This is a genomic window from Xanthomonas sp. 4461 (genome assembly GCF_024806475.1).
Taxonomy (GTDB): Bacteria; Pseudomonadota; Gammaproteobacteria; order Xanthomonadales; family Xanthomonadaceae; genus Xanthomonas; species Xanthomonas arboricola_F.
Genome location: NZ_JANTYV010000002.1, coordinates 444542 through 501510 on the forward strand (window position 1 = coordinate 444542; position 56969 = coordinate 501510).

Annotated in this window: 50 protein-coding genes and 1 other RNA gene (1 of these 51 cut by a window edge); 18 read left to right on the plus strand and 33 right to left on the minus strand. The window is 65.4% G+C overall.

Annotated elements, in window-relative coordinates:
• Positions 1–340: 340 nt before the first annotated feature.
• Positions 341–751: a ferric iron uptake transcriptional regulator gene (fur, locus tag FHY19_RS09675; protein ID WP_029221003.1), complete on the minus strand. Its 411-nt coding sequence runs from the start codon at positions 749–751 to the stop codon at positions 341–343.
• Positions 752–855: 104 nt separating this feature from the next.
• On the opposite strand from fur, the gene bamE reads away from it, so the two are divergent.
• Positions 856–1251, plus strand: a complete 396-nt coding sequence (bamE, locus tag FHY19_RS09680; protein ID WP_029221004.1) for an outer membrane protein assembly factor BamE — start codon at positions 856–858, stop codon at positions 1249–1251.
• 400 nt (positions 1252–1651) lie between these two features.
• Here the strand turns inward: bamE and FHY19_RS09685 are convergent, their stop codons facing one another.
• Together FHY19_RS09685 and FHY19_RS09690 are read right to left on the minus strand one after the other, a co-directional pair.
• A complete protein-coding gene (locus tag FHY19_RS09685) occupies positions 1652–1927 on the minus strand; it encodes an RnfH family protein (protein WP_259153998.1) in 276 nt (91 codons plus the stop codon).
• 2 nt (positions 1928–1929) lie between these two features.
• Positions 1930–2361: a type II toxin-antitoxin system RatA family toxin gene (locus tag FHY19_RS09690; protein WP_046963470.1), complete on the minus strand. Its 432-nt coding sequence runs from the start codon at positions 2359–2361 to the stop codon at positions 1930–1932.
• A 60-nt stretch (positions 2362–2421) separates the two neighbouring features.
• On the opposite strand from FHY19_RS09690, the gene smpB reads away from it, so the two are divergent.
• The gene (smpB, locus tag FHY19_RS09695) at positions 2422–2925 is read left to right on the plus strand and encodes an SsrA-binding protein SmpB (RefSeq protein ID WP_259153574.1); all 504 of its coding nucleotides are present in this window, start codon (positions 2422–2424) and stop codon (positions 2923–2925) included.
• Between the two features lie 139 nt (positions 2926–3064).
• On the opposite strand, the gene FHY19_RS09700 is transcribed toward smpB, so the two are convergent.
• Positions 3065–5500 (minus strand): S8 family serine peptidase, encoded by a 2436-nt coding sequence (locus FHY19_RS09700; protein WP_259165365.1) that lies wholly within the window; start codon positions 5498–5500, stop codon positions 3065–3067.
• Positions 5501–5634: 134 nt separating this feature from the next.
• Between FHY19_RS09700 and ssrA the strand changes: the two genes are divergently transcribed.
• Positions 5635–6031, plus strand: a transfer-messenger RNA (tmRNA) gene (gene ssrA, locus FHY19_RS09705).
• Positions 6032–6160: 129 nt separating this feature from the next.
• On the opposite strand, the gene FHY19_RS09710 is transcribed toward ssrA, so the two are convergent.
• The gene (locus FHY19_RS09710) at positions 6161–6331 is read right to left on the minus strand and encodes a hypothetical protein (RefSeq protein WP_259165369.1); all 171 of its coding nucleotides are present in this window, start codon (positions 6329–6331) and stop codon (positions 6161–6163) included.
• A gap of 196 nt (positions 6332–6527) precedes the next feature.
• A complete protein-coding gene (locus FHY19_RS09715) occupies positions 6528–6779 on the minus strand; it encodes a hypothetical protein (RefSeq protein WP_259153996.1) in 252 nt (83 codons plus the stop codon).
• Positions 6780–6922: 143 nt separating this feature from the next.
• Here FHY19_RS09715 and FHY19_RS09720 point away from each other — a divergent pair, with 143 nt between their 5' ends.
• On the plus strand, positions 6923–8638 hold the full coding sequence (locus FHY19_RS09720) for a diguanylate cyclase (RefSeq protein ID WP_259153567.1): 1716 nt from the start codon (positions 6923–6925) through the stop codon (positions 8636–8638).
• Between the two features lie 254 nt (positions 8639–8892).
• On the opposite strand, the gene FHY19_RS09725 is transcribed toward FHY19_RS09720, so the two are convergent.
• Complete coding sequence (locus FHY19_RS09725) at positions 8893–9192, minus strand: hypothetical protein (protein ID WP_259165371.1); 300 nt, start codon at positions 9190–9192, stop codon at positions 8893–8895.
• 94 nt (positions 9193–9286) lie between these two features.
• Here FHY19_RS09725 and FHY19_RS09730 point away from each other — a divergent pair, with 94 nt between their 5' ends.
• Complete coding sequence (locus FHY19_RS09730; RefSeq protein WP_259153995.1) at positions 9287–10261, plus strand: diguanylate cyclase; 975 nt, start codon at positions 9287–9289, stop codon at positions 10259–10261.
• 85 nt (positions 10262–10346) lie between these two features.
• Here the strand turns inward: FHY19_RS09730 and FHY19_RS09735 are convergent, their stop codons facing one another.
• The 6 genes from FHY19_RS09735 to FHY19_RS09760 all read right to left on the minus strand — a co-directional run bounded on the left by FHY19_RS09735 (position 10347) and on the right by FHY19_RS09760 (position 17993).
• Positions 10347–11771, minus strand: a complete 1425-nt coding sequence (locus tag FHY19_RS09735) for an efflux transporter outer membrane subunit (protein WP_259165376.1) — start codon at positions 11769–11771, stop codon at positions 10347–10349.
• Positions 11765–12496 carry an SDR family oxidoreductase gene (locus FHY19_RS09740; protein ID WP_259165377.1) on the minus strand — a complete coding sequence of 244 codons (732 nt, stop codon included), beginning with the start codon at positions 12494–12496 and terminating at the stop codon, positions 11765–11767. The genes FHY19_RS09735 and FHY19_RS09740 overlap by 7 nt, the downstream gene beginning before the upstream one ends.
• Before the next feature lie 36 nt (positions 12497–12532).
• Positions 12533–15703 carry an efflux RND transporter permease subunit gene (locus FHY19_RS09745; protein ID WP_259153562.1) on the minus strand — a complete coding sequence of 1057 codons (3171 nt, stop codon included), beginning with the start codon at positions 15701–15703 and terminating at the stop codon, positions 12533–12535.
• Positions 15704–15808: 105 nt separating this feature from the next.
• The gene (locus tag FHY19_RS09750; RefSeq protein ID WP_259153561.1) at positions 15809–16999 is read right to left on the minus strand and encodes an efflux RND transporter periplasmic adaptor subunit; all 1191 of its coding nucleotides are present in this window, start codon (positions 16997–16999) and stop codon (positions 15809–15811) included.
• Positions 16996–17769 carry an SDR family NAD(P)-dependent oxidoreductase gene (locus FHY19_RS09755; RefSeq protein WP_259165393.1) on the minus strand — a complete coding sequence of 258 codons (774 nt, stop codon included), beginning with the start codon at positions 17767–17769 and terminating at the stop codon, positions 16996–16998. The genes FHY19_RS09750 and FHY19_RS09755 overlap by 4 nt, the downstream gene beginning before the upstream one ends.
• Positions 17766–17993 carry a hypothetical protein gene (locus tag FHY19_RS09760; RefSeq protein WP_259153559.1) on the minus strand — a complete coding sequence of 76 codons (228 nt, stop codon included), beginning with the start codon at positions 17991–17993 and terminating at the stop codon, positions 17766–17768. Before FHY19_RS09760 ends, FHY19_RS09755 begins: the two co-directional genes overlap by 4 nt.
• A gap of 129 nt (positions 17994–18122) precedes the next feature.
• On the opposite strand from FHY19_RS09760, the gene FHY19_RS09765 reads away from it, so the two are divergent.
• A complete protein-coding gene (locus FHY19_RS09765) occupies positions 18123–19157 on the plus strand; it encodes a LysR family transcriptional regulator (RefSeq protein ID WP_003483593.1) in 1035 nt (344 codons plus the stop codon).
• A 447-nt stretch (positions 19158–19604) separates the two neighbouring features.
• On the opposite strand, the gene FHY19_RS09770 is transcribed toward FHY19_RS09765, so the two are convergent.
• The 9 genes from FHY19_RS09770 to FHY19_RS09810 form a co-directional block, all read right to left on the minus strand.
• Positions 19605–20330, minus strand: a complete 726-nt coding sequence (locus FHY19_RS09770) for an OmpA family protein (protein ID WP_046963485.1) — start codon at positions 20328–20330, stop codon at positions 19605–19607.
• A gap of 266 nt (positions 20331–20596) precedes the next feature.
• The gene (locus tag FHY19_RS09775) at positions 20597–22015 is read right to left on the minus strand and encodes a deoxyribodipyrimidine photo-lyase (protein ID WP_259165394.1); all 1419 of its coding nucleotides are present in this window, start codon (positions 22013–22015) and stop codon (positions 20597–20599) included.
• 713 nt (positions 22016–22728) lie between these two features.
• A complete protein-coding gene (locus FHY19_RS09780; RefSeq protein WP_259153556.1) occupies positions 22729–24159 on the minus strand; it encodes a replicative DNA helicase in 1431 nt (476 codons plus the stop codon).
• Positions 24160–24380: 221 nt separating this feature from the next.
• Entirely contained in the window at positions 24381–24935 is a 555-nt protein-coding gene (locus FHY19_RS09785) for an NADPH-dependent FMN reductase (RefSeq protein ID WP_259165396.1), read from the minus strand.
• A 265-nt stretch (positions 24936–25200) separates the two neighbouring features.
• Complete coding sequence (gene asnB, locus FHY19_RS09790) at positions 25201–27141, minus strand: asparagine synthase (glutamine-hydrolyzing) (protein WP_259165408.1); 1941 nt, start codon at positions 27139–27141, stop codon at positions 25201–25203.
• A gap of 40 nt (positions 27142–27181) precedes the next feature.
• The gene (locus FHY19_RS09795) at positions 27182–27826 is read right to left on the minus strand and encodes a glutathione S-transferase family protein (protein WP_259165410.1); all 645 of its coding nucleotides are present in this window, start codon (positions 27824–27826) and stop codon (positions 27182–27184) included.
• Positions 27827–27960: 134 nt separating this feature from the next.
• Positions 27961–30528: a DUF3857 domain-containing protein gene (locus tag FHY19_RS09800; RefSeq protein WP_259166365.1), complete on the minus strand. Its 2568-nt coding sequence runs from the start codon at positions 30526–30528 to the stop codon at positions 27961–27963.
• 61 nt (positions 30529–30589) lie between these two features.
• Positions 30590–31765 carry an acyl-CoA dehydrogenase family protein gene (locus FHY19_RS09805; protein WP_259165418.1) on the minus strand — a complete coding sequence of 392 codons (1176 nt, stop codon included), beginning with the start codon at positions 31763–31765 and terminating at the stop codon, positions 30590–30592.
• A 161-nt stretch (positions 31766–31926) separates the two neighbouring features.
• Positions 31927–32718: a glycine zipper 2TM domain-containing protein gene (locus FHY19_RS09810; RefSeq protein WP_259165427.1), complete on the minus strand. Its 792-nt coding sequence runs from the start codon at positions 32716–32718 to the stop codon at positions 31927–31929.
• A 144-nt stretch (positions 32719–32862) separates the two neighbouring features.
• Between FHY19_RS09810 and FHY19_RS09815 the strand changes: the two genes are divergently transcribed.
• Positions 32863–33078, plus strand: coding sequence for a DUF6116 family protein (locus FHY19_RS09815; protein ID WP_259153550.1), 216 nt, complete (start codon positions 32863–32865; stop codon positions 33076–33078).
• Positions 33078–33845, plus strand: coding sequence for a TatD family hydrolase (locus FHY19_RS09820; protein WP_259165430.1), 768 nt, complete (start codon positions 33078–33080; stop codon positions 33843–33845). The genes FHY19_RS09815 and FHY19_RS09820 overlap by 1 nt, the downstream gene beginning before the upstream one ends.
• A gap of 34 nt (positions 33846–33879) precedes the next feature.
• Here the strand turns inward: FHY19_RS09820 and FHY19_RS09825 are convergent, their stop codons facing one another.
• The gene (locus tag FHY19_RS09825) at positions 33880–34713 is read right to left on the minus strand and encodes a tRNA threonylcarbamoyladenosine dehydratase (RefSeq protein ID WP_259165432.1); all 834 of its coding nucleotides are present in this window, start codon (positions 34711–34713) and stop codon (positions 33880–33882) included.
• A gap of 71 nt (positions 34714–34784) precedes the next feature.
• Between FHY19_RS09825 and FHY19_RS09830 the strand changes: the two genes are divergently transcribed.
• Together FHY19_RS09830 and FHY19_RS09835 are read left to right on the plus strand one after the other, a co-directional pair.
• Positions 34785–35213 carry a hypothetical protein gene (locus FHY19_RS09830; RefSeq protein ID WP_259165438.1) on the plus strand — a complete coding sequence of 143 codons (429 nt, stop codon included), beginning with the start codon at positions 34785–34787 and terminating at the stop codon, positions 35211–35213.
• 130 nt (positions 35214–35343) lie between these two features.
• Positions 35344–35826, plus strand: a complete 483-nt coding sequence (locus FHY19_RS09835) for a glycine zipper 2TM domain-containing protein (protein ID WP_046963449.1) — start codon at positions 35344–35346, stop codon at positions 35824–35826.
• Positions 35827–35917: 91 nt separating this feature from the next.
• On the opposite strand, the gene FHY19_RS09840 is transcribed toward FHY19_RS09835, so the two are convergent.
• Positions 35918–36133 (minus strand): cold-shock protein, encoded by a 216-nt coding sequence (locus FHY19_RS09840; protein WP_003483561.1) that lies wholly within the window; start codon positions 36131–36133, stop codon positions 35918–35920.
• Between the two features lie 228 nt (positions 36134–36361).
• On the opposite strand from FHY19_RS09840, the gene FHY19_RS09845 reads away from it, so the two are divergent.
• Positions 36362–36847: a DUF456 domain-containing protein gene (locus FHY19_RS09845; RefSeq protein ID WP_259153538.1), complete on the plus strand. Its 486-nt coding sequence runs from the start codon at positions 36362–36364 to the stop codon at positions 36845–36847.
• Between the two features lie 210 nt (positions 36848–37057).
• Positions 37058–38188 carry a phospholipase A gene (locus tag FHY19_RS09850; RefSeq protein WP_259165440.1) on the plus strand — a complete coding sequence of 377 codons (1131 nt, stop codon included), beginning with the start codon at positions 37058–37060 and terminating at the stop codon, positions 38186–38188.
• Between the two features lie 190 nt (positions 38189–38378).
• Here the strand turns inward: FHY19_RS09850 and FHY19_RS09855 are convergent, their stop codons facing one another.
• The 3 genes from FHY19_RS09855 to FHY19_RS09865 form a co-directional block, all read right to left on the minus strand.
• Positions 38379–39095 carry a carbonic anhydrase gene (locus FHY19_RS09855; RefSeq protein WP_259153536.1) on the minus strand — a complete coding sequence of 239 codons (717 nt, stop codon included), beginning with the start codon at positions 39093–39095 and terminating at the stop codon, positions 38379–38381.
• A 112-nt stretch (positions 39096–39207) separates the two neighbouring features.
• Positions 39208–39843, minus strand: coding sequence for a glutathione S-transferase family protein (locus tag FHY19_RS09860; RefSeq protein WP_259165442.1), 636 nt, complete (start codon positions 39841–39843; stop codon positions 39208–39210).
• 767 nt (positions 39844–40610) lie between these two features.
• The gene (locus tag FHY19_RS09865) at positions 40611–42128 is read right to left on the minus strand and encodes a fumarate hydratase (protein WP_259165445.1); all 1518 of its coding nucleotides are present in this window, start codon (positions 42126–42128) and stop codon (positions 40611–40613) included.
• Between the two features lie 210 nt (positions 42129–42338).
• Here FHY19_RS09865 and FHY19_RS09870 point away from each other — a divergent pair, with 210 nt between their 5' ends.
• A complete protein-coding gene (locus tag FHY19_RS09870) occupies positions 42339–44219 on the plus strand; it encodes an ABC transporter ATP-binding protein (protein WP_259165448.1) in 1881 nt (626 codons plus the stop codon).
• Between the two features lie 217 nt (positions 44220–44436).
• Positions 44437–45216 (plus strand): ferredoxin--NADP reductase, encoded by a 780-nt coding sequence (locus FHY19_RS09875; protein WP_259165450.1) that lies wholly within the window; start codon positions 44437–44439, stop codon positions 45214–45216.
• Between the two features lie 128 nt (positions 45217–45344).
• Here FHY19_RS09875 and FHY19_RS09880 read toward each other — a convergent pair whose 3' ends face one another.
• Entirely contained in the window at positions 45345–45830 is a 486-nt protein-coding gene (locus FHY19_RS09880) for a glutathione peroxidase (RefSeq protein ID WP_259165465.1), read from the minus strand.
• A 487-nt stretch (positions 45831–46317) separates the two neighbouring features.
• On the opposite strand from FHY19_RS09880, the gene FHY19_RS09885 reads away from it, so the two are divergent.
• Positions 46318–48516, plus strand: a complete 2199-nt coding sequence (locus FHY19_RS09885; RefSeq protein WP_259165469.1) for a M3 family metallopeptidase — start codon at positions 46318–46320, stop codon at positions 48514–48516.
• A 91-nt stretch (positions 48517–48607) separates the two neighbouring features.
• Here the strand turns inward: FHY19_RS09885 and FHY19_RS09890 are convergent, their stop codons facing one another.
• The 3 genes from FHY19_RS09890 to FHY19_RS09900 all read right to left on the minus strand — a co-directional run bounded on the left by FHY19_RS09890 (position 48608) and on the right by FHY19_RS09900 (position 50345).
• Entirely contained in the window at positions 48608–49108 is a 501-nt protein-coding gene (locus FHY19_RS09890) for a MarR family transcriptional regulator (protein WP_259153529.1), read from the minus strand.
• Between the two features lie 66 nt (positions 49109–49174).
• On the minus strand, positions 49175–50020 hold the full coding sequence (locus FHY19_RS09895; RefSeq protein WP_259165471.1) for a DUF3298 and DUF4163 domain-containing protein: 846 nt from the start codon (positions 50018–50020) through the stop codon (positions 49175–49177).
• Between the two features lie 40 nt (positions 50021–50060).
• A complete protein-coding gene (locus FHY19_RS09900) occupies positions 50061–50345 on the minus strand; it encodes a GNAT family N-acetyltransferase (RefSeq protein ID WP_259153527.1) in 285 nt (94 codons plus the stop codon).
• A 213-nt stretch (positions 50346–50558) separates the two neighbouring features.
• Here FHY19_RS09900 and FHY19_RS09905 point away from each other — a divergent pair, with 213 nt between their 5' ends.
• Positions 50559–50759, plus strand: coding sequence for a hypothetical protein (locus FHY19_RS09905; protein WP_259153526.1), 201 nt, complete (start codon positions 50559–50561; stop codon positions 50757–50759).
• Between the two features lie 151 nt (positions 50760–50910).
• On the opposite strand, the gene FHY19_RS09910 is transcribed toward FHY19_RS09905, so the two are convergent.
• Together FHY19_RS09910 and FHY19_RS09915 are read right to left on the minus strand one after the other, a co-directional pair.
• The gene (locus FHY19_RS09910) at positions 50911–51519 is read right to left on the minus strand and encodes a rhomboid family intramembrane serine protease (protein WP_259153525.1); all 609 of its coding nucleotides are present in this window, start codon (positions 51517–51519) and stop codon (positions 50911–50913) included.
• A 7-nt stretch (positions 51520–51526) separates the two neighbouring features.
• Positions 51527–53092, minus strand: a complete 1566-nt coding sequence (locus tag FHY19_RS09915) for an oligopeptide:H+ symporter (protein ID WP_259165510.1) — start codon at positions 53090–53092, stop codon at positions 51527–51529.
• 284 nt (positions 53093–53376) lie between these two features.
• Here FHY19_RS09915 and FHY19_RS09920 point away from each other — a divergent pair, with 284 nt between their 5' ends.
• On the plus strand, positions 53377–55146 hold the full coding sequence (locus FHY19_RS09920; RefSeq protein WP_259165511.1) for a M14 family metallopeptidase: 1770 nt from the start codon (positions 53377–53379) through the stop codon (positions 55144–55146).
• A gap of 181 nt (positions 55147–55327) precedes the next feature.
• Positions 55328–56969: the 5' portion of a glycoside hydrolase family 3 protein gene (locus FHY19_RS09925; protein WP_259166366.1), read on the plus strand. 548 nt of this gene lie beyond the right edge of the window; 1642 of the gene's 2190 nt are visible here — the first part of the coding sequence; its start codon is at positions 55328–55330; its stop codon lies off the right edge, out of view.

Genomic DNA, 56969 nt, shown 5'->3' on the forward strand with positions numbered 1-56969 from the left:
TCCCTTCCCCCGCCTGCGGGGGAAGGTGCCCGAAGGGCGGATGGGGGCAACATCGCTGCGACGCGACCACCACAGGCGCGACAAGCGCAAACGGTGTTGCCCCTCATCCGGCGCTACGCGCCACCTTCTCCCGCCAGCGGGAGAAGCGATGCCTGGCTGCGCGTGATCTCTCGATTGCACGGCACCCCTCCACCGCTCCCTTCCCCCGCCTGCGGGGGAAGGTGCCCGAAGGGCGGATGGGGGCATGGGGGCATGGGCCTGCGGCATACCCACCAACACGCCCCAGAACGCGCAAGGCGGCCGAAGCCGCCCTGTCGTTCTCATTGGCGATGCATCGCGCTCAGCGCTGGCGCTTCTTGCGCACGTACAACACCAGCGAATGCTCTTCCAGTTCGTAGCCATGCTTGGCGGCGATCTGACGCTGCAACGCCTCGATCTCTTCGCTTTCGAATTCGATGACGTGGCCGGTGTCCACATCGACCATATGGTCGTGGTGGCCGCCGCGGTCCAGCTCGTACACGGCCTGGCCGCCTTCGAAATTGTGCTTGAGCACCAGACCGGCCGCCTCGAACTGGGTCAGCACGCGGTACACCGTGGCCAGCCCGATCTCGTCGCCGTGGTCGAGCAGCTGCCGATAGATGTCTTCTGCGCTGAGGTGGTGCTGGTTGCTCTTCTGTTCGAGCAGCTCCAGGATCCGCATCCGCGGATGGGTCACCTTGAGCCCGACTTTGCGCAGGTCGTGGGTTTCCATATGTTCTCCGTTCATTGGCGATTTAGCGCCAGCTGCCATCAAACGGGTCGCGGCGACCGGCGGGAGTGTATCATCGGCGTGATTTCCTCAGCACTTATTCCCCGATGCGCAATCTCCTGCTGGTCGCCGCCGTTGCTCTTTCCACCGCTGGCTGCGGCATCATCTACAAGCAGCCGATCTACCAGGGCAATCTGATCAAACAGAACGCCGTGGAGCAACTGCAGGTAGGCCAGAGCAAGCAGCAGGTCAGCGCGTTGCTGGGTACTCCGTCGATTCCGGACCCGTTCCATGCTCAGCGTTGGGACTACACGTCCACCCAGCGCGTCGACCGTCTGGCGCGTACTGAAATCAAGAATTTCACCGTGTTCTTCGAGAACGATCAGGTGGCGCGCTGGGAAGGCGACTACTTCCCGTCGCAGGACGAGCAGCTGGCCAAGTCGGCCCCCAAGCAGTTTGGCCGCAACTTGGCACGCGACAAGAAGAAGCAGCGCGGCCGTTGATGCAGTGGGTCGGCGATCGCGCGATCGCCTGACCACGCGCAGCGCCAGAAAGCCGGCCTTGGTGCCGGTTTTTCTTTATCTTCTCGCCTGAACGCCCTCGACCGGCATGCCAACGGCGACGCGCCTGCCCATCTCGGCAGGGCGCCCGACTGCCGGGCGGAGCGTCCACGCCAATGGCAGCGGCACTGCCGTACCGCTACGCCCATGCACAGCCGCCGCACGACTCAGCGCAGCGCCAGATGTCCTCGGAACCCGTTTGCCCGCACCCACGCCGGAGGCAATGGGGGCCTGCAGCTGACGCAACGCGCCGTCGCATGACACGACGCAAGACACAGCAATGGCGCCCCATCTGGAAGAGCTCGCTCACCAGCAATTCGGCCGACTGCGGCCAATCCCGCCACTAGCTGCCGGTGTCGGCCTTCTTCGCAGGTGCAGCCCGACGGCGACGGGCTTCTTTCGGGTCCAGCAGCAGCGGCCTGAGCAACTCGACCCGGTCGCCGGCGCGCAGCACCTGGTCCGGGCGCACCACGACACCGTGGATGGCGATCGCTGCGGGCGGGGCCTCTGCGCAGAGGCCGGATGCGGCGGTTGCCTCGGCGACGGTGGCACCCTGCGGCAGATCCAGCACGATCGCGCTGTAGCGATCCGGCCAGGCCAGGATGACTTCGACCTGCACGGTCACACGTCGCCGCGATCGGCGACCCGCACGAAATCGTTGACCATGCGATCGGCCAGGCCCTGGAAGCCCAGCGCCAATGCCGGCCCCAGCAAGCGCGAGCTGGTTTCCACCTCGAGGGTCAGGCTCACCTTGCACGCGTTGTCGCCCAGCGATTGAAACTCCCACAGGCCTTCCAGGCGCTTGAACGGGCCGTCGCGCAGATGCATCACGATGCGTTCGGGCCGCTCGAGCATGTTCTCGGTGGTGAACCAGGTGCGGAACGAGCCCAGCCCCAGGTCCAGGCGCGCCACGATATGCGCATCGTCCTGCTCCAGCACATGGGCAGCGTCGCACCAGCCGAAGCGGCGCGGATAGGCGGCGACATCATTGACCAGATCGAACATGCGGGAGGCGCTGTGTTCGACCAGTGCGCTGCGACGGATGGTAGGCATTCGCTAACTTGTGAAAGACGGAAGATCGTTTGACGACACCGAATCGGCGACAATGGCGTCATGAGCAAGAAACCAACCAAGGATAAAGCAAACGGCGCGAAGGCCACGAAAACCATCGCGCTGAACAAGCGTGCGCGCCACGAATACCACCTGGAAGAGCGCTACGAAGCCGGCCTGGCGTTGCAGGGCTGGGAGATCAAGGCGATCCGCGCCGGCCGCGCCAATATCGTGGACGGCTATGCGTATGTGCGCTCCGGCGAGATCTACCTGATCGGCGCGCAGATCACCCCGCTGATCCAGGCCTCCACCCACACCGTGCCGGTGGAGCGTCGCGACCGCAAGTTGCTGCTGCACCGGAGCGAAATCGACAAGGTGCTTACCCGCGTGGAGCGCGAAGGCTACACCCTGGTGCCCACCGCCCTGTACTGGAGCAGCAACAAGGTCAAGCTGGAAATTGCGCTCGCCAAGGGCAAGCAGAATCACGACAAGCGCGACGCCGCCAAGGACCGCGACTGGCAGCGCGACAAGCAGCGCGTGATGCGGCGGCACAATCGAGATGCATGAATCGGGAATCGGGAGTGGGGAATCGCGAGAGCTGGTCTGCTGCCTGCTTCGGGCTAATTTAAGCTTCTGCAAGAGCACAAACTGACTGGGTACGCGGCACCTCAGCTTTTACGATTCCCGATTCCCCACTCCCGATTGCTCACGTGGCTCCAAGCATCCGCATCAAATTCGGCACCCCTCTGCCCTGCACGTAGCGGTCGCGTTGCAGATCGGTGCAGGTGTCGAGCATCAGCTGCTTGACCCGGTCCGGGAAGCCGATGAACTCGCGGCGTGCCGACAGAAAGCCGGCCAGGACGCCGGAGACATGCGGCGCAGCCATGCTGGTGCCGCTCATTTCCACCATCAGGCTTGCCGGATCTTTCGGATCGAAGTCGTAATACGTCGAGACGATCTTTTCGCCCGGCGCCACCACGTCGGGCTTGCCGCGGCCGTCGGCGGTGGGCCCGCGCGAGGAAAAATACGACACGCCGTAATTGTGCGGGCTGCTCTTGTGCACCGAGCCGACCACGATGGCCTCTTCCAGATTGCCCGGGTCGCTGATCGACAGATCCATGTTGGCCGGGTAGGCATCCCCATCCTTGCCCATCAACCAGGCCAGCCCTTCGTTACCGGCAGCCACCACCACCAGTACGCCCTGTCGCCATAGCCGGCGCAACTCGTTGCACAGCGGCGTAAAGCCACAGCCGTAGCTTTCCGGGTCGAAATAGCCGCCCAGGCTCAGGTTCACTCCGTGGATGACCAGCTCGCCTGCGCGCTCGTTGATGGCAGCCACCTGCTGCACTGCCTTGATCATCCACGAATCGCGCCCATCGCCGGCGTCGTCCAGCACCTTGAAGCCATACAGCTGCGCATCCGGCGCCATGCCGGCAAATTCCAGCGGCGGACCAGGCTTGCCCTGCGCATCGGGCAGCGTTGCCTGGCAATGGCCGGCAATGATCCCGGCGATGTGGGTGCCGTGGCCGTGGCGATCGAGCCGGGCAAACGCATCGCCATCGGCGCGCGTCAATTGCCTGGGCGCACCGCGCCGCGTGCAATCCCATTGCGCCACCACGTTGTCGCGCTGGCCTTTGACGAAGAAATGCGGATGGCTGGCGGCGATACCGGTATCCAGCACTGCCCAGCCGATCTGCTGCCCGCGCGCCCGATAGGCATTGCGTGCTGCGTCGGCATGCAGCACGTTGCCGGAGATGTGGATCAGCGCGCGCTTGCCGGCATCGCGCCACACCCGGCGAAACCCCAGCGCACGATAGCGGCCCTGCAGCGATTCGATTTCGAAGCGGGTCAACCGCGCCGATACGAAGCGCTGCAAGCCATCTTCCAATTCGATCGCCTCATCCAGCGCGTCGCCCTGCAGGCCGGTGCTGCGCGCAGCGACCTCGCGCAGATGGCGTATCAGCACTGCCCGCACACCGGCCGGATCGTTGCCGGCGAGTTGCCGGTCCAGTTCGATCAGGACTTCATGCCGATGCTCGGGGCCGTGCGCTTCGAGCTGCTCGCTGAGGTCCTTGATCAACACCGCATTGGACACCGGCTGGTCGAAGCCCACGCCCACCGCTTGCCGCACCGCTGCGCGCACCTGCGGGATCGACAGATAACCCGAGCCCGAATGCGCGTTGTGCTGCCAGTCGGGATTGATCCGCGCGCCGGCAATGTTTTCGAAACGCCCCTTCGCGTTGGCGATGTCGTCGGTGAGATCGGCGTCCAGCGCGATCGGGTCGCGCGTCTCGGCGACGTTGATCCACTGCCGCACGCATGCAGGGAACGGCAGCTTGCGGGTGCCGGTCCAGCGCTTGAACATGCTGCGCACCTGCGGCAACCCGAGCGGCGATCCCAGGGTCAGGAACAACGTCACCTCGCAGTCGGCCGCCTCGAGCTGGCGCAGCACGTCGTAGGCGATCATCGAACCCTGGCTATGCGCGACCACCACGAACGGCCCGCCTCCCGCACGCAGCCGCTGCGTCAGACTGTCGCGCATCGACGCCGCGCGCTCGGGCACGAAGAACAGGTCGTGCACGTCCTGCAGCAGCGCTGCGGAAATCAGCCGCAGCAGCACCCGGTTGATCGCGTCGATCGGGCCCTTTGCCTGCACGCTGCCGGGTGCGCTCGTACTTTCCAGCTCGTCCAGCAAGCGATGCAGGTCGGCCCGCTCCTGATCGCTCTGTGCCAAGGCGTCGGCGAGCACGTGCAGATCCTGCCCGCCCGGCACCAGACCGAGCGTCGTCAATGCACGCTGCACGCTTTGGTTGAGCGCCGGCCCCACATCGCGCCCGTCGCAATTGCCGGGCTCCGCCACCGGATACCGCTCGCGGTTGACCCAGTACGCCAACCGGGTGCGCTCGCCCATCGGGCGCCCAAACAATGCCTTGTCCCACTGACACCGCAATACGTCGGCCGGTGGCTTGTTGCCGATGCCGTGGATATAGATCACGGTGCGCGCCTTGCCCTGCACGCGAGCCGCAGCCGCGGCCTGCGTGCCTGACTGCGGTGCACGCTTGTGTGGCTGCCTGGCAGGTACAGCGGCAGCGCGCGGTGCTGCGCGTGTCGAACGTGGACGTGGGGGCTTGCCTGTCGCCATCGCTTCGCTCCTTCGTTTACAGACTGTTCGGTCCGGTACGGGACTGAAGCCACTGTAAGCGCTGTCCATCTCACCACTTGTGACAGGGCGCGCCGATCCCTACACTGGCCTGGTCAGCGTTTGATGCTTTCCCCGGGGGTGCACTGGTTTCGACGGGGGTCGCGAAGTCGCTTGGCGCATGCCGAGGGGGCAGCTTTCCTCGTTAATCCAGCAGCAAACTTTTAGTTGCCAACGACGACAACTATGGTTCGGACTTCGCTATCGCCGCTTAATTGGCTTTAGTTGTAGTTCTACAGCCGCCTAAGGCGAACCCCCGAAACTACTTGTGCCCGTGCTCGTAGATGTAGGGTCATTATCACGGAACCGCCGGTGGTGGCTGCCTGTCAGCTACCGGCTAAATCAAGCAGGCTGGTTTCCAGGTGCGCTTTGCCCGCCGTGCTGCCTGGGAACGAGATCTAACGGAGGGATAAGCATGTAGTGCCGGGGATGGAGTGCTTCCGGACGGCGGTTCGATTCCGCCCACCTCCACCACACAACGGTCCTAAGACGGCCGACTGAGGCCGGGAATTCTCGAAAGAGGTTCTCGGCCTTTTTCATGGACGATACTGCGGCTCAATCAGCTCGCACGGGAGGCGCCAGCGATCACCGCTACCGGCCGCGTCAGTTAGTGACGCAGTCGGTCGGTTCGGATGTGGTGGGCGTGGACGTGCAGGTCGTGCCATCACGCGCGCGCGCCGATGGAAGGTCGCCGCGGAGTTGGTCGAACAGTGCGAGCAGCTCGGTAGCCTCTTGCTGCAGCAGGACCAGGGCACTCTTGTTGGGTTCATCCATTGCATGTGGTCCGACGGCGCTCCCCAGCGCTCCTGATGCCGGCGACGCAAACTGCGTGCCAGCATGACGGCACCTGATCCGGGCAAGCAGGTTCGTAGCCGCAACCTTGCCCGATGCGCTGCCCGGCCATCGGGTGCCATGCTGTCGTCTCGCCTGGCCGCGGGCTGGGTCTGTGCCAATGCAAGCCGTGTTCGACTCAGCTGTAGTCGAGCTGCCGTTGCGCTTCGGCGTGCATGACTTCCAGGGTCACCATGCCGGCGCTGCGCGCGGCAGACATGGCGCTGCGGTGATCGGGAAACGTGCGCGCAAGAGTGGCGCCTGCGAGTTCGCCCGCTTTCCGTCCCATGCCGATCTGTTCGATACGCCAGTCCGCGCTCCAGGTCGCGTCGACGCCACGGCTTGGGGCCGCATGGCAAATCAGCTGATAGTTTCCAAGAAAAATGACCAAACTGGGCTCGGCTCTGCGGTGCGTGGTGAGCATACCGTCGCAAGATCGCGGCGGCGAGTCCCGCCCCGTCTGCCAGCTGACTGGGCAGTTGAGGCACGCGACTTGCATCGACCTCGACCATACCATCGGTGTTGGGGAACACGGTGTTGACCAAACAAGCAAAACGTCATGCAGCCGGAGCGCTGCTGCTGGGCGGGGCCATCTTCGTGGTGATCGGCATCGGCGGCTACTTCACCACGCAGCGCTCGCTGGCCGATGCGGGCTGGGTCACGCATACACAGGAGGTCCTCGCGGGCATCGACGAAATCCAGGCCGGGCTGCTGTCGGCGGAGTCGTCGGTACGTGGCTACGTGCTGACCGACAACGAGGCGTTCCTGGGCGTCTATGCCGATGCGATCGGGCGCCTGCCCGAGCGCATCGTGCGGCTGGAGGCGCTGGTACAGGACAACCCGGTACAGGGCCGCAATGCGCGTGAGCTCAACCGATTGGTGAACACGCGACTGGTGCAGATCAACGATCTGCTGCTCAACTACCGCAGCCATGGCCTGGAGGGCGCGCGCGGGTCGATCGCGCGCGGCGTGTTCCAGACCTCCTCGGCGTTGCGGCGCCAGGTGCAGATCATGACCGAGCTGGAACGTCATCAACTGGTGAAGCGGACGCAGGCCAATGCACTCAGTGCGCAGTGGGTGCTGCGGATGACCGTGATCGGCATCGTCAGCGGGCTGCTGGTGATGCTGCTGGCCTACCGCTTGCTGGCGCGCGAGCTGCAACGCCGCGTGCGCGCCGAGGACGATGCCAGCCATACCAGCGAGCGCTTGGTCGAATCCTTTGCGGCGCTGGAGCGAACCTCTGCGGGACTGGAAGCGCTGGCACGCTACTCGGGACTGCTGCAGAACTGCCGCGACGCCGAAGAAGCGCTGGAAATCACCGCACGCACGATTGCGCCGCTGATCCCCGGCGCAGCCGGCGCGGTATATCTGCTGCGCGCATCGCGCGATCGCGCCGAGCAGGTCGTGGCATGGGGCGCGATGGCCGACGGCGACAGCGCAAGCATCGCGCCGGAGACGTGCTGGGCGCTGCGCCGCGATCGTACGCACGTGGTGGAAGATGCCAGCCAGGGCATGCTGTGTCGCCATGCCGACGCCAATCTTCCGACGCACGCCAGCACGGTGTGCATTCCGTTGTCGGCTCAAGGCACGCAACTGGGCATGTTGGCGCTGCGCAGCGACCAGCCTGGTGGTCTGAGCTCACTGACCGTTGCCGAAGCGGCGGCCGAACAACTCTCGCTGGCGCTGCATAGCCTGCGTCTGCGCGAAACGCTGCGTCAGCAATCGATCCGCGATCCACTGACCGGCCTTTACAACCGCCGCTATCTGGAAGAAGCGCTCAATCACGAACTGGCGCGCTGTACGCGCCGCGAGCAGCCGTTGTCGGTGCTGATGCTGGACGTCGACCACTTCAAGCGCTTCAACGATCTGCATGGGCATAGTGGCGGCGACCGCGTGTTGGCGGCCATCGGCGAACTGTTGCTGACGCAGACCCGCGGCGAAGATATCTGCTGCCGCTACGGTGGCGAAGAATTGACGATCATCCTGCCGGAAGTGGATCTGGCAACTGCGCGCAGGATGGCGGAGAAGCTGCGCGCCGGGATCGAGGCCTTGCAGGTAATGGCCGATGGCGTATCGCTGCCGAAGATCACCGCCTCGTTTGGCGCAGCGAGCTTTCCCGAACACGCGGGCACTGCGGCGCAACTGCTGCGGCGCGCGGACGAGGCCTTGTACCGGGCCAAGCAGGCCGGGCGCAATCAGGTGGTCAGCGCACCGGACGCTGCGAACGCCGACTGTGCGCAGCAGCCCTGAAGGCAGCAAGAGACGTCGCGAACCTGGCCTTGATGCGCTTGGCCAGACCGCCGGCCAGGCGCCACTGGTCGCTAACCGCTTGGCGATCCAGGCGCAACTATGCAATTTCACTTATATCGGTCTGCGACAGATCGAGCCCGGCCGTTGCTGGGTACCGCTGCACTGGTGGGTTGCAGCCAGCTCACCGCGGCGAGATTGGCGTTCACCGCGTTCGCTACCCGCATCATCCGGCTTCGAGCAGCGCAGCATCACCGTCAGCCGCGTCCCTCTTCGTCGCTGGGAATCAGACCGGCGCCGGCCAGCATGCCGTCGACGCGGGTACGCACATAGGCCGCATCTTCGGGGTCGGCGCTGCGCAGCACCGCTTCGGCGCGTGCCTGGAAATCCAGATAGTCAAAATCCGCATCCTCATCGGCAGACAGCTGCGGCAGTTCGTCCTGCAACGCGTCCAGGCGCGTCTCGAGCTCTTTGCGTGTAGGCATAACAGGCTCCGGCATCAAAGCCGTCACGGTTGCGGCAAGGCCGTCAAGGACGCGCGAAGCCTTGCCATGCAACGCTTCATTTTCCTACCCGCTGCAGCGGCGGCTGCATGCTCAACTTTCGCACAGGCCGGCCGATAATGATGCCGACTCCGACAGAACCTTGCCTGTGATCCTCCACCTGCGGCGGGATTTCCGCCTCGGCATCGTCAAGATGCTTGGGCCAATCACCGCGCTGTTGCTTTGCCTCTATGCGGTGTATCTGGCCATGACCGGCCAGGCGATTGCGTGCCTGATCACCGCAGCGCTGGGCATGCTGGCGATCTGGCGCGGCTGGAAGATGCGCGCGGCCGAACGCACCGCTGCCGGCGGTGTCTGGCTGGCGTCGATCAATGTCGCCGGCTGCCTGGTGGCTTGCTGGACCGGGGGCGATGGCGCCCTGCCCTGGCTGTTTCCGGTATTGGCAACCAACTATTTCCTGTGCGGGCCGCAGCGTGCAGTGTTGCTGAGCCTGCCGTTGATGGCGGCATTGCTGTTCCTGCCCGGCTTGATCGTCAGCCCCGGCCAGGGGGTGTCGACCGTGGTGGTGACCTTGGTGACGCTGGCGGTGGGATATTCGTTCTCGCTACGCATGCAGGACGACCGCGTGCACCTGGAAGAGCTGGCCTCGCTGGATGCACTGACCGGCTTGCCCAACCGACGCATGCTGGAACGCGCGCTGACCCACCAGATCGATCAGCGCCAACCGCAGGACCGGCTCAACAGCCTGATCATCCTGGACCTGGATCATTTCAAGGAGGTCAACGATCTGTACGGACATGCCGCCGGCGATGCGGCGCTGTCGGATCTGGCGACCATCCTGCGCTACGAAGTGCGCGAGCCGCATCAGGTGTTCCGGTTCGGCGGCGAAGAATTCGTGGTACTGCTGCGCGCCGGTTCGCTGGCGGAACTGGAAGCGGCCACCGAGCGCTTGCGCAAGGTGATCCGCAGTGGATTGCGCGGCCCGGGCGGGCGCATCACGGTCTCGCTGGGCGCTGCGCGCCACGATGGCGAAACCCATTGGCAAGACTGGTTTTCGCGTGCCGATGCAGCACTGTACCTGGCCAAGAACAGCGGCCGCGACAGCGTGCGGGTTGCCGACTGAGCGCAGCGCTGCTGGCTGGATCGCAACATCAGGAACCCCGCCCTTCTGCCAGGCGGGGCGACCCAACGGCCGCCCCGTCCATCGGTCAACGATTGACCACGGCCACCGGTGCGGCGGGGGCTTCGCCCTGCTTCCAGCCGCCCAAGGCCTTGTACACGCCGACCACGCCGACATTGACTGCCGCCTCGGCCTGCGCCAACGCATCGTCTGCCGCCAGCTGGGTGCGCTGTGCATCCAGCAAGGTCAGGAAGTCTTCCGAGCCCTCGCGGTAGCGGATCTGCGCCAGCTGTTCGGCACGCCGGGCCGCATTGGCCTGGTCAACCACGATCGCCAGGCGCGCCTGCTGACGCCCATAGCCGATCAATGCGTTTTCGGTGTCTTCCAGCGCCAGCAAGACCGCTTGCTGGTACTGCGCCAACGCACCGTCGGCCTGCGCCTTGCTGGCACGCAGGCGTGCGCGCACGGTACCGAAGTCGAACGCGGCCCAGCTGATCGACGGGGTGACCGACCAGGCCTTCGCATTGCCCTGGGTCAACCTGGCCGCATCGCCGGACAGAAAGCCGACAAAACCGCTGACGCTGATGCGCGGGAACAGATCGGCCGTGGCCACACCGACCTGCGCAGTGGCTGCGGCCAAACGGCGTTCGGCACTGCGCACGTCCGGACGTTGACGCAGCAATCCGGCAGTATCGCCCAACGGTAACGGGTGCGCGAATGCCGGCATGGCGCGTGCGACCAGAGTGGTGTCCAGCGCATTCGGCTGTTGGCCAAGCAATACGGCAAGCCGGTGCCGGTATTGCGCCTCGGCAGTTTCCAGCAACGGAATATCCGCCTCGATCGCCTTCAACCGCGCCAGGCTGCTCTGCACATCCAGCTCGCTGCCGGCACCCAGATCCCAACGCGTCTGCGTCAGCTTCTGGGTGTCGCGCAGGTTGGTCAGGGTGCGCTTGGAGACATCGAGCTGCTTCTGGGTGCCGCGCAATTGGAAGTAATTGCGCGCCACTTCGGCAGCGACCGTGACCTGTACGTCCTGCAGGCTGGCCTGCTCGGCGTCCAGATCGGCGCGCGCCGCTTCAGAGGCGCGGCGCTGGCGGCCGAACAGATCCAGCTCCCAGGCCGCATCCAGGCCCAGGGTGGTCTGCTCGGTGAGGAAGCGCTGATTGCCGGCGATCACCTGCTGCTGCTCGCGTCGATCGAAGCTGCCCTGGGCGGTGATGTGCGGGGCCTGGTCGAGACGACGCTCCACGAAGACCGCACGCGCCTGCTTCACCCGCGACACCGCAATGCGCAGATCGTGGTTGGCGAACAAGGCATCGCGCACCAGCTGCTCCAGCACCGGGTCGTCGAACTGCGACCACCAGTTGCCGACCGGGGATTGTGCGCTGAACGCGGCATCCTGCGCGCCCTGCAGCGTGACCGGCGGCGGCGGGTCGGGCCGGTAATCGGGCCCCACCGCGCAACCGCTGAGCACCAACGCGGCCAACGCCGCGCCAAGCAATGTTCTTACCATGGCAAGGTGTCTCCCAGGTGGGTAAAGCTGCCGGTCGGGCCGTGCGCATCGATCAATGCCATCTGCACGCTGCTGTGCGCGCCCTGCTCGATGTCGATCTCGCCCTCGCCACCGTTCATGTCGGTTTTGACGTAGCCGGGATGGATGGTATTGACCTTGATCGAGGTATCGCGCAGCTCGTAGGCAAGATGCACGGTCCAGCTGTTCAAGGCGCTCTTGGACGCGTTGTAGGCCGGCACCTTGAAGCTGTAGATCGGCGAGCCGGGGTCGCTGTGCAGCGTGAGCGAGCCGAGAATGCTGGACACATTGACGATGCGGCCGGCCAGAGAGCGCTGCAGCAGCGGCAGGAAGGCCTTGGTCACGCCGACCACCGCGAACAGATTGGTGTCGAAGGTGCGCTTCCAGGTGTCCAGGCTTTGCTCGGACGGCTTGCGCTGCATGTCATCGATCATGATGCCGGCGTTGTTGACCAGGATGTCCAGGTGGCCGTGACGCTCCTTCACCGTACCGACCGCCGCAGCGATGCTGATGTCGTCGTTGACGTCCAGTTGAATCGCTTCCACCGGCAGGCCTTCGGCCTGCAGCTTGAGCGCGGCGGCCACCGCGTCATCGCGCTTGCGACCGGCCAGCAGCGTATGCACGCCGGCCTGTGCGAGTTGACGAACCGTTTCCAGGCCGATGCCGCGGGTGGCGCCGGTGACCAGTGCGATCTTGGTGTTGCTCATGTGGTGCATCCTCTTGAATTGGGGGAAGTGACTGGCTTACGCCTTCACGGGGTCATGCGAAACGGCAGCCGGTGCAGCAGGCCCGCGACGGGTCACCCACTTGCGCAGCGCCACGTAGAACACAGGGGTCAGGAACAGGCCGAACAAGGTCACGCCCAGCATGCCGGCGAATACCGTGATCCCGGTGACCGAACGCACTTCGGCGCCGGCGCCATGGCCGAACACCAGCGGCACGGTGCCGGCGATGAAGGCGATGGAGGTCATCACGATCGGGCGCAGACGCAGGCGGCAGGCTTCCAGCGCTGCTTCCACGATGCCCTTGCCATGCATCTCCAGCTCGCGGGCGAACTCCACGATCAGGATCGCGTTCTTGCACGCCAGGCCCATCAACACCACCAGGCCCACCTGCACAAACACGTTGTTGTCGCCACCGGTGAGCCACACACCGAACAGTGCGGACAGCAAGGTCATCGGCACGATCAGGATCACCGCCAGCGGCAGGGTCCAGCTTTCATACAACGCGGCCAATACCAGGAACGCCAGCAACACCGCCATCGGGAACACGATCAACGCCGAGTTGCCCTGGGTTGACTGCTGATAGCTCAGGTCGGTCCACTCGATGTTCATGCCGTTGGGCAACACCTTCGGTGCCATGCCGGCCAGCGTGTGCATCGCCTCGGTGGAGGAGAGCATGCGCGGGTCAGCCTCGCCGATCAGATCGGCGGCCGGGTAGCCGTTGTAGCGGATCACCGGATCCGGGCCGTAGGTCTGGCCCAGCGTGACCATGCTGCCGATCGGCACCATCTCGCCGTTGGCATTGCGGGTACGCAGGTTGGCGATGTCTTCGACGCTGTCGCGGAACGGTCCATCGGCCTGGGCGATCACCTGATAGGTGCGACCGAAGCGATTGAAGTCGTTGATGTACGACGAACCCAGGTAGGTCTGCAGCGTGTCGAACAGGTTGGTCAACGGCACGCCCTGCGCCTTGGCCTTGTCGCGATCGACCTTGGCGTCCAGCTGCGGCACGTTGGCCTGGTAGGTGCCGATCGGGAACTGCATGCCCGGCGTCTGCGAAATCGCACCGGACATCGCATTCACCGCGCTCTGCAACTGGCCATAACCCAGACCCGCACGGTCCTGGATATACAGCGAGTAGCCCGAGCCCTGCCCCAGGCCCAGAATCGGCGGCGGCATGAAGGCGAACGCAAAACCCTGCTGGATCTGGCTGATGCGCGCGTTGAGCTCGGCATTGATCTGCACCGCGCTGCGGGTGCGCTGACTGAACGGCTTGAGCGTGATGAACACCGTTCCGGTGTTGGGCGTGTTGGTGAACTGCAGCGGATTCAACCCGGGGAACGCGATCGTGTGATCCACTCCTTCGGTCTGCATCGCGATCTGGCTGATCTGGCGGATCACTTCATTGGTGCGCTCCAGCGAGGCGCCTTCCGGCAGTTTGGTACCGGCAATCAGGTACAGCTTGTCCTGGGTGGGAATGAAACCGCCCGGCACGATCTTGAACATGAAACCGGCGCCCACCAGCAGCAACAGGTACACCATGAACACCGCACCGCGCTTGCTCAACGTCCGCGACACCGCACCCTGGTACTTGTGCGAGCTGCTGTTGAAGAAGCGGTTGAACGGACGGAACAACCAGCCGAACAGACGGTCGATCAAACGCGACGGGCCATCCTTGGGCGCGTCGTGCGCCTTGAGCAACATCGCGGCCAGCGCCGGCGACAGGGTCAGCGAGTTGATCGCCGAAATCACCGTGGAAATGGCGATGGTCACCGCGAACTGCTTGTAGAACTGGCCGGTCACGCCCGACAGGAACGCCATCGGCACGAACACCGCGCACAGCACCAGCGCGATGGCGATGATCGGCCCGGACACCTCACGCATCGCCTGATGCGCGGCCGCCAGCGGGGTGAGGCCTTCTTCGATATTGCGCTCGACGTTTTCCACCACCACGATCGCATCGTCGACCACGATGCCGATCGCCAGCACCAGGCCGAACAGGCTCAGCGTGTTGATCGAAAAACCCAGCAGATACAGCGCAGCGAACGTACCGACCACCGACACCGGCACCGCCAGCAACGGAATGATCGAGGCACGCCAGGTCTGCAGGAACAGGATCACCACCAGCACCACCAGCAGCACCGCCTCCAGCAGCGTGTGCACCACCGCACTGATCGAGTCGCGCACGAACACGGTGGGGTCATACGCTGCCGACCAGGCCATGTCCTGCGGGAACTGCTTTTCCAGCTCGGCCATCTTGGCGCGCACGGCGTCTGACAATTCGATCGCATTGGCGCCGGGCGACTGGAACACACCCATGCCCACCGCGTTCTGGTTGTCCAGCTGCGAGCGCAAGGTGTAGTTGCCGGCGCCCAGTTCCAGACGCGCCACGTCGCTCAGGCGCACGATCTCGCCGCTGTTGCCGCTGCGGATCACGATGTTGCCGAATTCCTCTTCGGTGGTGAGTCGGCCCTGCGCATTGATCGAGAGCAGGAAATCGCTCTTGTTGGGCATCGGTTCGGCGCCGAGCTGGCCGGCGGAGACCTGCACGTTCTGCTCGCGGATGGCCGCGACCACGTCGCTGGCAGTGAGCCCGCGCGCGGCGACCTTGTCAGGGTTCAACCAGATGCGCATGGCGTAATCGCCGGCACCGAAGACCCGGATCTGGCCCACGCCCGGCAGGCGCGACAGCTCATCCTTGACCTTCAAGGTGGCGTAGTTGCTCAGGTACAGCGAGTCGTACTTGCCCTTGGGCGAGGTCAGATGCACCACCATGGTCAGCGTCGGCGATTGCTTCTGCGTGGTCACGCCCTGGCGGCGCACGTCTTCGGGCAGGCGCGCCTGCGCCTGACTGACGCGGTTCTGCACCTGCACCTGCGCCTGGTCCGGATCGGTGCCCGGCTTGAAGGTCACGGTGACCATCAGCACGCCATCGGAGCCAGCGACCGACTTCATGTACATCATGTTTTCGACGCCGTTGATCGCCTCCTCAAGCGGCGTGGCGACGGTCTCGGCGATGACCTTGGGGTTGGCACCCGGATACACCGCACGCACCTGCACGCTCGGCGGTACCACTTCGGGGTATTCGCTGATGGGCAACAGCGGCATGGCGATCAGGCCAGCCGCGAAGATGATGATCGACAGCACCGCGGCAAAGATCGGCCGGTCGATGAAAAAACGGGAAAAGTCCATTGGGGTGGTCCTGAAAGAGGTTGCCGCCAGGTGGCGGCGCGGCACGGCGGCCCCGGACCGGCCTGGTTACCAGGCCGGTGGTCGAAGGCGCGATGCAGCGATGAATCAGTTCGACGCGGTGCGCTTGTCCGGTGTCGCGGCCATGGCCACGGCCTTGGCATCGACCGGCATGCCGGGCATGAAGATCTTCTGCACGCCATCGACCACGACACGGTCGCCGGCAGCCAGGCCCTTGCGCACGATGCGGAGTCCATCGGCGCTGCGGCCCAGTTCCACATCGCGGCGCTGCGCCTTGCCGTCCTTGTCGACCACGTAAACGTACTTACGGTCCTGGTCGGTCAACACGGCTTTTTCGTCGACCAGCATGGCCTTGAACTGGCCGCTGCCCAGCAGCTGTACGTGCGCATACAGACCCGGCGTGAACTGGCGCTGCGCGTTGTCCAGCACGGCACGCACGCGGATGGTGCCGGTGCTGCGGGTCACCTGGTTATCCAGGAAATCCACGCGCCCTGCGTGCGGAAAGCCCTGCTCGCCGACCAGGCCGATACGCACCGGCAATTGGCCGCCGCGCTCGTCCGGACGTTCGCCGTTGCGGGCCATCTGCGAGTAGCGCAGGAAGGTGCCTTCGTCGGCATCGAAGTAGACGAACACCTTGTCCAGCGACACCAGCGTGGTCAGCACGCTGGCGCTGTCGCCGGCAGTGACCAGGTTGCCGGCGGTGACCATCGCACGCCCGGCGCGGCCATCGATCGGCGCACGCACGTGGCTCCAGTCCAGATTGAGCTTGGCGGTGTCCACTGCGGCCTGTGCGGCCAGCAGATCGGCATCGGCCTGGTCGGCGGCGGCTCGACGCTGCTCCCACACTTCGGTGGAAATGGCCTGCTGATCGGAGAGTTTGCGCGCACGCGCCGCTTCGCTGCGCGCCAGCGTAGCCTGGGTGCGCGCCCGCACCATCGCTGCGTTGGCGCGCGCGAATTCGGCGCGGTAGCTACGGTCGTCGATGCTGAAGAGCACATCGCCCTTTTTCACTTCCGCGCCTTCGGTGTAGTTCACCTTGTCGATGTAACCGGACACGCGCGGGCGCAGCTCGACGCTTTGCACCGCCTCGATGCGGCCGCTGAACTCGTCCCACTGGTTGATCTCCTTCATCAGCACCGGTGCGACGCTGACGCTGGGCGGCGGCGGCGCGCCGGTCTGCGCAGCACCGCCGCCGCAGGCGGCAAGCACCACCGCGAGCACGGCGCCCGTCAGAACAGTACGCATTGGAAAACGGAACGGGGTGGCGTTCGGGGTCATGGTGAGATCTCTCGAGTAGGGATGGGCAAATGCAGGCCGGCCAGCCGGTCCACCGACGGAGCGGTGGAAAGACGACGACTGACGGTCACGATGGGTTGTGCGGGCTGGCCGGGCCCGGTAATGAGCGAGACCGCGGCGCGGCCGACATCGACGGCGCGAATCCATTCCGGGCACGCGTCCTTGGCGCGGCCCGGCGTGCACACCGGTTGTTCGACCGAGAGCAGATGCACGCGCACGCCCAGCGGTTTGGCTTCTTCATGCAGCACCTGGGCAAGCATGCGGATGGCGGCCGCGGCCACCGACATGTCGCCATGCGCCGCCCAGGCGCGCAGCGCGCACGGGCTGCCCAGCAACAGATAGCGGCCGCCGCCATCGGCTTCGGCCAGCAGCGGCAGCAGATGACGTGCCGCAGCCAGATGCGGCAACACGTCGCGCTCCAGGCGTCGACGCAGTGCGGTCACCGGCCGGTCCAGCAGGCGCCCGGCCTTCAACGGGCTGCCCAGGCTGGCGATCACTGCGCCCAGCGGGCGCGGGCGCTGCGCCAGCTCGGTGGCCAGCGCCTGCGCCGAGGCGTCCTCGGCCACCGAGCCTTGCAGGGTGTCCAGCAGCGCAGCATTGCGATGCTGCTCGCGCAGCGCGTCGAGCTTGGCGGCATCGCGTCCAATCACCAGAACCGGCATGCCGGCGTCGAGCAATGCGGTCACGATCCCGGTACCCACGTTGCCCGCGCCGCCGATCACGACGGTTTCGGATTGGACCATCCCGGTCATGGGACTTTCACTCCCGACATCGGGACAATTCCGCGCTGAACCCAGCGCGCCTGCAGTCCAGTCCGCTGCGTCGGCGCACCGCCGGCCTGCCGCTTGGGCGACGCGGCAAAGCCACGCGAAACGCTGGCGCGCGGGCTTCTTGCCGGGGAAACCACCGGATCGAAGGCGCTTTCAAGGGCGCTACGGGAGTTGGAGGACAAGCCGAAGACATCGCACAACCACATGGCCGTGCTCCTGCGTTGAAGGGATGCTGCATAAGCTAGGCCTCAAAGCAGCACTTGATTAGTCCGGATTTAGGGGAATAATCGTCCCGTAAGCGGTCTAATCCCTCCTGACCCCCGGAAGGCAGTCCCATGACACACGATCTCAACGACACCCTGATCTTCGTCAAGGTGGTCGAACAGGGCAGCTTCATCGCCGCCGCCAATGCGCTTGGCCTACCCAAGACCACCGTCAGCCGCAAGGTTCAGGAACTGGAAACCCGCCTGGGTGCGCGCCTGTTGCACCGAACCACGCGGCGCATCGGGCTGACCGAAGCAGGCTCGGTGTACCACGAACATTGCCAGCGCATCGCCCGCGAACTGGAAGAAGCCGAAAGCGCGGTCGGGCAATTGCAGTCCGGCCCACGCGGCTGGCTGCGGTTTACCGTGCCGTACTCGCTGGGCATCACCTGGATCGCGCCGTTGCTGGGCGAATTCCATGCGCAGTACCCGGAAATCCAACTGGACATGCACCTGGGCAACGAGAAGCTGGACCTGATCGGCGGCGAAGCCGACCTGGCCCTGCGCGTCGGTGCCCTGCCCGATTCCAACCTGGTCGCACGCAAGCTGGGCAGCCTGCGCACGCAGGTGTTCGCCAGCCCGTCGTATATCGAACGCTATGGCGAGCCGCTGCATCCGGACGAGCTGCAATTCCATCGCACGCTGGCGCTGCGCAAGAACCGCAACGTGCACAACAACCGCTTTTTCTGGTCGCTCAGCGACGGCAGCGATGTGCGCGATTTCCCGGTCAATCCACTGATGGTGGCCAATGACCCGGCCGCGCTCAACGGTGCGGTGTTATGCGGCGAAGGGCTGTTGCTGACCGGCGACGTGATGGCCAAACCCTTCGTGCAATCGGGTCTGGTGCGCCGCGTGCTCGCTGGCTGGACCGGGCCGGAAGTGGATTTCAATGCGGTGTTTGCCGGCGGCCGCCTGGTGTCGCCGAAAGTGCGCGCGTTCGTGGATTTCCTGGTCACGCGGATGAACTTCGACGCGGACTACATGATGGCGCAGTGTCCGGCCCGTCTGGCCGCGCAAAAAGCCGACAACGATGCGAAAGTCGAAGTGGGCGCAGAAGCGGAACTGCGTGCCGAGGGCAAGCGCATCCTGGAAAACGTCACGGCGTAGCCCGCACTCAAACAGTCGCCTGACGGAGCACCCTCGTCCCCCTCGGGACAAGGTATCCGAAGGGCGATGGGGGGACGTTGCCCGCACAAGCGAAAACGTCCTGGCTGCTACAACTCCCGAATCCCTGCAGGAGTGTCGGGGCCATCCGGCGCCGGTACTTTTGTCGTGGCCAACCACCATCACCGCTGTCGACCAAGTCCGCAATGCTCTCGACTTGTTTCTTCCTGCGCGCCATGACCCCATACACGGAAGGGTCCATGCCGCCCCGTGGATCCCACAAAACCGCAAAGGCTCCACACCTGCCAAAACAGCACTCGGGAGATTTATGCACCGCTCTTGATCAACAAGATACGCAGCGCAAAAAAACAGGCCGCTTTCGCGGCCTGTTTTTCGCATGCATCGTCGGCTAGTCAATCGACCCGCCACGATTCAATGCATCACCTCACCTCAACGCATGCCGGTATTGCTGGCAGCGCCTTCCGCACGCAGCGGAATCAGGCGGATTTCCACGCGTCGATTCTGCGCGCGGCCGGCGTCGGTGCTGTTGTCGGCGATCGGATAGCGTTTGCCGGCGCCCATGGTTTCCATGCGCTCGCGCTGCACGCCTTGCGCGGTCAGATACTGTGCAACTGCACCGGCACGTTCTTCGGACAGGCGCTGGTTCACCGCATCGCTGCCGACGCTATCGGTATGACCTACCACTTCCACCATGGTCTGGTTGTACTCGCGCAAGGTCGATGCCACGCCATTGAGCGCGCCATAGAACTGCGGCTTCAAGGCAGACTTGCCGAAGTCGAAGGTGATGCCGTCGGGCAGGTTCAAGGTGATGTTGTCGCCCTGGCGCTGCACGTCGATACCGGTGTTGGCGGTGCGCTCGCGCAACGCGCGTTCCTGGCGATCCTGGTACTGGCCGATGGCCGCGCCGCTGAGCGCGCCGATGCCGGCACCGACCATCGCGTGCTGACGACGCTCGGTGGCGCTATCGCCGGTGAGCAGACCCGCAGCCACACCGATCGCGGTGCCGATCAGCGCATTGCGGCCGGTACGGTTCTGCTGTTGCGTCTGGTCGCCATATTGATCGCGCTGCACATACGAGCCGCCGGTGGCGCAGGCGGACAGCGCGATGGCGCTGGCCAGGGCAACGGCGAGACTCTTGGTGGCTGCTGGGGACATGGTGTTCTCCTGTGGCCGGAACATCCGGCGCTCAATCGTGTCGGCGAGGATAAACAGACCGACGCGACTGGCGCATGATGAAACCGGCCATCGCCGCCGCGCGGATAGCCGTCCATTCAGGAAAACGTTTTCGGTAATCACGCGCGAAAACAAGACCAAAACGACCTCTTCCTGCATTGCCAGATGGCCGCATCGAAGACGCGCCCGTGGCGCGACGTCTCATCAAGAAAAGCACATCGGCACGCGCACTGGCAGCGACGTTTCACTCAGCCCTTTGTCTTTGCATACGCAGCCAACGCCGCATCACGCCCTTCTGCCAGACCGATGATCGGTGTGCGCGGATACTCCGGTGCCAAGCGCGCGAGCGACAACGGATGCAGCCAGGGGGCGAAGCGTTCCTTCACCGCGAGCTTGCCGAGTTCGGGCACCCAGCGCGTGATGTACGCGGCCTGCGGATCGAATTTTTCCGCCTGCGTCACCGGGTTGAACACGCGGAAATACGGGGCGGCATCGGCACCGGTGCCGGCCACCCATTGCCAGCCCATGGTGTTGTTGGCCAGGTCCGCATCCACCAGCGTGTCCCAGAACCAGCGCGCGCCTTCGATCCAGTGCACGCGCAAGTGCTTGCACAGCAGGCTGGCCACGATCATGCGCACGCGGTTGTGCATCCAGCCGGTATGCCAGAGCTGGCGCATGCCCGCATCGACGATCGGAATGCCGGTGCGGCCGCGTTGCCAGGCCTGCAGCGCAACTGGGTCGGCCTTGGCCCAGTCGAACCCTTCGAAGCGCGGATTGAGATTCTGGTTGGTGGTGTCGGGGAAGTGATGCAGCAGGTGATACGAAAAATCGCGCCAGCCCAACTGGCGGATATAGCCATCGATCTCGGCGCCGTTGCGCGCATTGCGCTGCGCGTCCAGCATGCCGGCAATACGCCACGGTGCGATCTCGCCGAAGTGCAGGTGCGGCGACAGCTGCGAGGTACCGACGCGATCGGGACGGTCGCGGTTTTCGCGATACCCGTTGAGCGCACCGTCGCTGAAGATCTCCAGCATTTCATGCGCACCGGCCTCACCGGGCTGCCAGTGCTCCCAGAACCCGTGGTCCCAGTTCAAGCGCGGCAGCAAGGCCAGCGACTCCAGCGCGGCGGTTTTCAGCGCTGCCGGCAACGGCGGCAAGCTGCGCGGCGCAGGCACGGCGGCGGGCAACTGCAACTGGGTCAGCGCGTTGCGCCAGAACGGGGTGAACACCTTGTACGGGCCACCTTGCTGGGTGGACAACTGCCAGGGCTCGAACAGCAGCGCAGAATTGCAGCTTTGCACCTCGATGCCGCGCTCACGCAGGCTGCGCTTGATCTGCGCATCGCGCGGCTGGGTGGCCGGTTCGTATTTGCGGTTCCAGTACACCGCCACCGCGCCGGTCTGCGCGATCACCTCATCCAGCACCTGCGCACTGTCGCCGGCACGCACGACCAGGCTGCTCCCCAGCGCACGCAGTGCGCTGTCCAGCGCCGCCAGCGAGCGATGCCGCCAGCTGCGCGACGCTGCGCCAGGGGTCCACTCGCCTTCTTCGTGCGGTGCGTCGACGTAGAGCGGAATCGGGTCATGCCCGGCATCGAGCGCGGCACGCAGGGCCGGGTTGTCCTGCAGACGCAGATCGCGACGGAACCAGACGATGGCGTAGGACATACGAACTCGGCAGCGACGATAAGGCTGCGCAGCATAAGACAGCAGGTGCAACGATGGCGCGATGCAGGGTGTGAGCATTCCTGGTCCGGCTAAGAGCCCTCCCGAACGCTGTAGCGATGGCGGCAGCGCGGTTGGCCATACCAGCCTTCGTTGACCAGTGGAGCGATATCGTGAACAACAGTGACATTGTCCGGTTCAGATCGAACTGAGTTGATCACCCCGCACCTGATCAACCGGCCGCGCAGCATGCACTGCTCGCAACCATGCACACCGACCATCTCCGCTGGTCCTTGCCCGTCCACCGTTGCGGGACCTTATGCGGCATGAATGACGCAGAAGAGCTTACATGGACGTACCTGCAGCGTGCACCGCGATGGTGGGCGGGCACGGCCTCTGCAGCAGACCCGCAGATCATCCGCTCTAAAACACCGCATCCACGCCGTTCAATCACCTCTCAAGGCGACCGGGAGCTGAGCTTCAACGCAATTTGGATGTTGCCACGCCGAGCGGGTCGAGGGCGCGATGCCCTCACCGCATGCGGGACACGCCGCAGGTACGTCCATGCAGGCTCGGTGGCGGCATCCATGCCGCCGCACGGCCGCGCAAGCGGTGAGGGCATCGCAGCTGCCAACGTGGTCGTGTACGTACGCGCGCCACAACGCGGGCCGCGCCCGCTGAGCGTCGTCGCTTTTTGGAGAACCAAAACAGAACGCTTACTCGAAACTGCCGACCGAATCGTGCGCCAGGTTGTCGAAGCGGGTGTATTCGCCGAAGAACTTGAGCTTGCACGAGCCGGTCGGGCCGCCGCGGTGCTTGCCGATGATGATCTCGGCCAGGCCCTTGTCCGGCGAGTTTTCCTTGTTGTAGTAATCATCGCGGTAGATGAAGACGATCATGTCCGCGTCCTGCTCGATAGCGCCGGATTCGCGCAAGTCGGCCATCACCGGGCGCTTGTCGGTGCGCGTTTCCAGCGAGCGGTTGAGCTGCGACAGCGCGATCACCGGCACGTTGAGTTCCTTGGCCAGACCCTTGAGACCACGCGAGATTTCCGAGATTTCGGTCGCGCGGTTTTCGCTGTTGCCCGGCACCGACATCAGCTGCAGGTAGTCGATCACGATCAGGCCCAGGTCGTGTTCGCGCTTGAGCCGGCGGCACTTGGAGCGCAGCACTTCCGGCGACACGCCCGGCGTATCGTCGATGAAGATCTTGGTTTCCTTCAGCATCTTGATCGCGCCGGTCACGCGCGCCCAATCCTCGTCTTCCAGCGCGCCGGTACGCAGACGCTGCGCATTGATGCGGCCGTTGGAGGAGATCAGACGCATCGCCAGCTGCGATGCAGACATTTCCATAGAAAACACCGCCACGCCCTTCTTGGACTTGATCGCGGCGTACTCGGCAATGTTCAGCGCAAAGGTGGTCTTGCCCATCGCCGGGCGCGCGGCCAGGATGATCAGATCGGTCGGCTGCAGGCCGGCGGTCATCGCGTCGAAGTCGGTGTAGCCGGTAGGCAGGCCGGTGATGTTGCCGCCGTTTTCGAAACGGTTGCGCAGCTCTTCGAACGCGTCCTTCAATGCGCCCGGCATCGCCACGAAATCGGTGCGTCCGCGCGCGCCGGCCTCGGCAATCTTGAACACTGCCTTTTCCGCGGCCGACAGCAACTCCACGCTCTCGCGACCTTCCGGCTGGAAACCGTCGTTGACGATGGTGGTGCCCACCTCGATCAGCTGCCGCAGCACCGCCTTGTCGCGGACGATTTCCGCATATGCGGCGATATTGGCGGCCGACGGCGTGGTGCTGGCCAGCTCGATCAGGTATGCGCCATCGCCGACCTGCTCCAGCTTGCCCTGCGATTCGAACCACTCGCCCAGGGTCACCGCATCGAAGGGGCGGTCCTTCTCGTTCAGTTCGCGGATCGCACGGTAGATCAGCCGGTGATCGCGACGGTAAAAGTCGTTTTCGGTGAGCTGGTCGTTGACCCGATCGAACGCATCCGGCGCCAGCATCAGCCCGCCGAGTACCGCCTGCTCGGCCTCGACCGAATGGGGGGGCACGCGCAGCTGGTCAATCCGCGGCTCGGGACGATCGTAATCGTCGTCGTCGCGATCGCGATTGCGCTTGGAACGGAAACCAGGACGAGCGGACATGGACAGACAAACCTGACGCGGGGAGACGAGGGCAGGAAGCATAGTCATCGACGGCGCCGACGACCATGCACAACTCTGTGGATAACTGGTGGACAGCCAGTGCATCACGCTTGTACGCGAGCACTGTCGCAGCAGCCGCGACCCTTGCCCTGCCTGGCTTTCAGACCACCGACCAAGCGTCCCGGCGAGCGTGCAGCCGCCGGGACAACGCTGTGATCAACTCAGCGCTTGAGGTGCGCGACCAGGCCCACAAACGCGTCGACAAAGCCCTGCAGGAACTTGCGGCTGTCGGCATTGGCGATCTCATCGTCCGGGCCGAACAGGCCGTCCTTGTACTGCAGGAAGACCTCCGGCTGGCCGAGCACATGCATGTTCAGATACGCCAGCACGTTGCGCAGATGCTGCTGCGCGGTCGCGGTGCCGATCGAACCGAGCGAGATGCCTACCACCGCTGCCGGCTTGCCGCTGAACGCGCTGTCGCCGTAAGGACGCGAGCCGGTATCGATGGCGTTCTTGAGCACGCCGGGAATCGACCGGTTGTATTCGGGGGTGACGAACAACACCGCATCGGCCGCGCGGATCTGTTGCTTCAGGCGCGTGCCCTCGGCCGGGTAGTCGCTGTCGCGGTCCTGGTTGTACAGCGGGATATCGCCGATCTCCACATACTCGAAGACGGCCTTGTCGCCGGCCAGATGCTCCAGCGCGCGCGCCAGCTGACGGTTGTAGGACTCTGCGCGCAGGCTGCCGACCAGGACGGCGATGGTGATCTTGCTCATGGGAGACGCTCCGTGGAAACCGAGCCCCAGCCTACCCAGCGCGATGCTCAGAGCCGGTGAAGCGCCGTCCGGCTCCGGGCGATCGACCGCAGGCACCGGCAACCGGCGCCGTGACAGTCTGCAAGGCGTTGACGCGCCCCGCCCTGCCCTGTCCGATGTCCGCGTGGCAGGTTCAAGCGTCAGCAACACCTCGGCAACGGCAGCGCGGTTTCGCACACCGCGCAGCGCTTGGCCGCCGCACCCAAGATCACCGCGCTCACCTGGATCAGCGCGTGATCGCCGCGCGTTGCGCGCGCCAATGCGCCTGCCAGGCCTGAAACATCAGTACCGTCCACAGGTGCGTATGCCATTTGCGCTCGCCACCGTTGAAGTCGCGCCATAGCCCGGCCACGGTGTCGGCGGCGAACACGCCTTCGCGCTCCAGGGTGGCGTGCGCCAGCAGATCGTCGGCCCAGCCGTGCAGGTCGCCACGCAGCCATGCGCTGACCGGCGCGCCGAAGCCGCGCTTGCCGCGGTAGACCATCGGGTCGGGCAGGTAGCGGCACAGCACGCGCTTGAGCAGGTACTTGCTGACCCCGTCGCGGTACTTGAGCGAGAGCGGCAACGACCAGGCGAATTCGGCCACGCGCCAGTCCAGCAGCGGCGCGCGCGCCTCCAGGCCCACCGCCATGGTGGTGCGGTCCACCTTGCACAGCAGGTCGTCGGGCAGATAGGCGGCGAAATCGGCCAGCATCATCGCGTCGGCGGGGGTGCCGGAGCCGTGCAGCGGGTCGGCCAGGCTGTAGAAACTGTCGGGTTCTGTCGCACCGAGCACCACGGCGGCCGGGTCGCGCCAGCGCGAGATGCGGTTGCGGTAGATGTCGCCGATGCCGCGTGCGCCGGCCTCGGCCACCAGCGCGGCCAGGCCGCCGGTACGCGAGGACTCGCCGTTGCGGCGCGCCGCCAGCGCCATCAACCGCCGCAGCGGCCCCGGCACCAGCCCATGCATGCGCCAGTTGCGCAGCGCGCGCTGGTAACGCCCATAGCCGAAGAACAACTCGTCGCCACCATCGCCGGACAGCGCCACCGTCACCCCGCCACGCGCCAGCCGCGCCACCAGCGCCGTGGGCACCTGCGAGGCATCGGCGAAGGGCTCGTCGAACATGTCAGGCAGGGTCGGCACCACCGCCAGCGCGTCGGCGCCGCTGACGTAGAGCTCGGTGTGGTCGGTGTGCAGATGCGTGGCCACTTCGCGCGCCAGCGGCGCTTCGTCGTGATGCGAGCCTTCGAAGCCGATGCTGAAGGTATGCACCGGCTGGCTGCTTTGCGCCTGCATCATCGCGGTGACGATGGACGAGTCGGTGCCGCCGGACAGGAACACACCCACCGGCACATCGGCCACCATGCGCAGCGCCACCGCATCGCGTAGCACGCTATCGAGCTGCTCTTCGGCCTGCGCATCGCTGCCGGTGAACGGCGCCGCCAGCGCGCGCTGCATCGCCTCGCGCGCGTTCCAGAACGGCTGCTGCGCCTGGTCGGGGCGATGCGCGGCCGCGCCGGCCGCCACGGTCTGCGCATCCAGCCGCAGCACCCGGCCAGGCATCAGCTTGAAGGTGCGCTCGTGGATGCAGGCCGGCGCCGGGATATAGCCCAGCCGCAGCAGCAAGGTCAGCGCATCGCGATCCACGCCGTTGTCGAAATCCGGGTGCTGCCACAACGCCTTGAGTTCGGAACCGAACACCAGCGTGTCGCCGGCCCAGCCGTAGTACAGCGGTTTCTTGCCGACGCGATCGCGGGCGAGATACAGGCAGTTATCGCGTTCGTCCCAGAGCGCGATGGCGAACATGCCGTTGCAGCGGCTCAGGGTGTCGTCCAGCCCCCACTCCACCACCGCCGCCAGCAGCACTTCGGTATCGGAATGCCCGCGGAAGCGATGCCCCAGCGCGGCCAGTGCGGCGCGCAGCTGCGCAAAGTTGTAGACCTCGCCGTTGTAGGCCAGCACGTAGCGGCCGTCGGCCGAGCGCATCGGCTGATGGCCCAGCGGCGACAGATCCAGAATGCTCAAGCGTTGATGCGCCAGCGCCACACCGGCCTGCGCATCGCACCAGGTGCCGGCATCGTCCGGGCCGCGATGGCGCAGGGCCGCGCCCATCGGTCGCACCAGCGCATCGAGCTGCTCGCCGTGCAGGCGCGGCGATGCCAGCAGCATTCCTGCCAATCCGCACATCGTCAGTGCTCCTGCGGGCGGCCGATGCCGTGCATATCGCTCATGCGCTCACCGAGGCGGACGCGGGCGCCGGCATCGCGACAAACCCGGGCAAGGCCTGCACGCGTTGCAGCCAGGCGCCGATCGCCGGCCAGCGCTCCAGATCGAAGCCGCCGTCCTCGGCGCAATGGGTGTACGCAAACAGCGCGATATCGGCGACGCCGTAATCGCTGCCGGTGAACCAGGCGTGCTGCTGCAGATGCTGCTCCATCACCGCCAGCGCCTGTTCGCCGCGCACACGCAGCTGCGGCAGTTCGGCGCGGCGCGCTGCATCGCGCGGTGTCCACAGGCTGATGAAACGCGCCACCGCCACATACGGCTCGTGGCTGTACTGCTCGAAGAACATCCAGCTCAGCGCTTGCGCGCGTTGCCACGCATCGGTGGGCAGGTAAGGCGTGCCCTCGGCCAGCCAGAACAGGATCGCGTTGGATTCGGTCAGCACGCGGCCGTCGTCGCGTTCCACCATCGGCACCTTGCCATTGGGATTCTTGGCCAGGTAGTCCGGTGTGCGGGTCTGCCCGGCCACGCTGTCCACTTCGACCCAGTGATAGCGGCTACCCAGCTGCTCCAGCAGCAGACGCACCTTGTAGCAGTTGCCGGAACTGGACATGCCATGCACGGTCAACGGGGGACGCACGGTCGACATCAAGCTGGCTCCGCGGCAACGACGAGGGGCTGGCAGTGTCACAGCCCTGTGCGCCTTTGCAAAGCCCTTGCATGCATCTCAGCTGCCTGCCGCCATCGTTGCCATCGCCAGCGGCATTGCGGCGATGGCCCATCTCAGGCTGTCGCCACGAGCGCCACCGGCACGCCCAGCACCGCGATGACCACACCCAGCAGCGACAGCGTCAAGGCCCAGGCGCCGAAGGCGCGCGTGCGTCCGCATCCAGCGGCACCGGCAACGGCCTGAACCGAGCACACCGACCACCACAGGCTGCCCAGCAGCAACAGCAGCACGCACGTCGACAACTGCGCCATGCCGGCCGGATCGCTGGCACCGCTCTGCAGCAGGGCCGGCCTGCCCTTGAGCGCGACCAGCCCGGCGAGCACGCACACCAGCCATGGCAAGACGCTGCCCGCCATCGCCGGCAGCAGCCGCTCGAGCTGCGCTGCGCTGTCCATCCAGCGCAACAGCTGTTTGAGCAGCACGCAGCCCAGCACCAGTACCGCTCCCACGGCCAGCGCACCGGCCAGTTGCATCCACCATGGCAAGGCCTGCAGCCACATCCACGCCGACAACAGCGTGGTCACCGCAAACACCGCCCAGGCGCTGCGGCGCAAACCGCTCTGCTGCGGCATGCGCTGCACCGTGCCGTGCGGGTCGAACAGCAGCCCGCCCAGGCCGCCGCCACGCCACCAGGCCAGGCAACCCAGCACCAGCACGATCAATGCCAGCAATCCGATTAGTGGGTAGCTCAGCGCCCGCCAATCGGTCGGCTGCTTGCGCCGCTGCGGCTTGAGGTCGTGATTGAAGTACAGCAGGTCGCGCGCGCGCTCCATATCGGCCGCCGCACGTGCCACCCCATTGGCGGGGATGCGGTCGGTGAAGCGCTGCCATTGCCCGATGATCTCGATACGGCCATCGCGCATCGCAATCGTGCGCGAGAAGCGAAACCAGGGGTTGGACACGATCTGCGTGTCTGCATCCACCTTGGCCGCCGGGTCGGTCTGCACGCGCACGGTCTGCCGCGCCAGCTGCGGCCCGCGCAACGCCAACGGGCTCTTGCGCGCCTCCTTGGGCAAGCTGTCCATCCAGTCGCCGAGCTGAAACAGCGGGAAGCCCACTTCGTCGCCTTCGGCCGCCGGCCATTCCAGCCGATAGGTCTCGTGCGTGCGCACATTCAATGCATCGCTAGCGTCGATGGTGGGCTCATCGACCTGTGTCAGCGCGGTGTAGTACTGCTGCATGAACTCCAGATAGCGCTCGCCCACCGTTTGCGCGCCATCGTTTTCAAAACTCGATGCCACCCGCTCGCCGCGTCCCTGCCGGTAGGTGGTGTCCACGCTGAAGGTGGCCACGCGCTGCGGTTTGCGCAGCGAAATCGCGATGTCTTCAATCACCTCGACCTGCGGCAAGGTCGGCATCGGCGCCGGCACGTCGACCAGGGCGTCCTGCCCGGCCAGGACCGGCAATCCGCGCACAAACGGCAGCGGCCGACGCTGCGCAAGCGAGCCTTCTTCGCGGTCGCGCGTGGCGTCCACCCACACATCGCCCTGCGGCAGATGCGCGCGCACCACGACATGGTCGAATGCGTAGGGGCTCGGCAGGCGCTTGTCCAGCGTGGCGCCCTTGTCGCTGTTGACCAGCACCGGCTCGGCGCGGATGCCGGCCAGCTGCAACAGCGCGATCAACAGCGTCGCCTTGTCCTTGCAGTCGCCGTAGCGGTTGCGCAATGTCACTTCCGGCGCATGCGGGGCATGCGAGTTCTCGCCCATGTCCAGGCCGACGTAACGGATCTCGCCCTGCACGAAGGCCACCGCACGCATCAGTGCGCCTTGCGCATCGTCGCTGCGCAGCCGCAGGCTCTGCCTCATGCTGGCAGCCACCTGCGCATCCTTGAATGCATCCGGGTACAACTGCGCGGCCCACGCCGCCACACGCGCCCAGTTTCCGGCAGTGGACACTTCGATCAGCCCGTACGGGTCCACATCGTCGGGAGCGCCTTTTTCCTCCTGCACGGCGGCGACGTTGCTTGCCCCGATGTTCAACAGCGCGACCCCATCGGCCTTGCCGACATTGCGGCTGAAGCCCGGCGCGCTGATGCGCCACTGCAAGGCCATGTCGGCGGGATAGCGCACACGGACCCGCCGTTCGCCCAGCGGCACGCCGTAGCGCGCATCGAAGATGTCGTAATAGCCCTTGCCGAACACCGGATTGCTGCCGGTGATGGTCACGCCGTAATCGACCCGGTCGCCCACGCGCAGATCCGGCAAGGTGATCGACAGCGTCAGCGCGCCATCGATCAAACCGTCTTCCAGCCCGCTTTCGCGGCGCAGCTTGGCGTAATGCGCACGGCTGCGCATGTCGATGCGCTGACCCGCGCGCCAGACGTCCAGGCTGTTGAGCTGCAATGTCTGATACTGCGGCTGGTAATCGATGGAGATCTGCCCGGCCTCATCCAGGCTCTTGGCGCGCTGTACCGTATAGCTCAACCGGCGGTACGCGCGCACCGCCGGGCCGGTGAGATCGACCTGATCGGACACCAGCTCATAGCGCAGCCCGCTCGCACCCGGCACGCTGTCGGGCACCGCATCGGCCACCACCCATGCCGGTGCCGGCGCCATGCTAGGCGCCTCGTTCGCTTGCGCCGGTATCGCGATTGCGGCAATCGCGCAGATTCCGCACATCGTCCAGAAGACGCCTCTCAGGCGTCGCACCACATCCTTGCCGATCAACACCCACTCCTCGTCAAAACGCGTTGAGCCCCGTCAGCGCACGTCCCACCACCAGCTGGTGCACGGTTTCGGTGCCCTCGTAGGTAATCACCGATTCCAGGTTGAGCGCATGCCGGATCGCCACATGTTCGGTGGTGATGCCGGCCGCCCCCAGAAGGTCGCGGCACTCGCGCGCCACGTCCAGCGCCATGCGGCAATTATTCCACTTTGCCAGCGAGATCTGTTCCGGTCGCAGCGTCCCGGCCTCCTTCAGGCGGCCAAGCTGCAGCGCCAGCAACTGCGCGGTGGAAATCCGCCGCGCCATGTCGGCCAGCTTGATCTGCGCGCTCTGGGTGGCCGCCAGCGGCCGGCCGAACAGGATGCGTTCGCCTGCGTAGGCCAGCGCCTCGCGCAGGCAGGCCACCGCCGCGCCGATGGCACCCCAGGCGATCCCGTAACGTGCCTGGTTGAGACAGCCCAGCGGCGCCTTCAACCCGGCCGCGTTCGGCAGGCGCATCTGCTCGGGTACGAACACGTTGTCCAGGAACAACGCCGAGGTCACCGAGGCGCGCAGGCTCATCTTGTGGGCGATGTCCTGCGCAGTGAAACCGGGGCTGGAGGTTTCCACCAGAAAACCGCACACGCCATCGTCGGTGTGCGCCCAGACGATGGCCAGGCTGGCGATGCTGCCGTTGGTGATCCACATCTTTGCGCCGTTCAGGCGCCAGCCGTCGCCATCGCGCACTGCACGCGTGGTCATCGCCGCAGGGTCCGAGCCGCCTTGCGCTTCGCTCAGGCCGAAGCAGCCGATGACGCGGCCGGCGGCCATCTCCGGCAACCAGCGCTGGCGTTGCGCGTCGCTGCCATAGGCATGGATGGGATACATGCACAGCGAGGACTGCACGCTGACGAAACTGCGCAGGCCGCTGTCGCCGCGCTCCAGTTCCTGGCAGATCAGCCCGTAGGACACCGCTCCCAGACCCGCACCGCCATCGCCGACCGGCAGGCTGGCGCCCAGCAGCCCCAGTCGCGCCAGGTCAGGCACCCACTCGCTTGGGAACCGCCCCGCATCGAAGGCATCGCCGATCGCCGGCAGTACCCGCGTATCGGTAAAACGCGCGACGGCGTCCTGCACCGCCCGCTCTTCGTCGGTCAGCAGCGCACGGACATCGAATAGATCATCGGGACGCACCGGCATGCTGATTTCCACCACTGGAGAAGCGGCGATTATCTGCCAGTTGCCTGCCGAACATGGCGGCGACGTGTTCAGTGTACGGAATTTACCGCTGGCGCCTGAAACGAAAAGAGCCGGCAATGCCGGCTCTTTTGTTGCTCACGCAGCGATCCGGGTGGATGGCTGCCAGCGATTTCTCACTGGCGCGTGCTGCCCGCATCCACACGGACGCCGCGGTCACCGGCCGTCGAGGCGGTCTGGGTCACCAGCTGGCCATCGACCACCGGCAGACGATCGCTCGCCGGCTTGTCGTTCATACGCACGGTCTTCTCGAACCCGTCGTAGCGGTAGGTCACGTCGTAGGCCACCACGTTGTCGGCGTCGCCCAGCGAGATGCGCTCGCCCGGCTTGCTGTCCATACGCATGGTCCCGGTGGTGCCGTCGGCATTACGGTAGGTCACGTCGTAGCCCACCACGCGCGAGGAGCTCGAATTGGCGTTCTCGGTGTGGCACTGGCGTTCGGTGCGGTCGACTACGCGGCCGCCGACATGATTGCGGTCGACCCGGTTGCCGATGAAGCCGCCACCCACCGCACCTGCTGCGGTCGCCAGCTTGCGGCCGTTGCCGCCACCCACCTGGTTGCCCAGCAGGCCGCCGATCACGGCACCTGCGACGGTGCCGCCGACGTTGCCATCGCGCTCGGGCAGACGTTCCTGCACCACCACGTCGCGGCACACTTCGCGCGGCGAGGAGCTGGTGGTGGTTTCGCGGATGGCCGCGCTGTTGACGACCTGCGCGTACTGCGGCTCGCGCTGGGTGATCGGCGCGACCTTGACCACGTCGGCATATTCCAGACCACGCGGTGCCGGCTCGCCGTTGGCGACGAAATCGCCCGAGGACGGACGGTTGTTCATGAAGGCGGCAGTGGCCACGCCTCCCACCAGCAAGGCACCAGCGGCGACCAGTATAGTTGTCGTGTTGCTCTTCATGACCAGCTCCCTGCGGACGCACCGCGTTGTTGACGGCGTGATTCCAGCACGGGAACCCTGAACGAAAACGCCCTCGCTCATGAACGCCACGGTTAAGTTCAGCTAGCGGTTACTTCATGCACTTCTAACAGCCGGAGTCTTCGCATGCGAAATCCCCTTACCGCACGTGCCCTGGAATGGGCGGCCAAGCTGCGCTATCCCACCTTGTTCAAGCTGGCAGCCACGCTGTTCGTGGTGGATGTGCTGGTGCCGGATCTGGTGCCGTTCGTGGACGAACTGCTGTTCGGCCTGACCACGCTGCTGCTGGCGAACTGGAAAACCCGCAAGGCGCCGCTGCCGGCACCGGTGCGCCGCGACTGATGCAGTTGATCGACAGCCATTGCCATCTGGACGCGGGCGAATTCGACCACGACCGCCCTGCGGTGATCACGCGCGCGCGCCAAGCCGGCGTCATGCAACAGGTGGTGCCGGCCGTCACTGCCGCCAGCTGGCCGGGCTTGCGTGAAGTGTGTGAAATGGCGCCTGGGCTGCATCCGGCCTATGGCCTGCACCCGATCTTCCTGGATCAACACCGGCCCGCGCATCTGGAGCTGCTGGCCGAGTGGATCGAGCGCGAGCGCCCCTGCGCGATCGGCGAATGCGGGCTGGATTTCTATCTCGAAGGACTGGACGCGCAGGCCCAGCGCGACTATTTCGATGGGCAGCTGCGCCTGGCAAAGCGCCACGACCTGCCGCTGATCGTGCACGCGCGCCGCGCCACCGAAGAAGTCATCGCCCGCATCAAGGCCGTCGGCGGCCTGCGCGGCGTGGTGCACAGCTTTGCCGGCAGCCCCGAGCAGGCGCGGCAATTGTGGAAACTGGATTTCATGATCGGCCTGGGCGGCCCGGTCACCTACCCGCGCGCCAATCGCCTGCGCGGCCTGGCCGCAACCATGCCGTTGCAGCACCTGCTACTGGAAACCGACGCACCCGATCAACCCGACGCCAGCATCCGCGGCGAGCGCAACGAGCCGGCCGCGCTGCGGACGGTAGTGGACTGCATCGCGCAACTGCGCGGCGAAGACGCCGAGCGCATCGCCGCACAGACCACGGCAAACGCACGCGCCCTGTTCGGCTTGCCGGGCTGATCAGGCAAGCTGCCGCCGCAGCGCGCGCATGCAGTTACGATGACGCGGCAGCGACCTCGGCCACCGGCCTGGACGCAGCGGCCTTGGGCTTGAGCAACATCTCCAGCGCCTTGCCGACCGCTACAAACGCGAACGTGCCCGTGATATGCGTGGCTGCGCCCAGCCCGGCCCCGCAATCCAGCTTGAGCGTGGCATCGGCATCGAGTTGCGGGCGAATGCCGCACACGCTGCCGTCGGCCTGCGGGTATTTGACGTTTTCCAGCGAGTACACCGCCGGCACGCCGAAATAGCGCTGCGCATTCTTCGGGAAGTTGAAGTCGCTGCGCAGCTTCTTGCGGATCAATGCCAGCATCGCATCGTGCTCGGTGCGCGAGACATCGCGCACGCGCACCAGGGTGGGATCGGTGCGCCCGCCGGCAGCGCCCACGGTGAGCATCGGCAGCTTGCGGCGGCGGCACCAGGCAATGGTTTCCACCTTGACCCGGAAACTGTCGCAAGCATCGATCACCAGATCCAGGCCGTCGCCCAGCAGGGTTTCGATGTTGCCGGTGGTGAGAAACGCCTCCACCGCCTCGGCATCGATCTCCGGGTTGATCGCAACGCAGCGCTCGGCCATGGCGCGCGCCTTGTTGCGTCCGTACTGCCCGGCCAGCGCCGGCAATTGCCGATTGGTATTGGACACGCACAGGTCGTCGGCATCGATCAGGCGGAGATGGCCGACGCCGGTCCGTGCCAGCGCCTCCACCACCCACGAGCCCACACCGCCCATGCCCACCACCGCCACGCGGCAAGCGGACAACCGCTCTACCGTGCCGACTCCGTACAGCCGGTCGATACCGGCAAAGCGTTCACGCCATTGTGCTTTCATCGGCCTATTTTACGCGCGCCGCCGTGCGCGCGTCCGCCCCACCGTGGGCTTTAATGCCGGAGCAGCTCGCCATGTCCGCCACACCTGCCCATCAGTCACGCGCGGCCCGTTACGCCTTCATGCTGGTGCTGGGCGTGTTGATCGGGCTGATCACCACGGTCATGCTGGCGCGGGTGTTGCAGGCGCGGCGCGACCCGCTGCCCGACAGCCTGATGCACGTGCTGGACTACCAACTGCGCGCCCTGCAGCCGCCACCCGGCAGCGCGTGCACAGCTGCGCAGCAGCAGGCGCGACTGCAATCGCTGCGCTTGCTTGCCGACGAACTGGAACCGGCATTTGCGCAGATTGGCGAAGATCGCCGCTTCGGCGAACATGCTCAGGCACTGCGTGTCGCCCTGGAGCAGGCGCAGCGCAGCGCGCCGTCCAGCTGCGCCGCGTTCGTGCCGATCAAACGGCAGGTCGCGGAGGCCTGCGAGGCATGTCACCGCGACTTTCGATGAGCCTGGATGAAGGCGACGCTCGGGTTTCGTTAAGCCTGGAGTGATCCAGTTGGCGGACCGTTCACCTGGACCAACACAGGATGACGTCGCCGCGGCCCCGACCGCCTTGTCGACCCACCTGGAGACACCCATGAAAACCCGACTGCTCGTTATCGGCCTGGCTGCAACCGCGACCTTGGTCGGCTGCGCCACATCCCAGCCCCAGTACGGCAGCTATCGCGGCGACCGCGGCTACGACCAGGGCTATTCGCAGCCTGCGCCGCGTTGCGTGGACTGCGGCATCGTCACCCGCATCGACGAAGTCGGCCCCACCCGCACCGCGCCCACCGGCACCGGGGCGGTGCTCGGCGGTATCGTCGGCGCGGTGGCCGGCCGCCAGATTTCCAAGGAAACCGGCGGCAGCAAGGGCAACAAGAATGTCTCGGCCGTGGCTGGCGCCGCTGCCGGCGCGCTGGCGGGCAACGCCATCCAGAACAACGTCACCAGCGAGAGCTTCGACGTGCAGGTGCGCATGGACGATGGCCGCGTCATCGTGGTGAACCAGCGCGACCTGGCCGGTGTGCGCGAAAACGCTTACGTGCGCGTGGTCAACGGCAAGGTAGTGCTGCGCTGAGCAACGGCTGCGGCCGACGTGCAGACAACAAAAAGGCCCGGTGACGGGCCTTTTTGCTGGGCGCGTGATGCATCGCCCCCGATGCCGTAGCTCAGACCACCTGCACCGCATCGGCCTGCAGGCCTTTCTGGCCTTGCACGACGGTAAAGCTGACCTTCTGCCCCTCCTTGAGACTCTTGAAGCCCTGGATCTGGATGGCGCGGAAATGGACGAAGACGTCTTCGCCGTTTTCGCGACTGATGAATCCAAAGCCCTTGGCATCGTTGAACCACTTTACGACACCATTCTCGCGTTCGATGTTGGACATCTCGACTGACTCCCTACGACACTGTGATGGACTGGCGGTGGTGGCTGTGATTGCAAGGAGGAAGCGAGGTACAAGGATGTAGCGGATCGGGCGATCTACCGCATCAGGCCACGATTCACGGTGACCTTTGCAAACAGCAGCGGCTGCAACTTAACCCGCGCAAAACCAATTTTCAAGCACCCCTTGCGTATTTTTGTCAAGCCTGAAATAGGACATTTGCAAACCTTCATGGACACGACTGTCGTTTATTACGTGCTGGCTGGCGCACTGGTTCTGGTGGGTCTTGCCGGCGTCATCCTGCCCGCACTGCCGGGCCTGCCGCTGGTCTTTGCCGGATTGCTGGTGGCCGCCTGGGCAGATGGGTTCACCCATGTCGGCTGGGTCGCGCTGGTGATACTCGGATTGATCACCGCCCTGTCTTTTGTCATCGACTTCCTTGCCACCCTCTATGGCGCGCAGCGCGTGGGAGCCAGCAAGATGGCGATGTGGGGTTCGGTGATCGGGGCCATTGCCGGGATTTTCTTCATGCCGATCGGCCTGTTCGTCGGCCCGTTCGCCGGCGCGTGGTTGGGCGAGTACTACCAGACCCGCAAGACCGGCCAGGCCACCAAGGTCGGCTTCGGCACCTGGGTCGGCATCATGCTGGGCACCGCCACCAAGCTGGCGCTGGGCATGTGCATGCTGGGTGTGTTTGCGATTGCCTGGTTGTTCTGACACGCGAGCCGATGTCCCAGGCCGGCGCGGCTGCGGTTGCCGCGAGCGTGCAGACCGGCCCTCAATAACTGCCCCGCCAGCGTAGCGGCACCCGCCTAAATGCACCGCCCCGGATGTTATGCCACCGTGTACACACGGCGTATGCAGACGCGACCGTTAAGCTACGCGCCTGACGCGCCTGCCTGGCGCCTACACTCGGCCAGACTGCCCATGCCCAAGCACCACACCCGTCCCCTGATGCTGATCGCCCTGGCCGCTGCGCCATTGGCGCATGGGCAGGAAATCGCTCCGCAGCCCGCGTCGCCGCAGGCCTGTACCTCCGTGACCTCGGATGCCGCGCGCCTGGCGTGCTACGACCAGGCGCTGGGCTACACCCCGGAGGCCGTGCAGGAGGCAGATGCCGCAGCGCAGTTGGCCAAGCAAGCCGCCAAATCGGAAGACACTGGCAAGACCAGCCGCGTAGGCGATTTTTTCCGCGCCGACGCTCAGGATCAGCCGAAGGAAGAAGCGGTCGCCAATGCCGGCCGCGGTTCGCTGCTGGATCGCCGCTGGGAACTCGCCAAGGACTCCAAACTGGGGACCTTCCAGCTGCGCGGCTACAAGCCGGTCTACCTGCTGCCGGCGTTCTGGACCAGCGACTCCAACCGCACCCCGCAATCGCCGAATCCGGCCAACTCGGTCAGCACGCCACAGCAACTGGACAGCGCCGAGTTGAAGTTCCAGCTGAGCTTCAAGACCAAGGTGGTCGAAGACCTGTTCGGCGACAACGGCGACATCTGGATGGGCTACACCCAGAGTTCGCGCTGGCAGGCTTACAACACCGATGCCTCGCGCCCGTTCCGGGAAACCAATTACGAGCCGGAAGCGATGCTGGTGTTCCGCAACAACTACAGCCTGTTCGGCTGGAAGGGCCGCATGAGCGGCATCAGCATCAACCACATGTCCAACGGCCGCGAAGATCCGCTGTCGCGCTCCTGGAACCGGGTCATCCTCAACATCGGGCTGGATCGCGAAAACTGGGCGCTGACGCTGCGCCCGTGGTTCCGCATCAAGGAAGACCGTGTCGACGACAACAACCCGGACATCGAGGATTACATGGGCCGCGGCGACGCGACCCTGGTCTACAACAAGGACGGCCACGAATTTGCGTTGATCGCGCGGCATTCGCTGCGCGGCGGCGACCGCTCGCATGGCTCGGTGCAGCTGGATTACGGCTTCCCCATCACCAACCTGCTGCGCGGCCATGTGCAGGTGTTCGACGGCTACGGCGAAAGCCTGATCGACTACAACCACAAGGCCACTTACATCGGCCTGGGCGTGTCGTTGCTGGAGTGGTTCTGACGTTTCCGGAATTACGACAACGCGTGCGTCGCAGCCTGACCACGTGCTGAGACTGCGTGGGACCTCAGCGATGTGAGGGACAGGAATAAAAAAAGCCGGCAGCGATGTCGGCTTTTTTGTGTCGCGATTACCGCACGCACAACAGGGACGGCGAAAGACCGTTGCCAGCCGCCCTGTTTCAGGCGGGGACTCAGACGTCGAAGAAATCCACCTTGCCGTCCTTCAATGTGTAGTACGCGCCCACCACGCGGCATGCGCCTGTGCGCAGCGGTTCGAGCAATGCCGGTTCGGAGGCGCCGCGCAGGCGGTCGACGGTGCGCTTGACGTTGGCCTTGACCGAGGCGGCGAGCAGGTCGTCGCTGCCCTTGCTCTTGGCGGCCAGCACCGCCGGGACGATGGGTTCGATCATGGAGCCGATCGCGCCGGGGAAGAAGGCATTCTGTTCGACAACCGACACCGCCGCCGCCACTGCGCCGCAGCTTTCGTGCCCCATCACCACCACCAACGGCACGCCGAGCTGGCTCACCGCATATTCGATCGACCCGAGCGCGGTGGTATCCACGGTATTACCGGCGTTGCGCACGATGAACATCTCACCCAGGCCGCGGCCGAACAGCAGCTCTGGCGGCACGCGCGAGTCCGAGCACGACACCAGGATCACGAAGGGAGTCTGCCCGAGCGCCAGTTCCAGGCGTCGCTTGCTGTCGGAAATGACCTTCTTGGGGCGATTTTCGACGAAGGCCGCGTTTCCGTCGCGCAGCACCTGCAGCGCCTGTTCGGCATTCAAGTCGGTCTTTTTCGAAGGTGCTGCCGCGCGCACCGCGAACGGGAGGGATGCGGCAGCGGCCGCGATCGGCGCGCAACAGGCGCACTGCAGCAATTTTCGGCGGGATGCGGAATGCGACATGGACGAGCCCCTGCTCTCTGGTTGGTGTCGCGATCCTACTACGCGGCGAGCGCGGCAAAATGCCTGCCAGAGAGGTTATACGGACATGACTTCGCGCCCACGCGCCGCAGGTTCAGGTCCAGTCTGTCAGGCCTTCGCGGCGATAGGTTTCCTGAAACGCAGGACGCGCCTTCATACGCTGCGCATGCGCCTGCAGTGCCGGCCAGGTATCGGTCGGGCGCGGCATGTTGCGCGACCAGCGCATCAACATGGTCAGCATGAAATCGGCGGCCGATGGCGTCTGGCCGAGCAGATACGGCCCGTGCGCCTGCAGATGCGCATCGACCTGGGTCCAGGCCGCTTCCAGCTTGTTGCGAGCCTGGGTCTGCGCTGCATCGACGTGCGCAGCGCCGGCCGGCTCGTGCGGATAGAACCAGGCGCGATACGCCGGCTGCAAGGTGTTGGCGCAGAAGAACATCCACCTGTAGTACGCCGCACGCTCGGGCGTGGCCACCGGCGGCGCCAGCCCGGCCTGCGGGTAGAGATCGGCCAGGTGCATGACGATGGCGGCCGCTTCGGTGAGTACCTGCCCGTCCAGCACCAGGGTCGGCACCACCCCGGCCGGATTGAGCGCCAGATACTCCGGCGCCTTTTGCTCGCCGCGTTCGAAATCCAGCGGATGCAGCACGTGCGCAACGTCCAGTTCGATCAACAGCCAATGGACGACCAGGGCGGCGGTACTGGGGGTGTGGTAGAGCGTGGCGGCCATGCGGGGTCTCGGGTCAGTTGGTACAGGCGCGCAGGCAGGCGAGCTTGCGCGGTTCGCAACGATTGTCGTCGCTTTGCTGAGTGCAGTCGAAGACCTGCGCCATGCAGTTGGCCCGTTGCGCCGGAGTCTGTACGTCGTCGCAGCGCTTTCCTCGCGGCGCCACCCTGCTGCTGCAACTGGACTCGCTGGGCCGGTCTGCGCGGCATTGTCGGGCGCCGCTGTTGCACTGCGCGATGCAGCGATCCGCAGCCGAGGGTCCGTTGAAGCGTGTCGCGGCATCGTTTGTTTTGAGCAGCTTGCGCTCTGCGAACGGCACCGGGGCGGCAGGTGGCGGCGCGTAGTTGCGCGAGGGAAACAACACCGTGGGTGCTTTTTGCTGCTGCGCCGCCGAGCTCAGGCTCAGGCACGACAACAGCGCAACGCAGACGAGTCGGAGCATTCCTGTTCTCCTGAAGGTCACCGGTCAGTGCGGCGAGCATAGCCGGTTCCCGTGGAGTCACGCCTGTCTTCTCTGTCGAGAGATCGCAGGCGTCGCCTCTCCGACGGCACTGGACCCGCTGCCGGCACCAGCCTGCATCTGCCCGGTGACCTGCAGCAAACGGCAAGGCGTGCCATTGCCTCGCGGTTCCAGCCACGCCTGACGAGCGTACTGTGGCGCATTCGTCAGATGGATGCAGCGGATGCGGAACACGCGCGTCTGCGCGCTTGTTCCGCCAACGGGCGCAGACCGCCTTGCTGACGGTCTGCTTGGCCGGTTGCGACTGCCGTTATTCCACCACGACCGGAATCTTGCCGATACGCGACTGCCACAAGCGTGGGCCGGTCTTGTGCACCGATTCGCCGGTGGAATCCACCGCCACGGTGACCGGCATGTCCTTGACCTCGAACTCGTAGATCGCCTCCATGCCCAGATCTTCGAAGGCCAGCACGCGCGCAGCCTTGATCGCCTTGGACACCAGGTAGGCCGAACCGCCGACCGCCATCAGGTACACGGCCTTGTTGTCGCGGATCGCATCGATCGCGGCATCGCCGCGCTCGGACTTGCCGACCATGCCCAGCAGGCCGGTCTGCTCGAGCATCTGGCGGGTGAACTTGTCCATGCGCGTGGCGGTGGTCGGGCCGGCCGGGCCCACCACTTCGTCGCGCACCGGATCGACCGGGCCGACGTAATAGATGAAGCGGTTGGTGAAATCCACCGGCAGGCTTTCGCCCTTGTTGAGCATGTCGATCATGCGCTTGTGCGCGGCGTCGCGGCCGGTCAGCAGCTTGCCGTTGAGCAGCACCACCTCGCCCGGCTTGAAGCTGGCCACTTCCTCGCGGGTGATGGTGTCCAGGTTGACCCGGCGCGCGTTGGTCGGGTTATAGGTGAGCTTGGGCCAGTCCTCCAGCGACGGCGGGTCCAGCATCACCGGGCCGCTGCCGTCCAGGGTGAAGTGCGCATGGCGGGTGGCCGCGCAGTTGGGGATCAGCGCCACCGGCAGGTTGGCGGCGTGGGTCGGGTAATCCTTGACCTTGATGTCCAGCACCGTGGTCAGGCCGCCCAGGCCCTGCGCGCCGATGCCGAGCGCATTGACCTTTTCGTACAGCTCCAGGCGCAGCTCTTCGGCGCGATTGGAGGTGCCGCGCGCCTGCAGGTCGACGATGTCGATCGGCTCCATCAACGCTTCCTTGGCCAGCAGCATCGCCTTTTCGGCGGTGCCGCCGATGCCGATGCCGAGCATGCCCGGCGGGCACCAGCCCGCACCCATGGTCGGCACGGTCTTGAGCACCCAGTCGACGATGGAGTCGGACGGGTTGAGCATGGCGAACTTGCTCTTGGCTTCCGAACCGCCGCCCTTGGCCGCGACGATCACCTCGACATGGTGGCCCGGCACGATCTTGGTATTGACCACTGCCGGGGTGTTGTCGCGGGTGTTGGTGCGCTTACCGGCCGGGTCGGCCAGCACGCTGGCGCGCAGCTTGTTGTCGGGGTGGTTGTAGGCGCGGCGCACGCCTTCGTTGACCATGTCTTCCACGCCCATGGTGGCGTCGTCCCAGCGCACGTTCATGCCGATTTCCAGGAACACGGTAACGATGCCGGTGTCCTGGCAGATCGGGCGGTGGCCCTCGGCGCACATACGCGAGTTGATCAGGATCTGCGCGATGGCGTCCTTGGCCGCCGGCGATTCTTCGCGCTCGTAGGCGGCGGACAGATTCCTGATGTAGTCGACCGGGTGGTAGTAGCTGATGTACTGCAGCGCATCGGCGACGGACTGGATGAGGTCTTCCTGCTTGATCGAGGTCACGGCTGGCTCTACGGCTGGCGGGGGCAATCCGCATATTTTAGAGCAAACCGCGGGCGCGGCCGGATGTGGCATCAATCACAGCGATTGACAGGTGGAACGCGTGCGCCTGCCAGGACAAGCCCGACGCGGCGCCGACATCGCCACCCACGCTGCACCCGCCCTGCCCGTGCCAACACCCCGCACCCACGCCGCGCGCGGCACACTAGCGCTATGTCAGCTTCCCGTTCCGGCGCCACCGCGCCCGCCGCCCCCCGTACCGGCCCCACCCTGCGCGAGCGCCTGGATGCGCTGCGTAATCTGCCCCCGTTCCTGCGCCAGATCTGGCAGACCAGCCGCTGGTTGAGCGCCAGCAGCATCGGCCTGCGCGTGCTGCGCGCGTTGATGCCGGTGGCCACGCTCTACATCGGCAAATTGATCATCGACGAGGCGATCCACCTGGTCGGCCAGCCGCCGGCGTTCGAGTCGCTGACCCAGGCATTGAGCAGCGGGCGCTTGAACCGCCTGCTGGAATTGCTGGCGCTGGAACTGGCGCTGGCGATCGGTTCGGACCTGCTCGGGCGCATGGTCGGTTATGCCGATGCGCTGTTGTCGGAGCTGTTCAACAACGCTGCCAGCGTGCGGCTGATGGAACATGCCGCGCAGCTGGATCTGGAAGACTTCGAAGACCCCGACCGGCAGGACAAGCTGGATCGCGCGCGGCGCCAGACCATGAACCGCATGAACCTGATGAGCCAGTTGTTCGGCCAGGTGCAGGACGCGATCACCGTGGTCAGCCTGGCGGTGGGCCTGGTGGTGTATGCGCCGTGGTTGATCGCGCTGCTGGCGGTGGCGCTGATCCCGGCCTTCATCGGCGAGGCGCACTTCAACGCATTGGGCTATTCGCTCAACTTCCAGTGGACGCCGGAGCGGCGCCAGCTCGATTACCTGCGCCAGGTCGGTGCCAGCGTCGAGACCGCCAAGGAAGTCAAGATCCTCAACCTGCATCGTTTCCTGATCGCGCGGTATCGGCGCCTGGCCGACAAGTTCTTCCAGGCCAACCGCGCACTGGCGCGCAAGCGTGCGTTGTGGGGCGCATTGCTGGCCGCGCTGGGCACGCTGGGCTACTACATGGCCTATGGCTACATCGCCTGGCGCACCGTGCGCGGCGATTTCAGCATCGGCGATCTGACCTTTCTGGCCGGCAGTTTCCTGCGCCTGCGTCAGTTGCTGGAGGGGCTGCTGATCGGGTTTTCGCAGGTCGCCGGCCAGGCCTTGTATCTGGACGATCTGTACTCGTTCTTCAACATCGTGCCGGAGATCCGCTCGCGCCCGAACGCACTGCCGGTGCCGCGCCCAATCCGCCAGGGCTTCGTGTTCGAGGACGTGGGCTTCCGTTATCCGGATGCCGAGCAGTGGACGGTGCGGCACCTGGATTTCGAACTGCGTGCCGGCGAAGTGCTGGCCCTGGTCGGCGAAAACGGCGCCGGCAAGACCACCCTGGTCAAGCTGCTGGCGCGGCTGTACGACCCGGACGAAGGCCGCATCCTGCTCGATGGGCAGGACCTGCGCGATTACGACCTGGACGATGTGCGCGCCAACCTGGGGGTGATCTTCCAGGACTTCGTGCGCTACCACCTGAGCGTGGGCGAGAACATCGGCGTCGGCCAGGTCGATGCGATGGACGATGCGCCGCGCATCCGCGCCGCTGCGCAGCGCGCAATGGCCGGCGAGCTCATCGACAGCCTGCCCGATGGCTACGACCAGCTGGTCGGGCGCCGCTTCAAGAACAGCGTGGACCTGTCCGGCGGGCAGTGGCAGAAAATCGCCATCGCACGCGCCTACATGCGCGATGCGCAGCTGATGATCCTGGACGAACCCACCGCCGCACTGGATGCGCGCAGCGAGTTCGAGGTGTTCCAGCGCTTCAAGGAGCTGTCGGACAACCGCACCGCGGTGCTGATCTCGCACCGCTTCTCCAGCGTGCGCATGGCCGACCGCATCCTGGTGCTGGCCGCCGGCCGCATCGAAGCCAACGGCACCCACGCCGAGCTGATGGCGCAGGGTGGGCGGTATGCGGAGCTGTTCGAGTTGCAGGCTGCGGGGTATCGGTGAGGTTGGGAATGGGGAGTCGGGAATGGGGAATCGTTAGAAGCTGCCTTCCCGGCAGATGAGGGCTACTGAAAGCGCTGATCGGGAAGCATCCGTGATTTTTCAGCTGCCGCCCCGATTCCCCATTCCCCATTCCCCATTCCCAGCCAAATGAGAGTTCATCTCATTTGGCCGGCTTGAGATAGAATTGGCCGGTACTCTTCCCACGACACTTACCGGTATGTCTTCCGCTTTCGGCGCCGAAACGGTGCTTGAGGTCCGTCACTGGACCGATGCCTACTTCAGCTTCACCACCACCCGCGATGCCGGTTTCCGCTTCGAGAACGGGCAGTTCGTGATGATCGGCCTGGAGACCGAAACACGCCCGCTGCTGCGGGCGTACTCGATCGCCAGCGCCAACTGGGAAGAACATCTGGAGTTCTTCAGCATCAAGGTGCCGGATGGTCCGCTGACCTCGCGGTTGCAGCACATCAAACCCGGCGACAAGGTCCTGGTCGGCAAGAAACCCACCGGCACACTGCTGATCAGCGACCTGCACCCGGGCCGCAATCTGTATCTATTGGGCACCGGCACCGGCCTAGCGCCGTGGCTGTCGATCATCAAGGACCCGGAAACCTACGAGCGCTTCGACAAGGTGATCCTGACCCAGGGCGTGCGCTTCGTGCAGGATCTGGCCTACCGCGACTACTTCGAGCGCGAGCTGCCACAGCACGAATTTCTCGGCGACATCCTGCGCGACAAATTGCTGTACTACCCGGCGGTGACCCGCGAAACCTTCGCCAACCAGGGCCGGCTGACCGAGCTGATGGCCGATGGCCGCATGCAGCAGACGCTGGGACTGCCGACCCTGGACCCGGCCAACGACCGCTTCATGATCTGCGGCAGCCCGCAGATGCTGGCCGACCTGCGCACCCTGCTGGACGCGCGCGGCTTCCAGACCTCGCCACGCATCGGCACGCCGGGGCATTACGTGTTCGAGCGCGCCTTCGTCGAGAAGTGATACGGCGCGCGCGACGCGGCGCCTCGTGCAGGCTCCGCTGCCGTAGGAGCGCACCTGGGCGCGACTGGCATTACCAGGAACGCCTCGTCGCGCCCAGGCGCGCTCCTACGGGGGGCGGACGCTGCGGGTCAGGTGCCCAGCGCGCGCTCGATATCTGCTGCCAGGGCTTCCGGTTTGGTGGTCGGCGCGTAACGCTCCAGCACCGTGCCATCGCGGCCGATCAGGAACTTGGTGAAGTTCCACTTGATCGCCTCCGACCCCAAGACGCCCCGCTGCTGGTGCTTGAGCCATTGCCACAGCGGATGCGCGCCGTTGCCGTTGACTTCGATCTTCGAAGACAGCGGAAAATCCACCGCATAATCGAGCGAACAGAACTGGCGGATCTGCGCAGCATCGCCCGGCTCCTGGTGACCGAACTGATCGCAGGGAAACCCGATCACCACCAGGCCACGTTCGCGATAGCGCTGCCACAGCGACTGCAAACCGGCGTACTGCGGGGTAAACCCGCATTTGGATGCGACATTGACCACCAGCACCACGCTGCCGACGTAATCGCGCATCGATTGCGTGCGACCGTCCAGGTCGGTGAATTCAAACGTGGAGAGATCGCTCATGGCGTGCTCGAATGCCCAGGGGAAGCGGCAGCGTAGCGCAGCCGCGGGCCATGCAGCACTGCAGCGGTAAGGCTGACCCGGCTCCCCCGTGCAAGGGTGAAGAACGACACAGCTAACGCGCTGGTGCGGCCGTCCGCACCAGCCAGCACTGCGCCCGATCCGCGCCGACGCCGTGGCTGCAACGCCGGTCAGCTCCGCCGAGCGAAGCGCTCCCGCAATCGCAGGGCCCGCACAGCGGGCGCACTTCGCTACGGCGCTTGCGTGCTGCCTGCCATGCCGGCACGACGCCGTGCGAATCGCGGTCCGGCGACGCCGGCCACGGGCCGAACCCGCCAGCATGACGACCGGCCAACCGGCGAGCTCGGCCTCGCGCGTCGGCCACGTCTACCAGTTAACTGCGCGAAGCCAGGGCAGCCATGCCTTTTGTCACACGCCTGTCCCGGCAGGCTGGGTTAGCCTCGGCGGTTCGCACTTTGGAGCTACCTTCTTGACCACCCGTCTCGCTTTTGCCCTGGCCGCTTCCCTGGGACTTGCCATGCCGTCCTACAGCATCGCCGCACCCGCGACCACGCAGGCTGCCACCCAAGCCAACCCCTTCTTTGCCGACAGCACGCTGCCGCTGCATTACCCGCAGTTCGACAAGATCACCGACAACGACTTTGCCCCCGCCTTCGATGCCGGCATGGCCGAGCAGTTGAAGGAAGTGGACAAGATCGCCAACCAGAAAGCCAAGCCGAGCTTCGACAACACCATCGTCGCGCTGGAAAAGAGTGGCGCCACGCTCGATCGCGCCACCACGGTGTTCTTCAACCTGGTGGGTGCCGACACCAACGATGCACGCAAGAAACTGCAGGCCGATTATTCGGCGAAGTTCGCCGCGCATCGCGATGCGATCTCGCTCAACGGCAAGTTGTTCGCGCGCATCCAGACCCTGTACGACCAGCGCGCCAAGCTGGGCCTGGATGCGCAAAGCCTGCGCCTGGTAGAGAAGTACTACAGCGACTTCGTCCGCGACGGCGCCAAGCTCTCCGAGGCCGACAAGACCACGCTCAAGGCGATGAATGCCGAGCTGGCCAACCTGGGCACCACCTTCAGCCAGAACGTGCTGGCCGAGGTCAACGCCGCTGCAGTGGTGGTGGATGACGTCAAGCAGCTCGACGGCCTGTCTGAAGAACAGATCGCCGCAGCCGCCGAAGCGGCCAAGGCGCGCAAGCTCGACGGCAAGTACGTGATCGCGCTGCTCAACACCACCGGCCAGCCGCCGCTGGCCCAGTTGAAGAATCGCGACCTGCGCAAGAAGATCTATGACGCGTCGGTGTCGCGCGGCAGCCATGGCGGCCAGTACGACAACACCGCGCTGGTGTCGCGCATCATGAAGCTGCGCGCCGACAAGGCCAAGCTGCTCGGCTTCCCGACCTATGCGGCGTATTCGCTGGAAAACCAGACCGCCAAGACCCCCGAAGCGGTCAACGCGATGCTGGGCAAGCTGGCGCCGGCGGCGGTGGCCAATGCCAAGCGCGAGGCTGCCGACCTGCAGGCGATGATCGACAAGGAACAAAAGGCCGCGCGCAAGCCGACCTTCAAGCTCGAAGCCTGGGACTGGGCCTACTACAGCGAGAAGGTGCGCCAGGCCAAGTACAACTTCGACGAGTCGCAGCTCAAGCCGTATTTCGAGCTGAAGAACGTGCTGGAAAACGGCGTGTTCTATGCGGCCAACCAGGAATACGGCCTGACCTTCAAGCAGCGCACCGACCTGCCGACCTACCGCGACGACATCACCGTCTACGACGTGTTCGACGCAGACGGCAAGCAGCTGGCGATCTTCATCGCCGACATGTACGCGCGCGAATCCAAGCGCGGTGGCGCATGGATGAACTCCTACGTGTCGCAGTCGGACCTGACCGGTTTCAAGCCGGTGGTGGCCAACCATCTCAACATCCCCAAGCCGCCGGCCGGCCAGCCGACGCTGCTGACCTGGGATGAAGTGACCACCATGTTCCATGAGTTCGGGCATGCGCTGCACGGCATGTTCTCCGACGTCAAATACCCGTATTTCTCCGGTACCAGCGTGCCGCGCGACTTCGTCGAGTTCCCTTCGCAGGTCAACGAGATGTGGGCCGACGAGCCGTCGATCCTGAAGAACTACGCCAAGCATTACCAGAACGGCACCCCGATGCCGCAGGCGCTGCTGGACAAGGTGATTGCCGCGTCCAAGTTCAACCAGGGGTTTGCCACCACCGAGTATCTGGGTGCGGCGATGCTGGACCAGAACTGGCATCAGATCAGCGCCAGTCAGGTGCCGGATGCGGCCGGCGTGATGGCCTTCGAAGCCAAGGCCCTGCAGCAGGACGGCATCGCCTACGCGCCGGTGCCGCCGCGCTACAAGACCCCGTACTTCAGCCACATCATGGGCGGTTACGCGGCCGGCTACTACGCCTATATCTGGTCCGAAGTCCTGGATGCAAACACCCAGCAGTGGTTCAAGCAACATGGCGGCTTGAGCCGCGCCAATGGCGACCGCTTCCGCAAGACGCTGCTGTCGCGCGGCGGCAGTGTGGACGCGATGGAGCTGTTCCAGAACTTTGCCGGCCATGCGCCGCAGATCGAGCCACTGCTCGAGAAGCGCGGCCTGAGCGCGCAGGGTGGCGATGGGGCAACGCCGGAAGCGCCGCAGTCCAAGCCGTAATCGGACCTGCATGACGACAACGCCGCCCGGAGCGATCCGGGCGGCGTTGTGGTTTTTTGCGAAGGCATGCGGCGCAGCTGCCGCGTGGCGCTCAGGCGTCTACGGCGTCCACGCCATTGAGCAGTTTCTTCAGCAGCTTTTCCAGACGCGCCTGCTCCGCTTCGCTGAGGTCGGCCGTCTGTTCGTGCAACAGCGTGCATGCTTCCGGCAACACGCTTTCGATCAATGCCAGCCCGGCCGGCTGCAGGGTCAGCATGATCTTGCGGCGGTCGTCGGGACTGCTGCCACGCGCGATCAAGCCCTTCTCGCACAGCTGGTCAGTGAGCCGGGTGATGTTGGCCGGCTTCTCGCTGGCGGCCTCTGCCGCCTCGGTCGGGGTAATCGCCTGCTCAGGCGTGCCGTACAACATCATCAGGATTTCGTATTCCGGCGGGCTGATCCCGTACGGCTTGAGTCGCACACAACTGATGGTGTGCAGCCGCTTGTAGAGATGCTTGATCAACCTCACCAGGACAGCGGGCTCCCGCGGGAAGGCTGGGTAGCGCGCGCAGGTGTGGTCCACGCGATTTGCGGTTGGATCGAAACTACTCATATCACCCGTTTGGCTACATTACTGAATGGCCAAACCATTCAATCACATCACTTGCGCGGCAACACCTCAGCGAGCGAAAAGATGTACATATTCCGGCGCGACCCAGGGCATCAAGGTGGCTGCAGCGACCTCGGCCGTTTGCGTGCCGTCCGAATACGGCCCGACCTGGTAAGGCGGAAACACGAAGCGCACGGCAGTGATCTGCCCGGCTGCGTTCAACACCGGGACGAACTGCGCGAAGTTGTCCACTTGCGCTGCAGTGCCTTCGGCAATCATGCGGTCGGCCGATGCGACTTGTTCGGCCTGTTCCTCGACCGGTACCCGATCGGCTTCCACACGTTGGGTAGCCGCCGCATGCAATTGTGCAGCGACATCGCGACCGATCTTCTCCCATCCGGCCGGGTCGGGGACCAACGCCTGCGCGGTCAGTTGCTTGCGCTCCTTGATCAGCCACACGAAACGCGCCACCAGCGGCTCGCCATGCGCGCCGCCGGTGTAGCGGCTGCCATCGGCGGCGATGACGATCAGGTCCGTGGTCTGCAACAATTTTTCGAATGCCAGCGACAACTCATAAGGCGCGGCGGGCTTGTCGTTGCCCAGACCGGAGACGGCCTCCATCAATTCGCTGCGGGCATCCTGCGCATACTTGCGAATCAAAGCAGCCAGGTCAGGGTATGCATCCAGCCCGGGCGGATAGCTGATACCAATCATGTAGGCCGGCGCGTGTTCGATCACATCTTCCAGCGGGCCGCTCTGCACCATCTGCGGTTCCGGAGCCGGCGTTGTCGATGCCCCCGCATCGGCTGCCGGCTCGGTCGGCTCGACTGCCGCGGGTTCGCGCTGCGTACAGCCAGTCAACAGGGCCAGCATCAGCAGACCGCGCGCACTATTGAATCCAAGCAACCGCCCCATCCCACCTGCTCCCCTGATCGAACCCACCCACTGCTGTCCGTCAGGCCAGCAGATCCTGAAACTGTTGATGCCGGCGCACGTAGGCGGCGGCGTAGCTGCACGCTGGCACGACCTTCAGCCCGGCCTGGCGCGCATGCTGCAGAGCGGCCTCGACCAACACCGCGGCAATCCCGCGGCCTGCAATGGCATCCGGCACCAGCGTGTGCGTGATGGTCATGCGCGCACCCTCGAGCTGATAGACCAGCTCGGCATGATGTCCCTCGGTGTCAACAACGAAGCGCTGCTGCGTGGAATCGTGTTCGGCGTGCACTGTCGCTGCCTCCATCGTGGTCTGCGCCCGGCAGTGAATATGCGCCAAGTGTGACCAGCGCGACGCCGCGCCTGCGTGAAAATGAATCCCCGCTGTGACTGCCGGCGCGACTTGGCGACGACGTCCTTAAGTTCGCCGTGGCAGCGCCGATAGCTGACTCGACGGCGCTGCCTGCAACCGGTCTCCGGCCTGGCCAGTGCCCTCGCCTTATCAACGAGGAGTCACCGCATGCACAACGATTCGGCAGGAAACGGCACGGACAGCGATAGCTCGCTGCTGGAAGGCTTGTTCCAGTTCGCCATCAATGGCGACACCCACAACCCCGATTTCGCGCAACTCAACGATACCGTCTACGAACGTCTGCAGCAGGCCTACGGCGCAGCGTCGGGCACAGCGCTCAGCACCGACCGCGAACGCAACGCGGCCTGACGCCGGCCTCGTTCCATCCGCCAGGACCTGCGACGCCATGGCGTCGGTCCTGGCCCGGTTGCCGCAGGCAACCGCTGCACTGATGCGTCAGCTGCGTCACCGCAGCGCCGGCCAGCCCGGTACCCCCAGGCAGCAGGACGGGCCAGCGCCCTCAGCCGAAGCGGGGATTGGACAGCTGCTCCAGGAAGACCTGCCACACCCGCGGCTCCATGATCAGCATGAACATCACCCCGAATGCCGCACCGGCCAGGTGCGCGCTGTGGTTGATGCGATCGCCGCCACGGCGGTCCATCCACAGGCTGTAGCCCACGTAGAACACCGCATAGATGATCGCCGGTGCCGGAATGAACAGCACCAGGATGATGGTCCACGGCTGCAGCAGGATGAAGGCGAACAGCACCGCCGACACCGCACCGGAGGCGCCCAGGCTGAGGTAATTGGGGTTGTTCTGGTTTTTCAGATAGCTGGGCAGGATCGACACCACCAGCGCCGCCAGATAGAACAGCGGATAGGTCAGCACGCTGCCGGTCAGCTGTGTCATCACGCTTTCGATCACCCGGCCGAAAAAGAACAGCGTGATCATGTTGAAGACCAGGTGCCCCAGGTCGGCATGGATGAAGCCGTAGGTCACCAGGCGGTCGTACTGGCGCTGCTTGTCCAGCGCTGGCGGCCAAAGGATCAAGCGGTCGTTCAATTTGCGGTTGTTGAACGCCATCCACGAGACGATGCCGGTGATAGCGATCAGGATCAGGGTAATCATGCGGACCTCAGGCAGAACGGTAATTGTCGACCATGCGATACCGGCGTGCGTACAGGCCGAAGGCCAGTGCTGCCAGAAACGCGAAGGCCGCGAAGAAGAACATCAGGAATGCCGCTTCGCTGAGCCCAGTATCGGCGATATGGGAGGTCACCGTCGCGTTGCGCACCGCCACGTTCGATAGCAGCACCCACAGATTGCCCACCGTGGTGGTCAGATACCAGAAGCTCATCACCACACCCTTCATCGACGGCGGCGCCTGGCTGTAGGCGAACTCGATGCCGGTGGCCGATACCAGCACCTCGCCGAAGGTGAGCAAGGCATAGGGCAGCATCTGCCAGGCGATGTGCATCGGCTCACCGCCATCCATGACGACCTGGATCGCGCCGACCGCAATCCACGCCACCCCGCTGAAGGCGATACCGCTGGTCATGCGACGCAACGGCGTCGGCTCCCAGCCTCGACGGCGCAGCAGCGGGTACAGCACCAGGTTGTTGAAGGGGATCAGCAACATCACCAGCAGCGGATTGAGCGCCTGCATCTGCGAGGCGGTGAACCACGCCGGCATGGTCATCTCGCGCCCCTGCAGCACCCAGGTCGAAGCCTTCTGATCGAACAACGAAAAGAACGGCGTCACCAGCGCGAAGATCACCAGCACCCGCAGCAATGCGCGCACGCCTTCGACCGCTGCATCAGGATGCAGGCCGCGCGCGCGTTCCAGCTGCCACCAGGTGCCGCCACCGATCCCGGCCAGCAGCAGCACCAGCGCCATGCACAGACAGATGACGATGCCCAACGGCTCGATCAGCGCCATGCAGGCCAGTGCAGCGACCACCGCGATGATGGCCAGCGCCAGACCAGGCCGCCCCTGCCCGGGCGCGCGCGCCAGCAATGCCGTGCGCAGCACGGCGCCAAACCCGTGCGGGTCTTTCGGCGGCAACGGCACCAGCACGTAGCGCTTGCGCCCCAGCCAGAACACCAGCGTGGCCACGAACATCAGGATGCCGGGGATGCCGAACGCCCACGACGGGCCCAGATTCTTCAGCGCCAGCGGAATCAGCAACGAGGCGAACAGCGAGCCGAAGTTGATGATCCAGTAGAAGGCGTCGAACACCACCTTGGCCATGTTCTTGTTGGACTGGTCGAACTGGTCGCCCATGAACGAGGCCACCAACGGCTTGATGCCGCCCGCGCCCAGCGCGATCAGGCCCAGCCCCACGAAGAAGCCGTGACGGCTGCCCTCGAACATCGCCAGACACGCGTGGCCGGCGCAATAGATCAGGCTGAACCACAGGATGGTGTTGTATTTGCCGAACAGCCGATCGGCCAGCCAGCCGCCCAGCAGCGGGAAGAAGAACACCCCGATCATGAAACTGTGCAGGATGTGCTTGGCTTCGGCCTCGCGGCCCGGCCCGCCAACTTCCTGCAGCAACAGCGAAGTGATCAAAAACTGCACCAGGATGTTGCGCATCCCGTAAAAGCTGAAACGCTCGCAGGCTTCGTTACCGATGATGAAAGGAATCTGGCGCGGCAGGCGCGCGCCGGCCGTGGGGCCCGGCAGGGTCGAGGTGGTCAAAGGCGGTCCGGTCGAGCGGTAAACAGCCCCTATCGTACCGGCGCCGAGAGGCCGGCCGCCATGCAGGAGCAGGCCGGCGGCCGGCGCGGCGCGCTGCCGACATCGGACGGCGCGCAATCGACGCCGCGTGCAGGCGCGCGCAGAACGTATCGATAGCCGGCAAAGCAGCGTGTTCGAAGCGCTCGCGCCCGCTTCGAAGGGTCGGCAAATGTCGCAGTGCAGATTGGCCTGCCAGCTCGGCTCGGCTACATTGCAAACGTTTTCCTGGAACACTGGACCGCTGGATGCCCCGCTTCACCCGCCTGGCCCTGAGCCTGTTGTTGTTGACCTGTGCCCCTGCCGCGCTGGCCGCCGAACCGCTGACCACCCAGGCCGAGCGCAGCGGCTTCGTCCAGACCGGACGCTACGACGAAGTCATCGCACTGTGCGATGCCTTTGCCCAGCGTTACCCGCAGGCGGTGCGCTGCGTGGAGTTCGGCACCACGCCGGAAGGCCGGCCGATGAAGGCGTTGATCGCCTCCACCAGCGGCGCGCTGGATGCGGGCAGCGCCGCGCAGCGCAAGCTGCCGGTGGTATTGATCCAGGGCGGCATCCATGCCGGCGAGATCGATGGCAAGGACGCGGGCTTTCTGGCTTTGCGCCAGCTGCTCGATGGCGAGGCCGGCAAGGGCGTGCTCGACAAGCTGGTCTGGGTGTTCGTGCCGGTGTTCAACGTGGATGGGCATGAGCGCTTTGGCGCCTGGAACCGCCCCAACCAGCGCGGCCCGGAGCAGATGGGCTGGCGCACTACCGCGCAGAACCTCAATCTCAACCGCGACTACGTCAAGGCCGACGCGCCGGAGATGCAGGCCATGCTGCGGCTGGTGCAACAATGGGATCCGCTGATGTACGTGGACCTGCATGTCACCGACGGCGCCAAGTTCGAGCACGACGTCTCGGTGCAGGTCGAGCCGGTGCACGCCGGCGATACCGTGCTGCAACGCGACGGCACGCGTTGGCGCGATGCGGTGCTTGGCGATCTGGCCAGGCAAGGTTCGCTGCCACTGCCGTACTACCCGTCTTTCGTGCACGAAGACGACCCCGCCTCCGGTTTCGCCGACGACGTCTCGCCGCCGCGCTTTTCGCATGGCTATTTCCTGCTGCGCAACCGCTTCGGCATGCTGGTGGAAACCCATTCGTGGAAGGACTACCCCACGCGCGTGCGGGTGACCCGTCATGCCATCGTGTCGGTGCTGCAGCAGGCCGCAAAACACGGCAGCGCCTGGCGCGCCGATGCGCTGGCGGCCGATCGGCGCGCCAGCCAGCTGGCCGGCATGCCCGAGCCGCTGAGCTTTGCTGCCGGCCCTGCCGCGCGCACCGTGGCGTTCCGCGGCTATGCGTACACGCGCACGCCCTCGCCGATTTCCGGCGCGTTGATGACGCGCTACGACGAGAGCAAACCGCAGATCTGGAAGCTACCGCTGCGCGATCAGATCAAGCCCGACCTGGTGGTCGACGCGCCGCGTGGCGGGTATCTGGTGCCGGCCGCGCAGGCTGCCTTCGTCGCAGACAAATTGCGCCTGCACGGCATCGATTTCCGCACCGTCGCCAGTGCGGCCGAACACCCGGTGCAGACTTTCCGCGCCGACACCGCCAGCTTTGCCGCGCGCTCGAACGAAGGCCACCAGACGCTGGACGTCGCTGGGCAGTGGCGCGATGAAACCCGCGCCGTGTCCGCCGGCTCGCTGTTCGTGCCGATCGCTCAACCCAAGGCGCGCCTGCTGATGGCGATGCTGGAGCCGCAGGCACCGGACTCGTTGCTGCAGTGGGGCTTTTTCAATTCGGCCTTCGAGCGCAAGGAGTACATGGAGGCCTACGTGGCCGAAGACGTGGCGCGCGACATGTTGGCCAACGACCCCGCGCTGAAGGCGCAGTTCGAACAGCGCATCGCCAGCGACCCGGAGTTCGCCAAGAGCCCGCAAGCGCGCCTGGAGTTCTTCGCCAGGCGTCATTCCTCCTGGGACGAGCGCTACCAGCTGTATCCGGTGCTGCGTACCGCGCAGACCGATTTCTAACCGCAGCGCCGATTCCGGCGAGCGGCCGAGCGGCGCCTGTGCGCCCCTACCATTCGGGCATCTCGGTGCCCCTTAGTTTTGTAATGACCCAGCACCACAAGGACACCCCGTGCCACACCCCGATATGAAAACGTTTACAACAACCGTCTATCGCCGTCGCCCGCTCGTATTGGCGGTGGTGATGGGCCTGGGCATTGCGCTGGCTGCACCGTTGGCAATCGCACAATCCGCACCGGCATCGCAGCCATGGATGGACACCGCATTGACCGCCGACCAGCGTGCGGATCGGCTGCTGGCGCAAATGAGCGAGGACGAAAAATTCCAGATGTTGCGCAGCTACTTCGGCCTGGGCACCGACAAGATTCCCAAGCCCGAAGGCGCGCTGGGGTCGGCCGGCTATGTGCCCGGCATTCCACGCCTGGGCATCCCGGCGCAGCAGCTGGCCGATGCCGGGGTGGGCGTGACCAATCCCGGCGGCATCCGCAAGGGCGACTTCGCCACCGCGATGCCGTCCGGCCCCTCGACCGCCTCAAGCTGGAATCCGCAACTGGCCTACGCCGGCGGCAAGACCATGGGCCGCGAGTCCTGGCAGCAGGGCTTCAATGTGCTGCTGGCCGGCAGCGTCAACCTGCAGCGCGACCCGCGCAACGGACGCAATTTCGAGTATGCCGGCGAAGACCCGCTGCTGGCCGGCACCATGGTCGGCGAGTCGATCCGCGGCGTGCAGAGCGAGCACGTGCTGTCGACGATGAAGCACTTTGCGCTCAACGACATGGAGACGCGCCGCAACTTCCATAGCGCGCAGATCGGCGAGCAGGCAATGCACGAATCGGACCTGCTGGCATTCGAGATCGCGCTGAAGATCGGCGACCCGGCTTCGGTGATGTGCTCCTACAACAAGATCAACGGCATCTACGGCTGCGAGCACGATTACCTGCTCAACCAGGTGCTCAAGCAGCAATGGAACTACCCCGGCTACGTGATGTCCGACTGGGGCGGCGTGCACAGCGGCTCCAAGGCGGCCCTGGCCGGACTGGATCAGCAATCGGCCGGCGAAGTGTTCGATGCGGCGGTGTTCTTCGATGCCCCGCTGCGCATGGCGGTGTCGGCCGGCGTGGTGCCACGCGCGCGCTTCGACGATATGGTCAAGCGCGTGCTGCGCAGCCTGTTCGCGCATGGCGCGTTCGATCATCCCACCCAGCGCCAGCCGATCGACGGCAAGGCCGGGCTGCTGGCCGCGCAGCATGTCGCCGAAGAAGGCAGCGTGCTGCTGCGTAACGAGCAGGCGACCCTGCCGTTGTCCAGGGACGTGCGCCGCATCGCGGTGATCGGTGGTTACGCCGACAAGGGCGTGATGTCCGGCGGCGGCTCCTCGCGGGTGGACTACACCATCAACGGCGGCAACGCGGTGCCCGGTATCACCCCGACCACCTGGCCGGGCCCGGTGATCATCCATCCCTCCTCGCCGTTGCAGGCGCTGCGCGCGGCATTGCCGAACGTGCAGATCGATTATGTCGACGGCAAGGACCGCGCCGCTGCCGCGCGCGCCGCCAGGGCCGCCGATGTGGCGATCGTGTTCGCCACCCAATGGGCAGCCGAATCGGTGGACCTGCCGGACATGCAATTGCCGGACAACCAGGATGCCTTGATCGAGGCGGTGGCCAAGGCCAACCCCAAAACCACCGTGGTGCTGGAAACCAACGGCCCGGTGCGCATGCCCTGGGCCGAACGCGTGCCGGCAGTGCTGCAGGCCTGGTATCCGGGTATCGGCGGCGGCGAGGCGATCGCCAACCTGCTGACCGGCAAGGTCAATCCCTCCGGCC

Excerpts from the sequence above, each read along its gene's own strand:
- fur (WP_029221003.1), bottom strand. The coding sequence starts at position 751 with ATGGAAACCCACGACCTGCGCAAAGTCGGGCTCAAGGTGACCCATCCG.
- bamE (WP_029221004.1), top strand. The coding sequence starts at position 856 with ATGCGCAATCTCCTGCTGGTCGCCGCCGTTGCTCTTTCCACCGCTGGC.
- FHY19_RS09690 (WP_046963470.1), bottom strand. The coding sequence starts at position 2,361 with ATGCCTACCATCCGTCGCAGCGCACTGGTCGAACACAGCGCCTCCCGC.
- smpB (WP_259153574.1), top strand. The coding sequence starts at position 2,422 with ATGAGCAAGAAACCAACCAAGGATAAAGCAAACGGCGCGAAGGCCACG.
- FHY19_RS09700 (WP_259165365.1), bottom strand. The coding sequence starts at position 5,500 with ATGGCGACAGGCAAGCCCCCACGTCCACGTTCGACACGCGCAGCACCG.
- FHY19_RS09710 (WP_259165369.1), bottom strand. The coding sequence starts at position 6,331 with ATGGATGAACCCAACAAGAGTGCCCTGGTCCTGCTGCAGCAAGAGGCT.
- FHY19_RS09735 (WP_259165376.1), bottom strand. The coding sequence starts at position 11,771 with ATGGTAAGAACATTGCTTGGCGCGGCGTTGGCCGCGTTGGTGCTCAGC.
- FHY19_RS09740 (WP_259165377.1), bottom strand. The coding sequence starts at position 12,496 with ATGAGCAACACCAAGATCGCACTGGTCACCGGCGCCACCCGCGGCATC.
- FHY19_RS09745 (WP_259153562.1), bottom strand. The coding sequence starts at position 15,703 with ATGGACTTTTCCCGTTTTTTCATCGACCGGCCGATCTTTGCCGCGGTG.
- FHY19_RS09750 (WP_259153561.1), bottom strand. The coding sequence starts at position 16,999 with ATGACCCCGAACGCCACCCCGTTCCGTTTTCCAATGCGTACTGTTCTG.
- FHY19_RS09755 (WP_259165393.1), bottom strand. The coding sequence starts at position 17,769 with ATGACCGGGATGGTCCAATCCGAAACCGTCGTGATCGGCGGCGCGGGC.
- FHY19_RS09760 (WP_259153559.1), bottom strand. The coding sequence starts at position 17,993 with ATGTGGTTGTGCGATGTCTTCGGCTTGTCCTCCAACTCCCGTAGCGCC.
- FHY19_RS09765 (WP_003483593.1), top strand. The coding sequence starts at position 18,123 with ATGACACACGATCTCAACGACACCCTGATCTTCGTCAAGGTGGTCGAA.
- FHY19_RS09770 (WP_046963485.1), bottom strand. The coding sequence starts at position 20,330 with ATGTCCCCAGCAGCCACCAAGAGTCTCGCCGTTGCCCTGGCCAGCGCC.
- FHY19_RS09775 (WP_259165394.1), bottom strand. The coding sequence starts at position 22,015 with ATGTCCTACGCCATCGTCTGGTTCCGTCGCGATCTGCGTCTGCAGGAC.
- FHY19_RS09780 (WP_259153556.1), bottom strand. The coding sequence starts at position 24,159 with ATGTCCGCTCGTCCTGGTTTCCGTTCCAAGCGCAATCGCGATCGCGAC.
- FHY19_RS09785 (WP_259165396.1), bottom strand. The coding sequence starts at position 24,935 with ATGAGCAAGATCACCATCGCCGTCCTGGTCGGCAGCCTGCGCGCAGAG.
- asnB (WP_259165408.1), bottom strand. The coding sequence starts at position 27,141 with ATGTGCGGATTGGCAGGAATGCTGCTGGCATCGCCGCGCCTGCACGGC.
- FHY19_RS09795 (WP_259165410.1), bottom strand. The coding sequence starts at position 27,826 with ATGTCGACCGTGCGTCCCCCGTTGACCGTGCATGGCATGTCCAGTTCC.
- FHY19_RS09800 (WP_259166365.1), bottom strand. The coding sequence starts at position 30,528 with ATGTGCGGAATCTGCGCGATTGCCGCAATCGCGATACCGGCGCAAGCG.
- FHY19_RS09810 (WP_259165427.1), bottom strand. The coding sequence starts at position 32,718 with ATGAAGAGCAACACGACAACTATACTGGTCGCCGCTGGTGCCTTGCTG.
- FHY19_RS09815 (WP_259153550.1), top strand. The coding sequence starts at position 32,863 with ATGCGAAATCCCCTTACCGCACGTGCCCTGGAATGGGCGGCCAAGCTG.
- FHY19_RS09820 (WP_259165430.1), top strand. The coding sequence starts at position 33,078 with ATGCAGTTGATCGACAGCCATTGCCATCTGGACGCGGGCGAATTCGAC.
- FHY19_RS09825 (WP_259165432.1), bottom strand. The coding sequence starts at position 34,713 with ATGAAAGCACAATGGCGTGAACGCTTTGCCGGTATCGACCGGCTGTAC.
- FHY19_RS09830 (WP_259165438.1), top strand. The coding sequence starts at position 34,785 with ATGTCCGCCACACCTGCCCATCAGTCACGCGCGGCCCGTTACGCCTTC.
- FHY19_RS09835 (WP_046963449.1), top strand. The coding sequence starts at position 35,344 with ATGAAAACCCGACTGCTCGTTATCGGCCTGGCTGCAACCGCGACCTTG.
- FHY19_RS09840 (WP_003483561.1), bottom strand. The coding sequence starts at position 36,133 with ATGTCCAACATCGAACGCGAGAATGGTGTCGTAAAGTGGTTCAACGAT.
- FHY19_RS09845 (WP_259153538.1), top strand. The coding sequence starts at position 36,362 with ATGGACACGACTGTCGTTTATTACGTGCTGGCTGGCGCACTGGTTCTG.
- FHY19_RS09850 (WP_259165440.1), top strand. The coding sequence starts at position 37,058 with ATGCCCAAGCACCACACCCGTCCCCTGATGCTGATCGCCCTGGCCGCT.
- FHY19_RS09855 (WP_259153536.1), bottom strand. The coding sequence starts at position 39,095 with ATGTCGCATTCCGCATCCCGCCGAAAATTGCTGCAGTGCGCCTGTTGC.
- FHY19_RS09860 (WP_259165442.1), bottom strand. The coding sequence starts at position 39,843 with ATGGCCGCCACGCTCTACCACACCCCCAGTACCGCCGCCCTGGTCGTC.
- FHY19_RS09870 (WP_259165448.1), top strand. The coding sequence starts at position 42,339 with ATGTCAGCTTCCCGTTCCGGCGCCACCGCGCCCGCCGCCCCCCGTACC.
- FHY19_RS09875 (WP_259165450.1), top strand. The coding sequence starts at position 44,437 with ATGTCTTCCGCTTTCGGCGCCGAAACGGTGCTTGAGGTCCGTCACTGG.
- FHY19_RS09880 (WP_259165465.1), bottom strand. The coding sequence starts at position 45,830 with ATGAGCGATCTCTCCACGTTTGAATTCACCGACCTGGACGGTCGCACG.
- FHY19_RS09890 (WP_259153529.1), bottom strand. The coding sequence starts at position 49,108 with ATGAGTAGTTTCGATCCAACCGCAAATCGCGTGGACCACACCTGCGCG.
- FHY19_RS09895 (WP_259165471.1), bottom strand. The coding sequence starts at position 50,020 with ATGGGGCGGTTGCTTGGATTCAATAGTGCGCGCGGTCTGCTGATGCTG.
- FHY19_RS09900 (WP_259153527.1), bottom strand. The coding sequence starts at position 50,345 with ATGGAGGCAGCGACAGTGCACGCCGAACACGATTCCACGCAGCAGCGC.
- FHY19_RS09905 (WP_259153526.1), top strand. The coding sequence starts at position 50,559 with ATGCACAACGATTCGGCAGGAAACGGCACGGACAGCGATAGCTCGCTG.
- FHY19_RS09910 (WP_259153525.1), bottom strand. The coding sequence starts at position 51,519 with ATGATTACCCTGATCCTGATCGCTATCACCGGCATCGTCTCGTGGATG.
- FHY19_RS09920 (WP_259165511.1), top strand. The coding sequence starts at position 53,377 with ATGCCCCGCTTCACCCGCCTGGCCCTGAGCCTGTTGTTGTTGACCTGT.